The organism is Streptomyces longisporoflavus, assembly GCF_014649775.1.
GTDB lineage: Bacteria > Actinomycetota > Actinomycetes > Streptomycetales > Streptomycetaceae > Streptomyces > Streptomyces longisporoflavus.
On sequence record NZ_BMTR01000034.1, the window covers coordinates 1 to 55,430 of the forward strand.

The 55,430-nt window shown below is 69.9% G+C and carries 54 protein-coding genes and 4 pseudogenes (1 of these 58 running past the window's edge); 14 read left to right on the top strand and 44 right to left on the bottom strand.

Translation table 11 applies throughout. From position 1 onward, the window contains the following. A pseudogene (locus IE226_RS38075) lies at nt 1-113 on the bottom strand (VOC family protein); the annotation flags it as partial. Nucleotides 114-531: 418 nt separating this feature from the next. Between IE226_RS38075 and IE226_RS38080 the strand changes: the two are divergent. Beyond that, nucleotides 532-936: a hypothetical protein gene (locus IE226_RS38080; RefSeq protein WP_190086099.1), complete on the top strand. Its 405-nt coding sequence runs from the start codon at nt 532-534 to the stop codon at nt 934-936. 445 nt (nt 937-1,381) lie between these two features. On the opposite strand, the gene IE226_RS38085 is transcribed toward IE226_RS38080, so the two are convergent. Together IE226_RS38085 and IE226_RS38090 are read right to left on the bottom strand one after the other, a co-directional pair. Beyond that, nucleotides 1,382-1,714 carry an ArsR/SmtB family transcription factor gene (locus tag IE226_RS38085; RefSeq protein WP_190086145.1) on the bottom strand — a complete coding sequence of 111 codons (333 nt, stop codon included), beginning with the start codon at nt 1,712-1,714 and terminating at the stop codon, nt 1,382-1,384. A 178-nt stretch (nt 1,715-1,892) separates the two neighbouring features. Beyond that, on the bottom strand, nt 1,893-2,267 hold the full coding sequence (locus tag IE226_RS38090) for a roadblock/LC7 domain-containing protein (protein WP_190086100.1): 375 nt from the start codon (nt 2,265-2,267) through the stop codon (nt 1,893-1,895). Nucleotides 2,268-2,590: 323 nt separating this feature from the next. Here IE226_RS38090 and IE226_RS44420 point away from each other — a divergent pair. Continuing rightward, nucleotides 2,591-2,812: pseudogene (locus IE226_RS44420) on the top strand (DUF6192 family protein); the annotation flags it as partial. Nucleotides 2,813-3,006: 194 nt separating this feature from the next. Here IE226_RS44420 and IE226_RS38095 read toward each other — a convergent pair. Beyond that, nucleotides 3,007-3,825: a hypothetical protein gene (locus IE226_RS38095; protein ID WP_190086101.1), complete on the bottom strand. Its 819-nt coding sequence runs from the start codon at nt 3,823-3,825 to the stop codon at nt 3,007-3,009. Nucleotides 3,826-4,017: 192 nt separating this feature from the next. Here IE226_RS38095 and IE226_RS38100 point away from each other — a divergent pair, with 192 nt between their 5' ends. From IE226_RS38100 to IE226_RS44425, 3 genes are all read left to right on the top strand, one after another. Next, nucleotides 4,018-4,263, top strand: coding sequence for a hypothetical protein (locus tag IE226_RS38100; protein ID WP_190086102.1), 246 nt, complete (start codon nt 4,018-4,020; stop codon nt 4,261-4,263). Then, complete coding sequence (locus tag IE226_RS44955) at nt 4,260-4,391, top strand: hypothetical protein (RefSeq protein WP_268251312.1); 132 nt, start codon at nt 4,260-4,262, stop codon at nt 4,389-4,391. Before IE226_RS38100 ends, IE226_RS44955 begins: the two co-directional genes overlap by 4 nt. A gap of 479 nt (nt 4,392-4,870) precedes the next feature. Beyond that, nucleotides 4,871-5,395 carry a hypothetical protein gene (locus tag IE226_RS44425; protein ID WP_229871806.1) on the top strand — a complete coding sequence of 175 codons (525 nt, stop codon included), beginning with the start codon at nt 4,871-4,873 and terminating at the stop codon, nt 5,393-5,395. A gap of 493 nt (nt 5,396-5,888) precedes the next feature. Here IE226_RS44425 and IE226_RS38110 read toward each other — a convergent pair whose 3' ends face one another. From IE226_RS38110 to IE226_RS38125, 4 genes are all read right to left on the bottom strand, one after another. Then, nucleotides 5,889-6,323 carry a hypothetical protein gene (locus IE226_RS38110; protein ID WP_190086103.1) on the bottom strand — a complete coding sequence of 145 codons (435 nt, stop codon included), beginning with the start codon at nt 6,321-6,323 and terminating at the stop codon, nt 5,889-5,891. 112 nt (nt 6,324-6,435) lie between these two features. Further along, a complete protein-coding gene (locus IE226_RS38115) occupies nt 6,436-7,482 on the bottom strand; it encodes an HD domain-containing protein (protein ID WP_190086104.1) in 1,047 nt (348 codons plus the stop codon). Further along, nucleotides 7,413-8,660, bottom strand: a complete 1,248-nt coding sequence (locus IE226_RS38120; protein WP_190086105.1) for a radical SAM family protein — start codon at nt 8,658-8,660, stop codon at nt 7,413-7,415. Before IE226_RS38120 ends, IE226_RS38115 begins: the two co-directional genes overlap by 70 nt. Further along, nucleotides 8,657-10,537, bottom strand: coding sequence for a phosphotransferase (locus IE226_RS38125; RefSeq protein ID WP_190086106.1), 1,881 nt, complete (start codon nt 10,535-10,537; stop codon nt 8,657-8,659). The genes IE226_RS38120 and IE226_RS38125 overlap by 4 nt, the downstream gene beginning before the upstream one ends. Before the next feature lie 624 nt (nt 10,538-11,161). On the opposite strand from IE226_RS38125, the gene IE226_RS38130 reads away from it, so the two are divergent. Next, on the top strand, nt 11,162-11,365 hold the full coding sequence (locus IE226_RS38130; RefSeq protein ID WP_190086107.1) for a hypothetical protein: 204 nt from the start codon (nt 11,162-11,164) through the stop codon (nt 11,363-11,365). A 28-nt stretch (nt 11,366-11,393) separates the two neighbouring features. On the opposite strand, the gene IE226_RS38135 is transcribed toward IE226_RS38130, so the two are convergent. The 7 genes from IE226_RS38135 to IE226_RS38165 all read right to left on the bottom strand — a co-directional run bounded on the left by IE226_RS38135 (nt 11,394) and on the right by IE226_RS38165 (nt 18,217). Further along, a complete protein-coding gene (locus IE226_RS38135) occupies nt 11,394-12,080 on the bottom strand; it encodes a hypothetical protein (protein WP_229871807.1) in 687 nt (228 codons plus the stop codon). Nucleotides 12,081-12,292: 212 nt separating this feature from the next. Further along, entirely contained in the window at nt 12,293-12,601 is a 309-nt protein-coding gene (locus IE226_RS38140; protein ID WP_190086108.1) for a hypothetical protein, read from the bottom strand. A 109-nt stretch (nt 12,602-12,710) separates the two neighbouring features. After that, nucleotides 12,711-13,358, bottom strand: coding sequence for a DUF6461 domain-containing protein (locus IE226_RS38145; RefSeq protein ID WP_229871808.1), 648 nt, complete (start codon nt 13,356-13,358; stop codon nt 12,711-12,713). Nucleotides 13,359-13,661: 303 nt separating this feature from the next. Next, nucleotides 13,662-14,210, bottom strand: a complete 549-nt coding sequence (locus IE226_RS38150) for an enoyl-CoA hydratase/isomerase family protein (protein WP_190086109.1) — start codon at nt 14,208-14,210, stop codon at nt 13,662-13,664. A gap of 88 nt (nt 14,211-14,298) precedes the next feature. After that, nucleotides 14,299-15,834 carry an alpha/beta fold hydrolase gene (locus tag IE226_RS38155; RefSeq protein WP_190086110.1) on the bottom strand — a complete coding sequence of 512 codons (1,536 nt, stop codon included), beginning with the start codon at nt 15,832-15,834 and terminating at the stop codon, nt 14,299-14,301. Nucleotides 15,835-16,139: 305 nt separating this feature from the next. Next, a complete protein-coding gene (locus IE226_RS38160) occupies nt 16,140-16,994 on the bottom strand; it encodes an alpha/beta hydrolase (protein ID WP_190086111.1) in 855 nt (284 codons plus the stop codon). After that, nucleotides 16,991-18,217, bottom strand: coding sequence for a metal-dependent hydrolase family protein (locus IE226_RS38165; protein ID WP_190086112.1), 1,227 nt, complete (start codon nt 18,215-18,217; stop codon nt 16,991-16,993). The genes IE226_RS38160 and IE226_RS38165 overlap by 4 nt, the downstream gene beginning before the upstream one ends. Before the next feature lie 52 nt (nt 18,218-18,269). Here IE226_RS38165 and IE226_RS38170 point away from each other — a divergent pair, with 52 nt between their 5' ends. Both IE226_RS38170 and IE226_RS38175 read left to right on the top strand, forming a co-directional pair. Then, complete coding sequence (locus tag IE226_RS38170; RefSeq protein ID WP_190086113.1) at nt 18,270-18,878, top strand: TetR/AcrR family transcriptional regulator; 609 nt, start codon at nt 18,270-18,272, stop codon at nt 18,876-18,878. Nucleotides 18,879-18,915: 37 nt separating this feature from the next. Next, a complete protein-coding gene (locus IE226_RS38175) occupies nt 18,916-20,226 on the top strand; it encodes an NAD(P)/FAD-dependent oxidoreductase (protein ID WP_190086114.1) in 1,311 nt (436 codons plus the stop codon). 742 nt (nt 20,227-20,968) lie between these two features. On the opposite strand, the gene IE226_RS38180 is transcribed toward IE226_RS38175, so the two are convergent. From IE226_RS38180 to IE226_RS38230, 11 genes are all read right to left on the bottom strand, one after another. Further along, nucleotides 20,969-22,342 (bottom strand): tryptophanase, encoded by a 1,374-nt coding sequence (locus IE226_RS38180; RefSeq protein WP_190086115.1) that lies wholly within the window; start codon nt 22,340-22,342, stop codon nt 20,969-20,971. Then, nucleotides 22,315-23,571, bottom strand: coding sequence for a tryptophan dimethylallyltransferase family protein (locus tag IE226_RS38185; protein WP_190086116.1), 1,257 nt, complete (start codon nt 23,569-23,571; stop codon nt 22,315-22,317). Before IE226_RS38185 ends, IE226_RS38180 begins: the two co-directional genes overlap by 28 nt. Before the next feature lie 348 nt (nt 23,572-23,919). Then, entirely contained in the window at nt 23,920-25,272 is a 1,353-nt protein-coding gene (locus tag IE226_RS38190; RefSeq protein ID WP_190086117.1) for a cytochrome P450, read from the bottom strand. Beyond that, a complete protein-coding gene (locus IE226_RS38195) occupies nt 25,269-25,874 on the bottom strand; it encodes a GTP-binding protein (protein WP_160509866.1) in 606 nt (201 codons plus the stop codon). The genes IE226_RS38190 and IE226_RS38195 overlap by 4 nt, the downstream gene beginning before the upstream one ends. After that, nucleotides 25,849-26,238, bottom strand: a complete 390-nt coding sequence (locus IE226_RS38200) for a DUF742 domain-containing protein (RefSeq protein WP_190086118.1) — start codon at nt 26,236-26,238, stop codon at nt 25,849-25,851. The genes IE226_RS38195 and IE226_RS38200 overlap by 26 nt, the downstream gene beginning before the upstream one ends. Continuing rightward, entirely contained in the window at nt 26,235-26,633 is a 399-nt protein-coding gene (locus IE226_RS38205; RefSeq protein WP_190086119.1) for a roadblock/LC7 domain-containing protein, read from the bottom strand. Before IE226_RS38205 ends, IE226_RS38200 begins: the two co-directional genes overlap by 4 nt. Beyond that, complete coding sequence (locus tag IE226_RS38210; RefSeq protein WP_190086120.1) at nt 26,630-27,829, bottom strand: ATP-binding protein; 1,200 nt, start codon at nt 27,827-27,829, stop codon at nt 26,630-26,632. The genes IE226_RS38205 and IE226_RS38210 overlap by 4 nt, the downstream gene beginning before the upstream one ends. 716 nt (nt 27,830-28,545) lie before the next feature. Next, entirely contained in the window at nt 28,546-30,951 is a 2,406-nt protein-coding gene (locus IE226_RS45145) for a serine/threonine-protein kinase (protein ID WP_308429588.1), read from the bottom strand. Between the two features lie 140 nt (nt 30,952-31,091). Then, nucleotides 31,092-33,464: a protein kinase domain-containing protein gene (locus IE226_RS38220; RefSeq protein ID WP_190086121.1), complete on the bottom strand. Its 2,373-nt coding sequence runs from the start codon at nt 33,462-33,464 to the stop codon at nt 31,092-31,094. A 587-nt stretch (nt 33,465-34,051) separates the two neighbouring features. Further along, nucleotides 34,052-34,447 carry a PPOX class F420-dependent oxidoreductase gene (locus IE226_RS38225; protein ID WP_190086122.1) on the bottom strand — a complete coding sequence of 132 codons (396 nt, stop codon included), beginning with the start codon at nt 34,445-34,447 and terminating at the stop codon, nt 34,052-34,054. Next, nucleotides 34,431-35,093, bottom strand: coding sequence for a TetR/AcrR family transcriptional regulator (locus IE226_RS38230; RefSeq protein ID WP_190086123.1), 663 nt, complete (start codon nt 35,091-35,093; stop codon nt 34,431-34,433). The genes IE226_RS38225 and IE226_RS38230 overlap by 17 nt, the downstream gene beginning before the upstream one ends. 99 nt (nt 35,094-35,192) lie before the next feature. On the opposite strand from IE226_RS38230, the gene IE226_RS38235 reads away from it, so the two are divergent. After that, on the top strand, nt 35,193-36,341 hold the full coding sequence (locus IE226_RS38235) for an epoxide hydrolase family protein (RefSeq protein ID WP_229871809.1): 1,149 nt from the start codon (nt 35,193-35,195) through the stop codon (nt 36,339-36,341). 78 nt (nt 36,342-36,419) lie between these two features. Here IE226_RS38235 and IE226_RS38240 read toward each other — a convergent pair whose 3' ends face one another. The 8 genes from IE226_RS38240 to IE226_RS38275 form a co-directional block, all read right to left on the bottom strand. Continuing rightward, nucleotides 36,420-37,010: a sulfotransferase family protein gene (locus IE226_RS38240; RefSeq protein ID WP_190086124.1), complete on the bottom strand. Its 591-nt coding sequence runs from the start codon at nt 37,008-37,010 to the stop codon at nt 36,420-36,422. After that, nucleotides 37,007-37,912, bottom strand: coding sequence for a phytanoyl-CoA dioxygenase family protein (locus IE226_RS38245; RefSeq protein WP_190086125.1), 906 nt, complete (start codon nt 37,910-37,912; stop codon nt 37,007-37,009). Before IE226_RS38245 ends, IE226_RS38240 begins: the two co-directional genes overlap by 4 nt. After that, on the bottom strand, nt 37,909-38,934 hold the full coding sequence (locus IE226_RS38250; RefSeq protein WP_229871810.1) for an NAD-dependent epimerase/dehydratase family protein: 1,026 nt from the start codon (nt 38,932-38,934) through the stop codon (nt 37,909-37,911). Before IE226_RS38250 ends, IE226_RS38245 begins: the two co-directional genes overlap by 4 nt. Continuing rightward, nucleotides 38,934-40,094 (bottom strand): glycosyltransferase family 4 protein, encoded by a 1,161-nt coding sequence (locus IE226_RS38255; RefSeq protein WP_190086126.1) that lies wholly within the window; start codon nt 40,092-40,094, stop codon nt 38,934-38,936. The genes IE226_RS38250 and IE226_RS38255 overlap by 1 nt, the downstream gene beginning before the upstream one ends. A 37-nt stretch (nt 40,095-40,131) precedes the next feature. Then, the gene (locus tag IE226_RS38260; RefSeq protein ID WP_190086127.1) at nt 40,132-40,983 is read right to left on the bottom strand and encodes a class I SAM-dependent methyltransferase; all 852 of its coding nucleotides are present in this window, start codon (nt 40,981-40,983) and stop codon (nt 40,132-40,134) included. Next, a complete protein-coding gene (locus IE226_RS38265; protein ID WP_190086128.1) occupies nt 40,980-41,744 on the bottom strand; it encodes a class I SAM-dependent DNA methyltransferase in 765 nt (254 codons plus the stop codon). The genes IE226_RS38260 and IE226_RS38265 overlap by 4 nt, the downstream gene beginning before the upstream one ends. A 98-nt stretch (nt 41,745-41,842) precedes the next feature. Further along, entirely contained in the window at nt 41,843-43,099 is a 1,257-nt protein-coding gene (locus IE226_RS38270) for a YcaO-like family protein (RefSeq protein ID WP_190086129.1), read from the bottom strand. Beyond that, a complete protein-coding gene (locus IE226_RS38275) occupies nt 43,096-44,100 on the bottom strand; it encodes an aKG-HExxH-type peptide beta-hydroxylase (RefSeq protein ID WP_190086130.1) in 1,005 nt (334 codons plus the stop codon). Before IE226_RS38275 ends, IE226_RS38270 begins: the two co-directional genes overlap by 4 nt. Nucleotides 44,101-44,660: 560 nt before the next feature. Between IE226_RS38275 and IE226_RS38280 the strand changes: the two genes are divergently transcribed. Further along, nucleotides 44,661-45,563: a sulfotransferase domain-containing protein gene (locus IE226_RS38280; RefSeq protein ID WP_373307103.1), complete on the top strand. Its 903-nt coding sequence runs from the start codon at nt 44,661-44,663 to the stop codon at nt 45,561-45,563. Between the two features lie 186 nt (nt 45,564-45,749). Here IE226_RS38280 and IE226_RS38285 read toward each other — a convergent pair whose 3' ends face one another. Next, the gene (locus IE226_RS38285) at nt 45,750-46,355 is read right to left on the bottom strand and encodes a CGNR zinc finger domain-containing protein (RefSeq protein WP_190086132.1); all 606 of its coding nucleotides are present in this window, start codon (nt 46,353-46,355) and stop codon (nt 45,750-45,752) included. Nucleotides 46,356-46,439: 84 nt separating this feature from the next. Here IE226_RS38285 and IE226_RS38290 point away from each other — a divergent pair, with 84 nt between their 5' ends. Beyond that, the gene (locus tag IE226_RS38290) at nt 46,440-47,333 is read left to right on the top strand and encodes an alpha/beta fold hydrolase (RefSeq protein WP_190086133.1); all 894 of its coding nucleotides are present in this window, start codon (nt 46,440-46,442) and stop codon (nt 47,331-47,333) included. 66 nt (nt 47,334-47,399) lie between these two features. On the opposite strand, the pseudogene IE226_RS45310 reads toward IE226_RS38290, so the two are convergent. The 7 genes and pseudogenes from IE226_RS45310 to IE226_RS38325 form a co-directional block, all read right to left on the bottom strand. Continuing rightward, a pseudogene (locus IE226_RS45310) lies at nt 47,400-47,816 on the bottom strand (glycosyl hydrolase 108 family protein); the annotation flags it as partial. 149 nt (nt 47,817-47,965) lie between these two features. Next, nucleotides 47,966-48,709 (bottom strand): SDR family oxidoreductase, encoded by a 744-nt coding sequence (locus tag IE226_RS38300; protein WP_190086134.1) that lies wholly within the window; start codon nt 48,707-48,709, stop codon nt 47,966-47,968. An 82-nt stretch (nt 48,710-48,791) separates the two neighbouring features. Continuing rightward, a complete protein-coding gene (locus tag IE226_RS38305; protein ID WP_190086135.1) occupies nt 48,792-49,895 on the bottom strand; it encodes an NADH:flavin oxidoreductase/NADH oxidase in 1,104 nt (367 codons plus the stop codon). Between the two features lie 64 nt (nt 49,896-49,959). Further along, on the bottom strand, nt 49,960-50,337 hold the full coding sequence (locus IE226_RS38310; protein ID WP_229871811.1) for an SRPBCC family protein: 378 nt from the start codon (nt 50,335-50,337) through the stop codon (nt 49,960-49,962). Nucleotides 50,338-50,385: 48 nt separating this feature from the next. Continuing rightward, the gene (locus tag IE226_RS38315; protein ID WP_190086136.1) at nt 50,386-50,787 is read right to left on the bottom strand and encodes a RidA family protein; all 402 of its coding nucleotides are present in this window, start codon (nt 50,785-50,787) and stop codon (nt 50,386-50,388) included. A gap of 54 nt (nt 50,788-50,841) precedes the next feature. Next, nucleotides 50,842-51,492, bottom strand: coding sequence for an NAD(P)H-binding protein (locus IE226_RS38320; RefSeq protein ID WP_190086137.1), 651 nt, complete (start codon nt 51,490-51,492; stop codon nt 50,842-50,844). 51 nt (nt 51,493-51,543) lie between these two features. Beyond that, nucleotides 51,544-51,975, bottom strand: a complete 432-nt coding sequence (locus IE226_RS38325) for a VOC family protein (protein WP_190086138.1) — start codon at nt 51,973-51,975, stop codon at nt 51,544-51,546. 119 nt (nt 51,976-52,094) lie between these two features. Here IE226_RS38325 and IE226_RS38330 point away from each other — a divergent pair, with 119 nt between their 5' ends. Together IE226_RS38330 and IE226_RS38335 are read left to right on the top strand one after the other, a co-directional pair. Continuing rightward, a complete protein-coding gene (locus IE226_RS38330; protein ID WP_190086139.1) occupies nt 52,095-52,763 on the top strand; it encodes a GntR family transcriptional regulator in 669 nt (222 codons plus the stop codon). Nucleotides 52,764-53,102: 339 nt separating this feature from the next. Continuing rightward, nucleotides 53,103-53,257: pseudogene (locus tag IE226_RS38335) on the top strand (transposase); the annotation flags it as partial. A gap of 7 nt (nt 53,258-53,264) precedes the next feature. On the opposite strand, the gene IE226_RS38340 reads toward IE226_RS38335, so the two are convergent. After that, nucleotides 53,265-53,669: a hypothetical protein gene (locus tag IE226_RS38340; protein ID WP_229871812.1), complete on the bottom strand. Its 405-nt coding sequence runs from the start codon at nt 53,667-53,669 to the stop codon at nt 53,265-53,267. Between the two features lie 52 nt (nt 53,670-53,721). Beyond that, nucleotides 53,722-54,468 carry a TetR/AcrR family transcriptional regulator gene (locus IE226_RS38345; RefSeq protein ID WP_190086140.1) on the bottom strand — a complete coding sequence of 249 codons (747 nt, stop codon included), beginning with the start codon at nt 54,466-54,468 and terminating at the stop codon, nt 53,722-53,724. A 109-nt stretch (nt 54,469-54,577) separates the two neighbouring features. Here IE226_RS38345 and IE226_RS38350 point away from each other — a divergent pair, with 109 nt between their 5' ends. Continuing rightward, nucleotides 54,578-55,430 carry the 5' portion of an NAD(P)-dependent alcohol dehydrogenase gene (locus IE226_RS38350; protein ID WP_190086141.1) on the top strand. The gene runs 110 nt beyond the window's last position, so only the first 853 of its 963 coding nucleotides appear in the window; its start codon is at nt 54,578-54,580; its stop codon lies off the right edge, out of view.

Consider the following 55,430-nt stretch of genomic DNA (forward strand, 5'->3'; position numbering starts at 1 on the left):
CAGTCGTCTCCTTCGCGATCGAGCACTACGAAGTCCAGGACCTCGCACCAGAACCGCGCCAGTAGCTCGGGGTCGCGGCAACCGAGCACGAGTTCACTGATACGGCATGCCATGGACGCAACCTGCTTTCGACGTAGAACTGCCGGGGCGACGGCGTGCGGAACTCCGGGGCTCCCCGGAGGGGGAACATGATCGAGACCGTATCGGGTGAAGCGAGCAGGCGGGAAGGTTTTTTGGCGTCGCCCCGGCTGCCAGCGCGGGAGGCCCGGGCCGCGCCCGGCCAGTCGCGTGACTGCCGATCGTCCTGAGCGTGCCGCTTGGCGCGGAGCGGGGTGACGTACCGAACGGCGCGCGTCGTGCACGGCCCGGTGACCTTCTTGGCCTTGACCCCCACCAGGCGTGAGTGCCAATGTATGGCACTTTTCACGGACTTCATTCTTATAGGGGTCTTTGTGCATGACTTGGGGGCGTTGAGACCAGGATTCCTCCGTCCTGTCCGGTGAGTGCCGGACAGCACTATGAGGAGGACACATGCGCAAGCGCCTCTCCGCGACGGTGGCGGTTCTCGCCGCTGCCCTGCTGGCGGTTGGGTCGGGCTCGGCTGTGGCAGCCGACCCTACCAAGGCGATCGCTCCCTACGCACAGGCCGCGGCATCGGTTGCCGCCAACGGCGACGTGCTGCTCGCCAAGAACGTCGACGAGGTCACCAACCCGTCCGCGGGCCGCTATTGCGTCCATATCTCCGACCCGGACATTGACCTCGCCCGCAGCATCCCGACGGGGACTCTGAACGGGTACGAGGCCAGGGGCGGGTCGGTGCGGGTGTTCACCAAGCCGGTGGGTGTGTGCAACAGCGACCCGAACACGGCCTACGTGAGCGTCTTCGACAAGGACGGCGCTTTCACGAACGCCGCGTTCTTCTTCACCATCCAGTAGACGCCGCCGTCAGTGCGTCGTGACACGGGGCCCGGCGCTGCCGGGCCCCGTGTTCTTGGTGGCTGCGGCCGGCTCGGAGCTCCAGGACAGGAGACATACGAGGAGGACGTGCGTGACCTCACGCCGGAAGATCATGCCCTGCGCCCGGGGCGCGGGGCCGTCAAACCAGGTCGTGGTCTTCTCCCACGAGTTGCAGCCGCTGAATGCCTACCAGGACCCGGCAGGCTGCCAGACGCTATGCCCGACAGCGCATGAGCTGTCGAACCTCACCGACAAGCCCGTGGAGATCTACGATGATCCGCACTGCCCGGGGGCCTCGCAGGAAGTGCGGCCCGGCTACGGAACGCATCTGCGGGGTGTCGTGGGTTCGTTCTCGGCGCAGGGCCCCGGAGAACGCGCAGAGAGGCGGAAGCCGGGTTGCCGGCCGGTGTCGTCGGTGTTCTGTTTATCTTTCGGCGTTCTGGAGGTCGGCCAGCAGGGCGCTTTGGCCGGCGAGGAGTTCGGTGAGGATGCGGCGTGCTGCCCGCAGGAGTTCGGCGACGTCGCCTCCGGCCAGGGCGTAGCTGACCGTGGTGCCCTCGCGGATGGAGACGACGATGCCGGACCGGCGCAGCACGGCGAGTTGTTGGGAGAGGTTGGACGGTTCGATGTCGATGTCGGTGAGCAGATCCCGTACGGACACCGGCCCGTCCTGCAGCAGCTCCAGTACACGGATGCGCACGGGGTGGCCGAGCATGCGGAAGAACTCTGCTTTGACCTGATAGAGGGGGCGCTGCACAGGATCGCTCACTTCCCTGACTCGGATAAGGCTGCGGACGGGCGTGGCGGCCCGGCCGCCCGGTGCACCGTTTCGATTCTTTACCCGCCGGAGCCGCCGGAGCCGGGAGTTCGCCAGATGCAGACATCCAGACGTGAAGAACTCTGCAACCAGCGGGCAAAAAAAGGGGCGCCGCAGCTCAGAGTTCCAGTTGCTCCTCGGCGCGCTTGAGGTGGTGCCGCGCCATGGCGAGGTTGGAGCGGCCGTTGTCGATGACGAGGTAGATGAACAGCCCGTTCCCGGACCTGCCCGCCACCGGGCGGATGAGGTGGTACTGGCTGCCCAGGGTGATCAGGACGTCCTCGATCCTGTCTTTGAGGCCGAGCATCTCCATGGTGCGCGTCTTGGCGCGGATCACGTCGGTGTTTCCCGCGGCGGCGACGGTCAGGTCCAGATTCTTGCCGCCGCCCAGGGTGCCCAGCGCCATGCCGCTGGTGTAGTCGACGACGGCGGTTCCTACCGCCCCCTCGACTTCGGTCAGCAGGGTCTTGAGCGTCACTTCCACACTGGTCATGAATTCTCCTCCACCGATAGGTACGAGGGCTGTTTCGGGCCCTGTGCGGGCAACCTAGGCGGCGCGTACCTGCCTGCGCGGCAGATACCCGAAGCGGCTGCGGCCGTGGGCCCGGGCGCGATAAGGCATCGGCCGCAACCGGTCCTTCATCCGCGGCCCGACCGACGGCCGGGCAGGAACCTTCCCTGATCACGACGCTGCTGCCTTCCCCCTTCTCCAGCGCGCGAGGAGGTGTCCCGGCCTGCCCTGCTGCGCCCGGCCGGGGCCGAGGACCGGGCGCGCTTCGAGGCGCTCGCCGGCCTCGCGCACCGTACGAGGGAGGCATGGCCGCACCGGCGAGCAGCCGCTGGAATCGCGCGCTGTCTGCGCCCCGCCGATGCGCTGAGCGGGCCTGTGACTTCGGCAGGAACGACTGGTCAAAGGATGCGGCGAAGCGGGCCCGGGGCTGGAACGTGCGGGATCCGGTGTCGGTACAGGGCAAGGTGACCGCGATCCACGGCCGGGCCGCCGGCGGCCGGGTCGCGGCGGACCTGCTGCGCAGGCCCGCGGTCGCGGGCGGGCAGCGTGGCCGCGTGAGGTGGCGCAGGCCGCCCGGGTGCGGTTCGGGGAGCTCCCGCGGCGGGTGTCGGGGCGGCCTGTTCGGGCCCGTCCGGCCGTATCCCGGCAACGCGTTGCCGCGCTGGCCACCGCACGCGGGCCGCGCCCCGGCGCGGGCAGCGGGGGCGCGGCCGCGTGCGTCCTACCCGTTGTCGGGCTCGTTGTCGGGCCGGCCGTTGCCTTCGCTGGTCCTCTCGGCTGCGGCCCGGTCGTCGATGACGATCGCGACGGGCTCGGCGCCCCGGCCTTGGTGCGGATTTTCGACGACGGCCCGGACGGTGTCGGTGAGCCGGGCATGGAGGTGAGCGGCGATGGCACGGGTGCCGGGTGTGTCCCCGGTGCGGCTGACGTCGCCGAGGCTGGTGATGGCGGCCACGAGGCTGGGCCCTGAGACGGCCGCGGTGACGGACCCGTTTTGGATGGTGACGGCGCCGGGCACGTGGAAGTGCTGGTCGGGGCCCGCGTGTTTGACGAGGAACTCCCAGGTGTCGCGGTGGGCTTGGAGGGTGGCCGCGGAGATTCCGGCGGCAGCGCGGAGGATGGTCTCGCCTGCCGCAGTCGTCTTGGCCGGTGCGGATGCTTCGGGCTTCTGGTCTTGGACGGGGGGCGGTTCGGGAGCGGGGCTGCGCTCTTGCGGGGTGGGTGGCGGGGGTGCGGCTACGGTTTTGGCGTGGTGGTCGAGCCGGCTGATGCTGCTGCGGATGGCGACGAGTTCGGTGCTGAGGTGGGTGAGCGGTCCGGACACGGTTTCGTTGGCGCGGGCGAGGCCTTCGCGGATCACGGCCCGGTTTTCGCTCAGGCCGCTGTTGAGGGCGGCCGTGGCGTCCTGCCGGATCTGGTCGATGGCGAGCTGCTGGTCAGAAGCCTGCTGCTTGAGTGCGGACAGGTCTGAGCCGATCTGTGCGAGCTGGCCGAGTACCTGCCGCAGCAGATCTGCGTTGTCGTTGCCGAAGAACGCCATGAGCCCCCCTGGTCGTCAGCTGACCTGGTCAGAGTGAGGCTCGGTTGAAATGTCGACAAGCGCGCGAACCGGCCATCGGGTGGCACATACCCGGCGCACGTGCCGGAGCGCACTACCGCGCGCCGGCCTGTCCGTCGGGTTCGTTGTCGGCGAGCGCACTGTCCTCGCCCCTCCCCGCCGCGCGCCCTGAAGGTGATACCGCTCAAGCCCGCCGTCTATGAGGTGACCGGCGACGAGTTCGCCGCCGAGCTGCCGGTGCCGGTGCCCCTGGACGTCACCAGTCACGCACCGGGCGTCCAGTTCGCCGCCCTCTCGCGCATCCAGGAGCGCGCCGGTATCCGGTTCGTGCACTCCACCGGGAGCGAACGGATCAGCAACACGCGGTGGCGGACCTGCGACTACACCTACCAGGCCTACCGGGCGGCGTTCGGCCGGTGAACGAGCGCTACTGGGTCGACGCGCAGGAGGCCGAGCGCCGCCGGGAGACCCTCGACGCGCAGTACGCCGCGGTCGGTGTCACCGACCGCGGGCGAACAGTCGCCATCGACGTCGCCGCGGCGCTGTAGCGGCAGCACTTCCTTCGTCGAGGGGCTCCGGAGCACAGGCCGGCGCCACGCGGTCCGGCTCCAGCCCGATCTTGTGGGGATGGACGCAGGCCGCAGTCCCCTCGGCCGTGTAGCGAAAGCCGTCGTCGGGGTCGAACGGCGCCTCGCGGCTGGGCCGGTCATAGACCACGAACGCTGCGCGGGGCAGCCGCTTGGACGGGCAGATCCCGCACACCGGCCGGCCCGGATCGTCCACGTCGGGGGCGATGTACGGCGCCTGGTCGTCCATACCGCGGCAGCGTACGGGAATCGTGCCCGCCCCCGGGTCCGCCGTCGCGTCGCCTGCGCCGGCACGACGCTGCAAGACACCCGCCTCGCCTTCGTCAACGGCTGCCGGCCACGCCATCGCCAGTTCAACGCGCTCTCCGGGGTGCGGTGTTCACCGGCCGGATGGCGGGGGCAGTCTCTACGCTGGACGCACGTTGCGCCGGGAGGCCCTCATGGAACCGCACGCCGAGCAGGAGGCCGCCAAGCCGCGTCCCGACTACCCGCCGAAGACGCCCCCGCCGCCGAAGAAGCCGCCGTCACCGCCGCCGCCCCAGACACGGGTGGAGCCGTCCTCCTTCCCGCTGTCGCAGCACGGATCGGGCTCCGGCCGGCCGGTGATGAAGAACCGGCCGGGCGCCGCATGGCAGTTGGAATCCCGGCCGTGGGCGGGCGCCAGGGCGTACAAGGAGGTCAGCGCGCGGCTCGCCAAGTGGGGGATGCGCGCCCCCGACCACCTCGAAAGCCTGCTGCGGCACATGGTCGCCGTCGTCGTCGCGGACGGCGGCCGCCACATCAGCGTGCACCTGGCCGAGCAGAACCGCCAGATCCTCCTTCTGGCGCTCGGCCACCGGCGCTCGGACATCGCCGTCGGCGACGACGTGTTGCCGCGCATGCTGGAGCTGGGTGCGGTGAGTTGCAGCGCGGAGATGACGGCCGAGGGCCGTCAGGTGTGGGCCGTCCTGGACCTGACGGCATAAAAGGGGCCCAGCCGACGGGGACCGGCGCTTGGTCATCGTGGCCGGGCACAGCGCGTCCCCGCCACGCCTCCATTGGTCCGGGAGGTGACGGGGTGCGACGGCTGCGGCTGTGCGCGCGGGGCTGCCAGGGGAAGGCGCAGGGGTTGTGCGGCGGTCTGCCGATCGCGGCGCTTGCGCACCGCGACGACGTCCGGGGCAAGCAAAGCGAGGTCAAGCGTCACCGACAAGCCGGTGGGAGCGGCGTGTTCGCCGGCTGGAGGTCACCGCCGTGCCGGGCGATGAGGTCCGCTTCGGCGAGAAGTCCGGCGATACCTCGGATCAGGGCCGGTTCGAGGACTGCCAGGTGAGCGCACAGCACCACCGGGGAATATCGCCGTGGCCCGCGCCGTCTCCGGGCGTCTGCATTCCTGGACCTTGTGCTGCCGATGCCGGCCGGGCTCACGGCGACGGGGAAGCCAGCAGTATCGTGGCGCAGCCGCCTCGGTGCGTCATCTCACAAACGGCGGAGCCCCATCGCCTTCTGCGCTGCGCTCACCACGTCGCGGCGCCCTTTTGACGCGGCTGCCAGGGCCTCCGCTCGCTCGGACGCGGACCCGGCGTCCTGCACTCTGCGCTGGCGTCGCAGGAGGTCTTCGCCGGCGCGCATTACGTCGGGAGGCGACAGCAGACGCAGCCGCGTCAGCTGATTGCGCATCTCGCCGTACTGCCCGGCCATCGCCTCGGCCGACGAGGTGTCAGGCGGCATCGCCGACTTCTTCGCGAGGTCGGAGTGCTGCCAACTCGCCGACAGAAATGCGACGAACGCGTCCGTCAGGGCCTCGCGCGCCCACTTGCGTTGCTCTCTGCGTCCCCCGATGACAGTCGTCACCACCAACGTGGCGACGCTGGTCACCGCGGCGGCCCACGCCGCGTATTCACCCGCATTCATCACTGCAGTATTCCTGGCCGGGTCCTGCCGGCCAACCTGCGTAAACGCCCTGGGCTCCATCTTGAACAGGCGAGCAGATGCCCGTTACAGCGGCGCGCAGGGCGGTTTGTCCTCAGGAGACGAACGCCGACTCGGGTGTTTCCCGGGACACGTACTCGATGTCCGCCACGAACTGCGAGGCCTCGAAGGGCGAGTTCCGTGCCAGGACGTCCGATACGAACTCGTATTCGTCGATCTGCAGCAGTCGTTGCCTGGCGTTTTCCACGTGTCGGAGGTACCAGGGGACGACTTCGTTCCTGATCCAGGAGGAATGGCAGACTTTCTCGTTGTTCAGCGGGAAGACCACCGGTGCGATGAACCTTTCGCGGACGTACCTGGTGAGCCCCAGGAGACGGGTGCTGTCCGACGTCAGTCCACTCGCGCTGTGGCGATCGAGGAATTCCTTCAGCAGCGCGCCGAAGACGTAGCGGAAATCCTCCTGGTACTCGGCGACGCGCGGTTCACCCGTACCGTGGAACTTCCGCGCCATCCCCTCGCACAGGCCGTACCACTGGCTCTCGCACAGAGAGAGCTCCAGCCGTTCCTCCACGTCCCCGGGGATGGCCCGGGGGTGCAGGTTGAGTCCCGTCACAGCGAAGAGGATGTCCTCGATCGCTCCGGTGAGGGCATCCGCCAGGAGGACGGTCCTGCCCTCGCGCGACAGGGCTGACGCCGCCTTCTCATGGATGGCTCGCAGGTCGCGCACATCGCGCTGGTCAAGCCCGTGGTCGTCGGCAAAGTAGTTGGCCACATTGGCGGCCTGATTGAAGTTGCCGCGTTCCGCGTTGTGGGCGAAGGGCCATCTGTTCAGGTCGTGCAGCCAGACCAGCCGCTGAACCCGCTCGACTTCTTCCGCGCCGGTGATGGCGCACATCATCCGGGCTGCCAGTGCCACGCGTTCGACGTGCCACAGGCGGGCGAACACCGCGAGCCGGGGGTCGTCCTTCTCTCCGTACACAGTGATGAAGCCGGTGATGCGGCGGAGCCGGCCGACGCGCGAATCAATCCCCCTCCACAGAAGGGAACTTTCCCCCGCAATGAGCTCATTCATCAGGGCACCATACCTTCGAAGGGAGTTCCCCAGCCGTCCTTCGCGTGCCGCCTGGCTGCCGCGGGCCACCCACTCTCCCAGGCCCGCCGCCATACGATCGAGCGCGCGACGACCACATACCGACCTCGCAGGGCATGCAGCATCGTGTTGTAGTCGAATTCCGAAACCGCGGCATCGACGTGGAGCTGTTTCTGGGCCTCGTCGACCAGGAGACGACGGTGACCGATCCGCAGAAATCGTGCGGTTCTCGCTTGTAGCTCCGCGGGGTCGTTCAGCAGGCCGCCCGTCTGAGGTGTGCTGCCCGCGCACAGTTGACGCTGCCTCGCCGGGCACGAACACGGGATGCACCGGTCGGCGAAGACGGCGGGATTCCACGTACCCAACTGCTCCCGTGCGGAGTGGACGAGGGCCAGGGCGCAGGAACTGTGCCGGTAGAGCGGGTATTCCGCCTTTCGTCCGAAGTGGACCAGCTGGACCCAGCGCTCCCGGTCGAAGACCTCGGTCATACCTTCCGTGGCCCGCATCGTCGCCGCGAGATGCGTCCGCAGGCGCGGATCGTCCTGCGGTACGCCGGGGCCGAGCCGCAGACCGCTCAGGACCGAGCAGCGCATGCCCGAGGTGCGAAGGGCCTCGATGACCGTCTCCAAACCCGCTGCGTCCGGATGTAGTTCGCGCACGAACGGCCGCCAGAAGTGGACGGCGTGCTGGTTTCTCGATGCGCTCACCATCCGGGCGTTGGCCAGTGTTTCCTCCAAGTCCGCGGTCCTGCCCGCCTCCAGAGGGACCCCGGCAGCGTGTGCGAGCGATTGGCTGAAGAACCACACGACGGGCCAGCCAATGGCATCGATCTCGGCGACGAGGTCCTCTCGCAGGACCGACTTGGTGATCAGGACCATCGTTCGCGGCGGAATGCGCCGCGACAGCTCCCGGAGAACCTCAATGGTCGCCCGGCGGTTCTCCGGACTCATCAGCATGTCGGTGTGGTTCCCGAGGCAGAGCGGCGTGAGGTCATCCTGCGGGTCGATCACCTCTGCGCGGCGCCCGTGCAGATACCGGCGGACCAGGTCGGCCAACTCCCGCGCCGTAACGCGGGCGAAGGGCTTGACGGCGCGCATTCCGACGGTACCCAGGTAGCAGTAGGCGCAGTTGGCTGGGCAGCCGAGCACCGGATCGAGGGTGATCCAGGTGTCGTGCTCAGCGATGAGCGGTGGCAGGGAAACCGGGGTCCGCGCAGCAGCCGGAGTCATTGCCACAGCTCCAGGAACGCGACGCGCAGGGCTTCGTAGCCGCCCTCCTTCGTCCTGGTCTCGTCCACGGGGTCCGAGTGTTTCCAGTGGAACGCGAATGTCTCCTCGATCAGGCTCCTGCTGTGGAGCCCGGAGGCGTGGAATTGCAGCTCGAACGAGTCGAAGAGCAGCTTCTGCCGCTTGCTGCGCGGGGTCCTGAAGTAAGGCTCGTAGAAGGATGTCTCCTCGGTGACGAGCAGGGTGGCGCCCACCGCGAACCGGCACAGGCGCAGCTCGATGAGCGAGCCGAACTCTTCCCGAAGGAGATCGAATCCTCCCAGGCTCTCCTCGGTCTTCCTGAGCAGGCTGGGGTTGGGCGCATAGGGGCCGTCGTCGTGCTCCGCGTAGGACATGGAAAGGCCGAAGTACTCCGGCATGTGGGGGCTGCAGACGGCGACCTGGAGACCGCCCCCGGCAGCGAGGAGGTCTCGGATCTCCCCGTTGAACTGGCCCCGCGGCGAGAGGTACGACTGCCCGGTTTCGGCGAGCAGCCGGATGGTCGAGATGCGGCCGGCAGCATCTTCCAGCGCGGCCTTCTTGGCGGCGTTGCGCTGTTGGTTGACCACGCGCTCGGATCCGCGGGTCGGGACGAACGCCGCCCGGCACCGTAGTGCGGAGGCGAGTACCTGAGGGGCGGTCGATATACGCGTACGTGTCTCCCCGGCCCCGGAGAGACGCCGGCGAAGGGCGCAGATGAGGTAGATCAGGGACGCCGCGTCCGGCTCGTCGTGCCCCATGGCGGCGCCGGCTGTCCACCGCGTCCGCTTCAGGCACTCCCTGAGGAGGAACCAGCGGTACATCATCATGGCCCCGGGCAGTGCCATTTGCGGCAGAGCCTGGTACATCACCTGGCGCCACTGGGTGATGCACCTGATCTGACGGTCGATTCCGGACCGCGCCCCTTCGCCGAGGCTGACCTCGTCCCGCAGCAGATGCGCAGCCGCTTCGAGCAGCTTCGTGTGGTCCAGTGCCTGATCGCCGCCGTCGATTCGCTCGGTGGTCCTAAAGAGCAGATCGATCTCGAAGCGGGCGAAGTCCTCGAACACGTGGCCGCGGCGCCCGTTGCCGTAGTCAATGAAGTGGACTTCCGAATGGACGGAGTCCACCAGGACGTTGGCGAACCGCACGTCCCCGTGCAGGAGTCGGTCGTCGTGCACGGGAGCGACCCGGATCGACGTGGTGCTCTCCTCCCACCACTCGCGGAATCCGGCGAGTTCCGGCAGGTCGGGGCAGAAGGAGCGCGCCGTGTTGAGGGCGGCGAGTATGCCCATGTCCCATCGCAGGGGCGGCAGATACTTCAGCAGGGGCTGAGGGGCCTTCGAGTCGCGGACGCTCGTGCTGGCGGCGAGGTTCAGTGCGACGATGCGCAGACATTCGCGCAACGTCGACTCGGAGGGGGATTCGTCGCGGTTGAGGCTCCAGAGATAGGTAGCGATGAGCTCGGCGAAGTCGCCGAAGTTGCTGATCTCCGCGAACGTCTTCCCGCCGACGTACGGGTACACAACCGCGGACCACAGCTCCGACCGGGACTCGATCTCCACCTCGACCGGCCCGAACGTCCCGTCGAGCCCGTGTTCGGTCAGCCAGGGGTCGCCGCCGGTGTACCCCGACCGGTTCTCGTGCTCGGCGGCCATCTGCTCGCGCGGTCCGGCCTTCAGGACGAGCGGGTCAAGGTGTCCGGTCCATACCAGGGCCACAAGAGATCCGGTGTAGCCGCCGGGAAGCAGGCGCGCCACAGGTTCGTCCTCGGGCGCGGAGCCCGACAGTGCCGCGACACACCCGATGAGGCGGCGGATGTCTCCGCTGGAGAGATGCGCGTGATGACCGACGATCTGCAACGAGCCTCCTGGTTTCAGGATCAAACCCGCTAGTTCGGTGCTGCGGACCCCTGCCTGCACCGCTTTCAACCATACGCTCGCCCTGATGCCCTGTCAGCGCGCCCATCTGGCAGCGCTTTTGTTCCCTCAGTGCATGTCCGCCGGTCAGCCTGGGGTTAGTGATACGGGTGGGGTCCCTGCTCAAGCACGAGGCACCCTGGTCGCCTTGACGGCGGGCCCGGAGAACGCGAGCACGCGAGCATGCGGACGAACCGCGACCAGGCGTCCGGGTCGTGCACGGCGAGCGCGAAGACATGGCGGTTGTACCAGTGGGCGAAGCGCGCGGAGAGCGGCTGGGCGGCGGGGGACCACTTGAGGTTGCGTGCCGTGGCGGAGAAGTATTCGGCGGAGTTCCCGGATGGGCCGACGCCGCGCTCTCCCCGTCGGCGTGTGCTGGCTCAATCTGCAGGAAGGCTGGTGGCGCATCTTCCGCAAAGCCGCGCCGGCCGGCCAGTCGTTCGCCGACTGCGGCGACGTCGAACACGCCACCACCCTCGCCACCAGCCGGCGCAACAACCGTGCCAGCCCCTGGATCTGCGGCAGACCCGCACCACGTACCACCAACCCACCTGCTACGGCGCCGATATGCGTACACCGTTCGTGGAATCAGCACCAGGGCCGGCGGTGCTGAACCGCCGTCTGGTCAGCGACGACGAGACCATGCCCGCCCGCCGGGAAGCCATGGTTGACCGGGTTATGGCCGGCCTCATGGCCCGCCGCCTCAACGGTTGGGGCGCCGTCTCCTGGTGTGATGCGGCGAAACCAAACTATCTGCGTATTTCGGAATGAATCACCAGGAGGGCCGGAAGTCGACCTTCTATTCCTTCCGGTCGTCCCATGCCTTCCGATACCAGCCCCTGTAGGACGCCAGCAGCGCCGCGAGCGCGGCGCCAAGCCGGGGATCGGAGCCCGGGGCATGGAGCAGTACGGCCTCGGACGAGGGTTTGTGCTCCATGGTCTTTTGGCCGTCCGCACGCCATCTCACGCGCCGTGGCGCGCGCGGGAGGTCACCGTTGTCCAGCACGGCGCCGATGAGGGCGAAGGGAAGCAGAGGAGCCAACAGCCAACAGAAACCCCACCAGAAGAGCCGTCCCTTGTAGCCCACGGCGTTTGGCCCGCCGGCCTGCGACACCGTCCAGCGGACACGCAAACCGCCGCCCCTGAACGCCTTGCGGCGCGTAATGGTGCCGATGATCTGCCCGTAGGCGTCAAGCACCTGGTAGGTCACACGGTGCCCCTCGACGGACTGCGTGACCAGGCGGGCCAGCATCTGCGTACGTTGCTCGTCGCCCCACAGGAGGAAGGAACGGGCCCCCTTCTTGCGGTCGCCGCGGTACGCGGGGATGCCGCCGGGCGGCAGCTCGCGTTCCACGTGCGCCAGGACGTGCGGCTGCACTCCGGGCCCCGCGATGTGGATGGGATACACGGGCGGCGCCAGGAGTCCGCCGGCTTGCGTGCTCCCACGCGGTCGCGGGGTGTCGTGCATGGTGAGACTGACGGTCATGGGCCCTGCTTTCCCTCGGTGGCGTCCGGGCGGCGGCGAGTGCGGGTGGTGTCCGGCGCCGCGGCGTCCGGCCCGGGGCTCCGCTCAGCAGCCGCCTCGCGCCTGAATGCAGGAACTGTAGTGCGTCCTCGAAAGGGCGCCTGCAGAGGTAGGGCTGCGACCCCCTGTGAGCGCAGACAGCGCAAGAACCCAAGCCCTCGCCAGAGCAGCTTTCAAAGATCGAAATCGGGCCGCAGCGCCTGACCCACCCGCTCCATCGCCTCCGGGGGCGACGGTGCCACGCGCTGCGCTCCGGCGCACCGGTCAGAGCGGAGTTGCTGCACAGTGACCGCGGCAGCCGTGCATGGCATCAGGTCACCGATGACCGCCCGGGCGCCCTCGTTCGCGGCGTAGTGCTCGGAGTAGGCCGCGTCCGCGCCGCGCGCGAACTCCTCGATGTCGACCGGCCATCGGCCTTCCCCGCTCGCCCACGGCCATCGCTCGGCCCGGTAGGCGGCCAAGCCGTCGGCACCTGGGGCCATGACGCCCACCCGTTGGCGTTCGACGACACGGCGCCACGAGCAGCCCCCGAAGGCGCCCCCTGCGGTCGGACGGTGCCGTTCGCCCCGACTGACGTCACGGGCAGCACCGTCAGCCGAACTTCAGGACCACCAGCGGAACCTGACGCAGGGCGCTCAGGGTGAGCGGGAGGCCGGCCAGAGCACAGACGGCACGCATGGCGATGGAACTGTCGGCCTCGCCCGGCTCGATGCCTTCCGCCTCCACGGTGCCGGCGGCTTCGAATGCCGCGCGCAGTTCGGCGGGCATACGGGGAAGATCCTCCTCCAGGGCGAGGCAGTCGACGTCGACCCATGCGACCTGCTTGCCGTCGACGGCATAGGTGAGGCTGGCATCCCCGTTGATGCTGAACACGCTCGTGGCCGCCGTCCGTCCATCGGCGGACAGTGCCTCCGCCGCGTCCTCGAAGGTGAACCCGGAGTCGTCGTAGACGAAGGTCCACTCGCCGACGCGTCCCGCCAACAGCGCCGCGGACGATCCCGGCTCCATACCGAGAGCCGCGCACGGCAGTGACGTCCACTCGTCCGGCCTGCTGTCGGGCAGTTCGCAGGGCTGCATCAACCTCGTTTTGGCGCCGAGCCTTTCCAGCGCCTCCGCCGGTTCGATGCCGTGTACGACGTGCAGGATGTGGTAGGGGTCCTCGGAGGCCAGATCAGTGATCCATATCGGCGTTCCTTCGGGATCGAGCGTGTGCGGCGGGAAGCCGGGCGTGGGCATCATGGACCTCTTTCCTCAGTGGCGCGTGCTGGCCTCCCCGGCAGCGGTGCCGCAGGTGACGCCGGGAGGACCTGCGGCTGGCAACGCCCCGATCGGGGAATGACGACGGTTACCGTAGCCCCCGCCCCCTCGCCGCACCCGGCAACTGGACCTGTTGCACCGGTAATTCAGAACGACGGGAGGCATCCAACGAGCACACGTACTCGCCGTCCTGAGTGGCGAACTCGGCGGCGGGGCACTGAGTCCGGCCGCCTGTCGCCGTACGCGCAGCTGCGGATCACGCGTTTAGACCAGGTCTAAGCTGCTTCAGGCGAGGCCGTCGATCAGGTCCTCGAGGCGGCGCTCCCCGTCCCGGGTCTGCGCGCCGGCGGGCAGTGTGTCGACGACATGGTCGAGCTCGGCAGCCGGCACGGCCCGGTTCACCCAGCCGATCCGTTCCGCGGTCGGGGCATCGACCAGCGGGCCGCTGAGAATGATCTCCAGCGCGCGTGCGCGGCCGACGAGGCCGGGCAGATAGACGGTGCCTCCCGCGCCCGGGATGATGCCCATCGTGTCTTCCGGCTGAGCCAAGCCGGCATGCTCACGAGCCGCGAACCGCATGTCCATCGCGGACAGCAGTTCCGCACCGCCTCCGCGTACCGGCCCGCGCAGCTTGGCGATGGTGATCTGCGGCAGGGTCCGGATGCGTTCGTGCAGCCGCATCATCGGATTCAAGGAGGGGTCCTGCTCCGAGGCGACGTCAAGCGCCGCGAACGACTGAGGGTCCTCGGCGATGCGCATGTCTCCGTGCGCGATGAAGAAGTCCGGGTCCGCGCTGTCGAAAGGGATCACTCGGACGTCGGCGGCGGCGAACATGCCGGGGGAGTGGGAGCGGTGCGCCCCACAGACGGGGGTGGCCTCCCGCGCGGGCAGCGTGGGAGGCCACGAGTCTCGGCTCGGTGCGTCAGGCCCGGCAGGACACGTCGTGCCCGGGTAGCCTGCCGTCGGCCAAGTAGGAGTTGACCTGCGTGTCCGCGCACGAGTTGCCGTACTCGCCGTAGATCCCGTGTTGGTTGGCGCCGGGCAGGGTCACGAGGCGGGAGTGGGACCACCGATCCCGTACCTGCCGGGCGCCGGCATAGGTGGTACGGGTGTCGCCGGTGGCATTGACCAACAGGGCCGGGACGTTGTTGTCGACCACGGTCGGAGCTTCCGCCGGGCCGTCCCAGAACTCGCACGCGGTGATGTTGTACGACAGCGGGGCGGCGAAGGGGTGTTTCTTGCGGGCGGCTTGGATGTCGCGCCAGTAGCTCTGGGTCCCGCGCTGCGTCGCGACATCTCCGCACAGGATGGCGGCCTGCGCGCTGCCCTGTTGTGAACCGGCCTTGGTGGTCATGGCTGCCAGCAGCCCGGACAACTCCGCTCCGGGCTCGGCGTGTTGCCCGTCGGCGGCGTGCGCGAGCGTTCGGGTTGCGGTGGCCAGGTCGGCCCGGGGCTTGTCGAGGTCGCTGCCCAGGCCGCTGAAGTAGACCAGGGGAACGAAGTGTTCGTCGACGCGGAAGTCGCCGACCCGTAGCGGCTTCTCGGCCGCGGCCTGCTGGATGCGACGCACGGTGGCCAGCACTGAGCCGGCGGTGCGGCCCAGGGCGTAGGTGTCGTGCCGGGCGGCAGTCCAGGACGCCCAGGCGTGCAGCGCTCGTTCGTTGGCTTCCGTGGAGTCGGCGAGGAGTGTCTGGGTGTATCGGGCGGGGTCGATGACACCGTCCAGCACCATGCGGTCGGTGCGGCCGGGGAACAGTTCGGTGTAGACCTGTCCGAGGTAGGAGCCGTAGGAGTAGCCGAGGTAGGAGATCTGCTGCGCGCCCAGCGCTGCCCGGACGATGTCCATGTCCCTGGCCGTATTGCGGGTGCTGACGTAGGGCAGCACATCTGCGTTCGTCTCTCGGCACCGCTTCGCGAGGTCGCGCTGACGGGCGACCGAGTGCTTGAACCCGGCCCGGCCCTTGCCGGCCGAGAAGACCGTGGAACCGATGTCCCAGCCGCAGTCCAGCGGCGTGGAGCGGCCGACGAAGCGCGGGTCCAGGCCGATGAGGTCGTACTTCTTGGCGACCTTTCCCATGGCTGCGCCGACGGTGAGCGGCATGTCGAGACTCGGCCCGCCGGGGCCGCCGTTGTTGAGGAGCAGTGGGCCGACGCGGTGTGCTGGATCGGCGGCGCGGAGCCGGGATATGGCTATGGTGAGGGTGCGGCCGCCGGGGTCGGTGTAGTCCAGTGGCACGGTGAGGTCGGCACACTGGGCTCCCGCGTCATCGAGCTTCTGTCCATCGGGGTCGTCGGGTCCTTGCGCACAGTTGTGCCAGTCGATGTCCTGGGTGTGGAATCTCCCGAGGTCCGAGGGCTTCTGGGTCGCATGCGCGGCTGTGACGGGCGACGCTCCCGCTGCCACGGCCAGCATGACGGCACTGGCAACGGCCGCTTGTCCACCTCTGGTCATCTGCATATACGGCACGCTAGGCGCGCGATCGCCCGGTCTCGCTGCGGCCATCCCCCGAGTTGGGCCTGGGGATAGCCCTACTGGGCTCGATCCGCTTTGACGGACATCTGAGATCGATCCATGCCGTCCAGCGCGAGGATCGCGCTTCCTTCCATGGCATTGGCGCCCTCGATCATCCCGTACCGGCACCGCGTGCAACCAACGGGACTTCTTGCTCCGGGCACGCACGCACCACGGTCACGCTCGGCCACCCGTACCCCTCCAGAGCAGTCGAGTTACTTGGGACGGAAGGAGAGCTGCGGCGTCCCGGCTCACTGGGCGCGGCAGGTCCTGAGGTAGCTGAGGAACGATGCCTGCAGCCCGGTCACGTGCGTTTCGTGCATGAGTGCGCTGGTGACGGATCCGCCGCGTGAGGTGAGGCGGTGAAGGAACGTGGCCGTGTTCTTCGTGAGGTTCTGGTAGACCGCCAGGTCTCCGAGGATCTCCTGCTCGTTGAAGGTCACGTGCAGCTTGGTGTCGGGCAGGGTGTCGCCCATTGCTTCCAGCCGGGCGAAGACCTGACTGTCCGCGTTGACGATACCGGGGCTGCCCGCGCCGATGCTCTCGAAGAAGGTGCTTTTGGTGAGCCAGGCGTAGAGACTGAAGAGTCCGCCGTAGGAATAGCCGAAAAGGCCGTGACCGCTCGGGGCCGTGCCGTAGTCGCGTTCGATCCGCGCATGCAGGTCGTCGGTAAGGAAGTCCAGGAACATGTCCCCGCGGCTGTCGCTCAATTCAGCGAGGTAGGCGTCGGCTTGCGCGCGCGTCATCGTGCCCCTGTCGACCCCCATCTCCACCGCATCGATGAACTCCTTCGCGATGGGTTCGCCGGGGGGCACGAGGTCGCGGTTGCGCAACCGCTCCCAGTGCTCGGCTTCCTCGCCCGCGTACCCCACGCTGACTTGCACGTAGGGCTGAACCGACTGCATGGGGTCCAGTTGCGTGACGATGAGTGGAGCGGTCATGCCCACTGCCCAGTTGCCGTCGAGCACGTACACGACAGGCGCCGGCGCCGCGGCGGGGTCGTAGCGCGGTGGCGTGGTGACCCAGATGCCGTAGTCGTGCCCACCCCCGGAGCGCATCTCGAAGTAGTCGGTGTGGGCGAGGCAGCCCTGCCACATGGTGCTCATCTGAGGTCCTTTACGATTTGGCCGGCCTGGATGACGACGACGGCGTTGGTGGGGTCGGAGAACAGTTCCGGGTCTTCGAGCGGGTTGCCGTTCCACAGAACGAGGTCTGCCTGCGCGCCGGGAGTGATGACACCCACCTGACCGGCCAGGCCGAGGATCCCGGCGTTGGTCCGGGTCGCCGCCACGAGCGCTTCCATCGGCGTTTCGAGGGCTGCGCGCAGAGTGAGTTCTTTGCCGCGCCGGGCCTGGGCCGGACCGATGAGGTCGGAGCCCAGCCCGATCCGCACTCCTGCGTGCTTGGCGACAGCGAGGGCCTTCGTCATCTGCTCGCGTACGCCCTTGACTCGGTCGCGGGCCGACTCGGCGAGACCGGCTCCGGCGGTGTCGTGCAGCAGTTGCTCGACGACAGCGAACGTGGGCACGAGGGCGATATCGCGAGCGGCCATCAGGTCCGCCGTGGATTCGTCGAGGCTGGTGCCGTGCTCGACACAGCGCACCCCGGCCTCGACCGCATTTCGTATGCCCTCGTTGTTGTGGGCGTGAACTGTCACATAGGTGTTCCGTGCCTCGGCTTCTTGCACCGCGGCAGCGATCTCTTCGACGGTGAACTGGGTATCGGTCAGTCGGTCATGTGCGCCCACCACTCCGCCGGTCACGCAGAGCTTGAGGAAGGAGGCTCCGCGACGGAAGGCTTCGCGGACGTTGTGCCGCAGCTCGTCCGCGTTGCCCGCCATCATGGACAGGGCGCACAGGCCCGGGATGTGGTGGCTGCTCCACAGCTCGGTGGGTTCCCATTCGGCTCCGTAGTAGCCATGCCCGCCGATCTGGCACTGAACAGGTCCGCACGACAGGACGCGCGGCCCTCTGACCTTGCTCTTCGCGATCGCGGTGACGACACCGCCGTCGATCCCGCCGGTGTCGCGAACCGTGGTGAAACCGGCGTCGAGCGTCGCGCCGGCCGTGGCGAAGATGTCCGCCGCGATCTCGGCGGCGCTGATCTGAAACGAGAAGTGCGGCTGGATCGGGCTGGACAGGCCCAGATGGACGTGGGCGTCGATCAGGCCGGGCGTCATCGTCAATCCCTCGGCATCGAGACGCTCGCCGTGCGCGCCGGAGGCACCGAGTCGGGTGATGCGGCCGTCCTCGACAGTGACGTCGACGTTGCCGGGGTCGCGCCCCGATCCGTCGATGACCGTCGCGCCGACCACATGATCAGGTCCCATCGTCGATCCTCCGCCGTTGCGAATCTTCTTTTCCAATGGATAAACTGCGGGAGTGATCCTGTCAACCTCGCAACGCAACGGCAGCGCGCGCGAACGACTCCTGGCACGGCTTCTCGACGCCTTCGGTGAGGCCCTTCCCCCACCGGAGATGTCGCTCCGTGAGATCGCCGCCCGGATCGAGACCAGCCACGCCCTGCTGCGCTACCACTTCGGGTCGCTCCCGGGCGTCTTGGCCGCCATGCTCACGGCCCAGCGATCCCGTGACAACGAAGCACTTCTGGAGGCCGCCCAGCAGGGCACCTTCGACGATTTCGTCGCGGCGATCTGGCGTACTTACACCCGGCCGGAGCAGCTGTCGCGTGTCCGCGGCTTCTTCTACGTCGTCGGCCTGGCCGCGTACGCCCCCGAGGACTTCCGTGAGTTCGTGGAGTCGATCGACGACCTGACCGTGATGCTGTCCTCACTCGCGGAACGCGAAGGGCTCAAGGCGAAGGAAGCGCGGGAAGTGGCCACCGTCACCGTTGCCGCGATTCGCGGCCTCCTCCTGCAGGAAGTCCTCACTCCCGGCACCCGCTCGGACGACGCGGTCACCTTGATCTTGCGCATGAGCGAGAGCCGAAGAGAGGGCCGACCCGATCCACGATCACGTCCGGAACGTTGAGGGGCCCTGGTCCGGCAAGAAGAAGGTGAGTTGGAACATGACTGAGAGCACAGACATAGTCGTCGTCGGGGCCGGGGTCATCGGATCCTCCATCGCTCTCGAACTGGCGCGCAGTGGCCTGCGGGTGGTCGTGGTCGACAAGTTCGGCGGCGCAGGCAACGGCTCCACCAGCGCCTCGAGCGCCGTGGTCCGCTTCACATATTCCACGATCGCGGGCGTCAGTGCTGCGTGGGAGTCCCGTCACTGCTGGGAAGCATGGCGCGACCATCTCCAAGCACCCGCCGGTGAACCCCTCGCAGCGTTCAACCGCTGCGGCGTCACCCTGCTGGACGTGGCCTTCGCACCCCGCAGCCTGTTCACGCGCCACTTCGACAAGGTCGGTGTCCCCTACGAGCAATGGGATGCACAGGAGCTGTCCGAGCGGTTGCCCGCCGTGGACACCGGCCGGTATTTCCCGCCCCGCCCCGTGGACGACGACGAGTTCTTCGCCGACGCGTCCGCGCGGCTCGGTGCTCTGCACACACCGGACGGGGGCTTTGTCGACGATCCGCAACTCGCCGCGCACAACCTTGCTACGGCGGCCCAGCGGCACGGAGCCGTCTTCCGGTGGAAGGCCCCCGTCAGCGCGGTGATCCGGAGCGGGGGGCGCGTGCGCGGGGTGCGCCTCAAGGATGGCACCGAACTGTCCGCCGGCGTGGTCGTCAACGCGGCCGGTCCGTGGTCGGGACAGCTGAACCGGCTCGCGGGAGTGGGCGGCGACTTCTCCGTCGGTCTGCGGCCGCTGCGCCAGGAGGTGCACCACGTAGCGGCGCCCGCCGGCTACCACGACGCCGGCGGCGACGGGCACGCACCGGTGCTGGCCGATATGGACCTCGGTACGTATATACGGCCCGAGGGCCGGGAGTTCCTGCTGGTCGGCGGCACGGAACCCGAGTGCGACCCGCTGGAATGGCTCGACGAGCCGGACGACGGGAGCCCTCTTCCGACCGTGTCGCGGTTCAGGACGCAAGTGACGCGTGCGGCTCGCCGACTGCCCGGCCTGCGCGTTCCCAACAAGCCCCGGGGTGTGGCGGGCGTGTACGACGTGACCGACGACTGGACCCCCGTGTACGACCGGACCGAACTTGCCGGTTTCTACGTGGCCATCGGCACCAGCGGCAATCAGTTCAAGAACGCGCCGCTGGTGGGCCGCCTCATGACCACGCTGATCCATGGTGTCGAGGGCGGGCACGACCACGACCGCAGTGCGCTCACGCACACCTGCGAACACACCGGGCAGACCATCGACCTCGGTGCGTTCTCACGCCGACGTAGGCCGGCCCCGTCCACGGGCACAGTCCTCGGCTGACGCCGGGCCGCCGGGGGCCGGTCAGGCGGCTGATGCGCTCGCGGTCATCCGGCAGCGCATCAGCCATCTGACGGCGCGAGAAGGCACACGGAGCTGCAGGAGCTCGCCGACTGGGAGCACACGGCTGTGGTGGTGCACTGGGTGCGGCTCGGGCACGGCCGGCACCGGCTCTTGGCGAACCCGGCCATGATCAGCGGGGCCCGCGGTGGGTGAGGAAGTCGGGTAGGGGCGGTGCCGGTGGAGGTGTCCCGGGAGCCGGAGGGTGTCCTTTCCGGTGGCAAGGATCCTGGTCTTGGGCTTGGTGGGGTTCTTGCCCGGGCGGACCGGTCGGCCGTAGCGGTGCCCCCCGGCCTCATCGACCAGTTCGCCCAGCAGGCGAAGGGAGGCGCAGACTACTTCTTCGAGTGCGGCGCGGACCGCTTCGGTGATCAGGTCCAGGGGCCGGCCTGGTGCGCGAGCGCGTACGACCCAGCGCAGCGACTCCACCCACGTCCTGGCCGCGGTGCGCGACCTGACCCGCCTGGAGCACCTGCACTGTCAGATGCGGGACTCGCCACCGGGACGGGGGCGGAGGGACAACAGGCACCTCGACAGTTGCGTCGGTCGGCGGAACTACCCGGGCATGCCCGTTGACCATGCTGTCGCACCGGGAAACTGCAAGGTCCCCGACAGAGTCAAGCTCAAGAAGTGGAGCCGGCGTTGCCGGCCCCACTCTTGGGCGACGCGACGTGTCGGGTAGGGATCAGCCGTCGGACCGCACGGGCTCCAGCTTGATGCTGAAATGGCGAAGGATCGGCGACTGGCCCACGATGCGGTAGCCGTGCACCGATTCGGGGTTTTTGGCTATGTCCGCCAGGGTGGCGGCGACATGGTCGTAGTGGCTGCGGGTGTAGACCCGACGGGGGAGTGCCAGCCGCACGAGTTCATAAGGTGCGGTCTTGACGGAGTTGCCTTGTTCGTCCTCTTCTCCGAGGTACAGGCTGCCCAGCTCCGCCGAGCGGATGCCTCCGCGGAGGTAGAGCTCACAGACCAGTGCGGTGCCCGGGTACTGGTGCGGGGGGATGTGGGGCAGCAGCCGCCCGGCGTTGACGTAGAGGGCGTGCAGGCCTGCCGGCTCCACGATGTCGACTCCGGCCTCGCGGATGCGCGTGGCGAGGTAGGCGGCTATGTCGGCGCGTTCGGCGAGGTAGGCCGGTTCGGTGACTTCCACGAGTCCGCGGGCCATCATGTCGAGGTCACGGCCGGCCAGGCCGCCGTAGGTGGTGAAGCCCTCGGTGGCGATGAGCAGGCCCGCGCACTTCTCGGCGAGTTCAGGGTCCTTGAGACCGATGAAGCCGCCGATGTGGACGATGCCGTCCTTCTTCGCGCTCATGACGCAGCCGTCCGCGAGGCGGAAGGCTTCCTCGGCGACCTGGCGGGGGGTGCGGTTGGCGTAGCCGGGCTCGCGCTGGGTCACCAGCCAGGCGTTCTCCGCGAAACGTGCGGCATCCAGGATCAGGGGCACGTCGTGGCGGCGGCACAGTTCGGCGGTCCGGTGCAGGTTCTCCATGCTGACCGGCTGGCCACCGCCACCGTTGTTGGTGATGGTCATCAGCACGGCCGCCACGGGCGCTTGATGCGCGTTCTCCAACGCCTGCTCGAGGGCGAACAGGTCGATGTTGCCCTTGAACGGGTAATCGCTGTCGAGGTCCTTCGCCTCGGCGCAGGGCAGGTCGTAGGCCTGGCAGCCGGTCAGTTCGACGTTGGCGCGGGTGGTGTCGAAGTGGGTGTTGGACAGCACGCTCGTGCCGGGCTTGAGCAGCGCGGAGAACAGGATGCGCTCGGCGGCGCGGCCCTGGTGTGTCGGCAGGATGTGGGGGTATCCGGTGAGTTCGGAGACGACCTCGTGCCACCGGTAGTAGCTGCGGCTGCCGGCGTAGGACTCGTCGCCGTGCATGCCCGCGGCGAGCTGGTCCGCGGAGATGGCTCCGGTCCCCGAGTCGCTCAGCAGGTCGATGGTGACCTCGTCGGCACGCAGATCGAAGGGGTTGTAGGCGACCCGCTTCAGCGCGGCCTCGCGCTCCGCTCGGGTGGTGAAGGAGATCGGTTCTACAACTTTGATGCGGTACGGCTCCACGAGACTTCCTTTGGTGCGGTGTGCGGGATGGCGTGATCGGCGGCCTTGCGACCGGAGTTCAGAGCGCTCTGGGTGCGTTGTGCAGCTAACAGGCCTACCTGCGCGTACTGCTCTGTCGGCGCCCTGGTCAGATAGGCCTCAGAGGACAGATAGGCCGTGATGCGGGGCCGGCGGTTTCGCTCGTACACGAGAGCGAGGTAGGCGATCAGCCCCACACCGTCGGTGAGCTGTCGTTGTGTGAGAGCGCGCAGGCTTTGGCGCAGGACCGTGGGGTCCATGCCGAACCGGGTCAGCAGGGCGGTTGCCCGGTCGAGGGCCTCCTCGTCGTCGCGCACGTAGTCACGGACGGGGATGTGGAGCGTGAAGCCGCTGGGGTCGCTGTCACCTTCGGTGAAGGAATGGCAGGTGAGCGCGGGCCGCCGCAGCAGGCGCGGCATACCGTCCCCTTGCTGCCCGGATGGCCGGAGGGATCCGGCGGCCGCGTGGAAGAAGTGCCGGATGTCTGCCGATGCGGCCCCGGAGTCATGGCTGAGCGCGCAGGCGTCGTCGGCCGACATACGCGTGTGCTTCACGTAGACCTTGACGCGAGGTGACTCCCAGGAGCCCAGGTCCAGTGCGAGGAACGGATAGCCCGCCGCGGGGGGAAGCTGCGCGAAGGCCTTGTCGTAGCCAAGTCGGCGTAGCGCCTCTTGCACGGTGTGTGCGGCGTGCTCGGGTCCGGCGGCGGAGGGGTTCAGATAGACCTTGACGCCGGGGACGCCTCCCGCGCGCAGATCGAGCGCGTACCACAGTGACAGCGGCCCCTCGGCCGTGGCGGGGAGGAACAAGTCGTGCAGGGCGTCGAGTTGACCGGTGGAGAAGTTCCAGCGGGCGGCCATCGCGTGGATGGCCTCGAGTCCGGCACGGCCGCTGTCGCCCATGTCCTCGTGGGCCCATCCGGGCTCCACGAGTACCCGCAGTGCCGGGGTGGCGTCCGACGTGCTGGCCAGGGAGAACTCGACGGGGGTGTGGTCGTCGGAGAGGAAGCTGGGCGACGCCGGGGGCAGAGACAACGGTCGCCGGGCGGAGTCCGCGAGGGAGTCGAGCAGGACCTGTCCGTACAGCGCGGTGTCCGCCTCGCTCAGGCCCACCGTGGCGCCGAGGCGCTGTAGTTGTCCCAGCACGTGATCGCCGAGCGTTGCCTTGCCGGGTTCGTCTGCCGGTATGCCCGTCTCCGGCAGGGACGTCATCGCGTTCCTCGCACGGCACGGCGCAAGGAGCGTTTGCAGGGTGCGGAGGTACGGGGACGTGCTGCGCCGACGAGGCGGGAGACGAGGGCCGATGCGCCGTGAGCGGCGGGTATTCGGCCCTGCGCCTTTTCGGGGTCGTCGCACCCGCACGCGTTCCTGCTGCTGGGTGTGGTGCGCCGTTGGCCCGGCCGGTTGCCTGCGGAATGGGGCGCGGAGGTTGCGAGGTTCACTGCCTCTCCTTCATCTCGTGTCACTCCAGACACTCCGCGCTGTCCTACCCCAGCAGTTGATCTTTCATGCAGGCTACAACAACTGCCTGTGTCGTCTGCATCACAGGGGGTGTACTGGCTACTGGCCCGTCAGCCACCTCACGAAGCTGCTCCAGCGCGCCGGCTTGCCGGTGGCCTGAGGCTCCGCGGGCGCGGGCGTGGGCGCCTGGGGTGGGTGCGCCTGGTGGCGGGGGGACGCGGCCGTCGGCGCAGGCGCGGCCGCGGGGCGCGGGGTGACCGCCCCGAAGCGGACGGGCAGGCTGGCCAGAGCCCGGTTGAAGGGGCCGGGTCGCCAGGCGAGGCTGTCCGCGGGGACCGCGAGTTCCACGTCCGGCAGCGCGTTGAACAGAGCCTCCAGGCCGGTCAGGGCGATGAGCCTGGCCGGTTCCTTGGACGGGCAGGCGTGCGGGCCCGCGCTCCAGGCCAGATGACCGCGGGTGTCGGCCCCCTGGTCCGCGAGTGCCGTGTTGGCGGCACCGAAGGACACCAGGACCAGCTCACCGGCGCGGACCTTGTCGCCGGCCACGTCTGTGTCGGAGACCGGGTAGTGCGGCGCGTAGTTGGACATGGGCGCGTTGCGCCACAGGGTGTCATCCAGGGCCTTGTCGAACTGTCCGTTGCGGGCGTACTCCTCAACGGTCAGCATCGTGTAGAAGGCGTTGCCGATGAGGTTGCCTTCCGGCTCGCCGCCCGCGCCGAGGAGCAGCACCAGCGTGTGCGCCAGTTCCTCGTCGGTCAGCTGTGCCGGGTGCTGCATCAGGTAGGACGTGATGTCCTCCCCGGGATGGACGCGCTTGAGTGCCACCAGCTCGCCGACCGCCTGGAGCAGGACCTGGCTGGCCTGCTCGGCATTGACGCCGTCGAACATGCCGGAGATGCCGAACAGGACCCGGTCGCCGATCTCCGCCGGGCAGCCGAAGAGTTCGTTGAAGACGTACAGGGGGAGCTGTTGCGCGTAGTCCCTGAGCAGGTCGGCACTGCCGCGAGCGCTGAACTGGTTGATGAGGAACTGGGCGGCCTGGTTGACGATGCGGCTCAGCCGGCTGTTGCTGACGCGGGCGAAGCTCTCGGTGATGGCCTGCCGCAGTCGTACGTGCTCGGCGCCGTCGGTGAACATGCAGTTCGGCCGGTAGGCCAGCAACGGCAGGACCGGGCTGTCGGGGCGGATGAGGCCCTCGTTCAGCGCACGCCAGCGGCGCGCGTCCTTGCGGAAGGTGGTGGGGTCCTGCAACAGCTCAAGAGCCGCGTTGTAGTCGGTCACCAGGGTCGCCTCCACGCCGGGCGCGATGGTGACCGGCGCCGTGGGGCCGAGCTGGTGCATGTAACGGTAGTACGCGTGCGGGTTGGCGGCGAACTCCGGGGTGTCCAGGGATATGCGCTGCCCGCTGCCGTGTGCGGGGCAGCCGGGCGGGGGTACGGGAGGGGTTGTCATGCGTGCTCCAGGGCGGCGCGCTTTTGCAGATAGCGGACCATGGTGATCAGGGCGTTGACGGACGACGCTTTGTCGCGCGCGTCGATGGTGACGACCGGGGTGTCGGGCAGCAGGTCGAGCGCCTCCCGGACTGCTTCGGGGGTGTGTACCGCGCTGCCGTCGAACTGGTTGAGGGCCACGGCGAAGTCGAGGCCGTAGCTCTCGACCAGATCCATGACCTCGAAACTGTCGGCCAGTCGCTCGGGGTCCACCAGGACCAGGGCGCCCAGCGCTCCGCGGGCCATGTCGTCCCACAGATTGACGAACCGCTGCTGGCCCGGTGACCCGAACAGATACAGCACGATGCGCTCGCTGAGGGTCAGGCGACCGAAGTCCAGGGCGACCGTAGTCGTGGTCTTCCCCTGAACTCCCTTGAGGTCGTCGACTCTCTCCGAGAGGCTTGTCATCTGCTCCTCGGTGGACAGCGGCGCGATCTCGGAGAGCGAGCCGATCAGAGTGGTCTTGCCGACGGCGAAGTGCCCGACGACCAGGATTTTCACCGCAGTCTGCTGCGCACCGCTGCGCACGTAGGCGTCTTCAGACAGAGAGAGCCTTGAGACCATCGAGCACCTCCTGAAGCAAGGCCTTGTTGGCGAGACGAGCCGAGGGCACCGGCGCACGGGTGACCAGGTAGCCCCCCTCGGCGAGGGAACTGAGCAGCACCTTGACGACACCCAGAGGCAGCTGGGAATGGGCGGCGATCTCAGCGACCGAGAGGTAGCCGCTGGAGCACATCTCCAGGATCTGCTGCTCCTCGGGCGAGAGCCGCTGGGGGCGCTGCTGATCGTCGGTGGATGTCGTGACGAGAGTGATGAGGGCGAACGCGCCCTCGTCGAGCAGGTCACGCCCACGGGTGATGACATAGGGCCGGACTAATTCTCCGGCCTCGGACACGAGCTCGGGCTCGGTACGGTCCGGATGCGTCATGAGGTGACCGTGTCGGTGCGGCGGGCGGTCGACATGGCCTTGCCCAGTCGGCTGACCAGTTGCTGCATGCGATACGTGATGTCTCCCATGTCGACCTCGGCGGACGCCGCCACGGCGAGGTAGGAGCCACCTCCCGCGGCATTCAGGAACACCCAGCCACCGTCGAACTCGATGAGCGTCTGGCGCCAGGTCGTGCCGTCGTCGCCACAGAAGAAGCCGACGGACCGGCTGAGCGACTGCAGTCCGCTCACGGCGGCGGCCACCTTGTCGGCGTCGTCCCGGCCGATCTCCGCGGTGCGGGACATCTGCAGGCCGTCAGCAGAGATCAGGACCGCGTGCAGGGCATGGGGGATCGCCAGCGCGTCCTCGAGCATCCAGGACAGGTCGTCGCTCACGGGGCATCGAATCCTTCGTGTGTATCGGCAGGAGTGTCGCGTTCGGCGGCCGGTACCCCCGCACTTCGGCCGCTGAGAGTGCCGCGCTGGAATGCGCCCATGGCCGCCACCCGTGCCTCCGCCGACCGGGCCGGCGGCGCGGTCGCTTCCTCGGGCTGGTTGTCCGGCACGAGTGCCATGGCGCGGCGCTTGTTCTGTCGCCGGGGCAGGTCGCCCGCTGTCGTCGCGGGAGCCGAACCGCTGTCCCCTGTGCCCGCGTTGGCTCCTTGCGTTGCGGCGGGCCTCGCGGGTTCCGGCATGTCGGTCAGCAACTCCTTCGGCACCATCACCACCGCTCGGACGCCGCCGTAGGGAGAAGTGCTGTCGATGGTGACCGTGAACCCGAAGCGCGCGCACAGCGCACCGATCACCGCGAAACCGAACGCGGGAGGATTGCCGAGTTCGGAGACGCTCACCGCGGACCCACTGGACAGCAGGGCTGTGGCGGCCGTCTTCTCTTCCTCGCTCATCCCGACGCCTGCATCGTCGATCACGATGCACATGCCCTTGGGCACCGTCCGCACTTCGACGTCGACCATGGAGGACGGCGCCGAGTAGCTGGTGGCGTTGTCGAGCAGTTCGGCCACCGTCAGCGCGACCGGCTCGACGGCGCGGCTGGTCACCGCGATGTCCACCCGCGAGGCGATGTCGATGCGCTGGTAGTGCCGAATACGGCCCTGAGCTGCGCGGATCACGTCGTAGATGGATGCCGCGTCCCGCTGCCGGCCGAGCCACCCGCCGCAGAGCACGGCAATGGACTGTGCACGCCGGTTGAACTGCGAGTTCATGTGGTCGACGTCCAGAAGATCCCGCAGCACGGCCGAATCGCCGTACTTCTTCTGCAGCCCGGAGATGGCCCGCTGCTGTTCCGCCGCGAGGCCCTGAAGGGTCTGCATCGCAGACTTCAGTACGGTATTGGTGGCGTTCTCCGCCTCTTCCTTTGCCTGTCGGACCACCTCGTCGTAGCCCCTGCGGAGCTCTGCGATGGTGGTCTGGAGGTCAGCGTGGCTGCCCTGGAGTGCGGTCAGTTCGCTTTCAAGTCCCCGCTTCTGACGGCGCAACGACTCAGCCGTTTTTCGCTGGCGAACGACCACCATGGTGGCGACAGGGACGCCGGCAGCAAGCGCCCAGACCGTCGGATCCTGCAAAATTGTCATGTGACTCTCTTTGAGCGGCTGGAGTCCAGCTCTCGGATCTGTCCATGCGGACCCTCGGCGTGGGCAGCCTTCACCACCCGGAGAGCCCCCTGGCTGTAGCCAAGCCGAGGAAAAAGTCCACGTGGCATGTGCCCGAGATCGTAACACCAAACGATCATGACGTACTGTCAAGTGCGCCACGCCGTGGCGACGTTGGCGAAAAAGTCATGCTCAGGTCAGTGAAGAAGATGTGAGCGCGACGTGGAGACACATAACAGCAGGCCACGCACTGGGTCGCCCAGCAGTGCGCTGTCCGAGTTTCCGCAGCGCAGGGACGCCCTCACCTTGTGACCGGATGCCCGCGCCGGAACGCGGGCCGGCAAGGCGAAGCACGGGCGGGAGGCGTCCGCTCAGCGCAAGATGGCCAATTTGGGCGCGGCTGGGGGAGTGCGAGGCGTCGACGACTCTGACGCACCCAGTTCGCGCCTCTGTGCTCCGTCGCGTCTATAGCCCCTCGCACACGACAGAATGCGCCCTTTGGGAAGGTGGCGTCTCAACTCTGCATTCCAGGGCACCTGCATCTGCCCGGGCCAGAGGGCACCCCGGCGTTCCGGTTCGCGTTCGGTGGGTTGCCGACGGTGCGGTCAGTGCGATGGGTCCGGGTCCGGCCGGTGGCGGTCGGGCCCGTCCTCGGGCCGGTTTTTCCGGCATCCAGTCGTCCGGCATCCTGCTGGCGGTCACCGGGCCGTGGCGGCGCCGGCGCGGTCAGGGCCCGTCGCGGCGTTGACCGCACGCACGGATTCGTCGTCGATGCGCGCGTACCAGCCAAAGGAGTCGGCGGCGAGGTCGGTGATCACGCCGTCGAGGGGCCATTCCTCGATCAGCTTCCCGCCGCGCAGGCTCAGCGCGCGACACACGCCGCCCGCGGTGGCGTAGACGGTGCCGCCCGCGATCACCGGTGGTACCTGGGCGGTGGTGTCGAACGTCGCGAGCCACAGGCTCGTGCCGCGGCGCAGGTCGATCGCTTGCAGGGTCGTGTCGTTGGCCCAGTGCAGCAGGGCGCCGTCGGCGGTGACGGGGCCGTGCCCACCGCCGGGCAACCGCCGCCACCCGGCGTCGAGCCCGGCGCTGGGGACGCTCCAGCGGGCCGCGCCGTCCGCGGGGTCGAAGCCGATGAGCCGTCCGGCGCCGCCGGCGAGCAGGAGCCCGGTCGCGGGGTGCGTGCGGCCGGCGGGGACGTGGCCGAGCGCGGTGCTGCCGCGGCCGGCGGCGACCTTCATGTCCGCCCGGTGCAGCCGACGGCCGTCGCGTGCGTGGACGACGTGCAGTTCGGCGTCCTCGGTGAGGAGGCCGAACCGGTCGGCGCCCAGGGAGATGGGAGCGGTGAGAACCTGCTCGTCGTCGGCCAGTCCTTGGTACGTCCACAGCGTTCGTCTGGTGGTGGCATCGAGGCAGAGCGGTGGGCCGCCGAGCGGCGAGGGTGTGGGCGCGAGGAACAGCGCGGGGCCGGAGACGGCGGGCTTGTGCCAGTCCGCGACACCTTTGTCGAGGGTCCAGGGGGAGCCGCCCGAGGGCAACACGCGGGAGCGCAGCGCCTGCTGGGTTCCGCCGTCCTCCCCGCTGCTGAGGGTCACCAGACGCCGGGCGGCGACGACGAACCACCGGAGCTCATGTCCAGGGGCGTCCTGTGGTTTCCACGGGTCGCCGTCGGTCACGTCCCGTACCTGGCCGATGATTCCGGGCGCGATGAGTGAGCCGTCGATGACACCCCACAGGGGCTGGGGCGCGTCGGTGGTGGCGCTGGGCGTCTGCCAGCGTCGGGTGCCGGTGCGCGCGTCGGCGGCGCGGATCAGTCCCTGCGTGTCGGCGTAGGGCCTGGTCCCGTGTACGAGCACGGTGGACCCGCTGAGCAGGGTGCCCTTGAGCGCGCCGCCGTCGGTGCGCAACGTCCACCGGACCTTGCCCGGCCGCGAGGATCCCTGCTCGACGCGGAGCCCGGCGTCCTCGTCGTCCCCCTCCCTGCCCTCGCCCGGCGACGAGTGCGAGATCCCGTAGCCGAGGAGCCCGGCGAAGCCGGCACCGGTGAGGGACAGGAGGGAGCGGCGGGTGAGGGTCTGGCGGCGCTCGGAACGGAGGGCGGCGGCGCGGTCCAGGGGAGTGGGCCGGGTAGGAGCGGGGCGGGTAGGGGCGGGCCGCGTGGGTGCGGGTGCGGGTTCGCTCCTGGTGGGTTCCGTGTGCGCCGGGGCGGGGGTGATCAGGGATTGGAGTGGCTCGTCGCGCCACCACAGGGGAGCGGCGGGATCGGAGGTCCGTGCGAGGACGTCGGCCACGGAGGGCCGAGCGGCCGGGTCCTTGCGCAGGCACTGCGCGACGAGATCACGCAGCCCGCCGTCCGTCGGTACGCCGGTGAGGTCGGGCTCCTCGTGTGTGGCGCGGTAGAGCAGCACCGCCACGGGCCCGGAGCCGAAGGGGTGCTCTCCGCGGGCGGCGAAGGCAAGGACCGCGCCGAGCGCGAACACGTCCGCGGGCGGCCCGACGTGGGCTCCGTTGATCTGCTCTGGGGCCATGAACCCGGGGGTGCCGATCATCGCCCCCGCCTCGGTGAGCACCCGGTCATTCGCGGCGCGCGCGATGCCGAAGTCGATGACGCGGGGGCCCTCGCCGGTGAGCAGGACGTTCGACGGCTTGAGGTCACGGTGCACGATGCGGGCCGCGTGGATACTGGTCAGGGCCTCGGCCAGATAGGCCCCGAGCGACAGCGTGACACCGGCGTCGAACAGCGCTCCGGCGGCCCGCGCCTGACGCAGCGTCACGCCGGGCAGGAAGGCAGTGGCGAGCCACGGCACCGAGGAGTCCGGGTCGGCATCGAGCACGGCGGCGGTGTACGCCCCGGTCACGGCCCGCGCGGCGGTGGCCTCCCGACGGAACCGCTCCCTGAAGTGCTCGTCGGTGGCGAGGTGTTCGTGCACGGTCTTCACCGCGACGAGCCGCCCCCCGGGACTGCGCCCGAGATAGACCTGTCCCATCCCCCCGGAACCGAGCCGCCGCATGATCCGATGCCCGCCGAGCGCCGCCGGGTCACCGGCCAGGAGAGGGGTTCCGGGCAACGCGGGGGGTGTGGGGCCGGGGGCTGCTGCGCTCATGAGTGCTCCGGGGTGCGGGGCGGGGTCGGGGGTTCGGGCGGCGCTGCGCTCATCTCGCCGGGAGTGTTGGCGTCACGGCGGTGCGGGGCGGGGGCTGCTGCTAGGTGTGGGCGTACGGGCGGCGCCGCCGGGTGGTGGTGTCATGTCCGCTCCGGGCCACTGATCGCGTACAGCGTGCCGTCCGCGCACAGGTGAACCAGGCCGCCGCTCGCGGTGGCGATGTCTACGTTCGTGACGGCGTCCAGGGCCAGGGCCCACTGCGGCACACCCGTGGCCGCGGCCAGGGCGTGCAGCCCCCAGGTGGGCTCGCCCGAGCCGCCGGGTTCCGGACCGGCGACGTACAGCAGGCCGTCGGCGACAAGCGGAGTGTCCCCCAGGACGCGGACACCCTCGCGGGTCCAGCGAACCGTGCCCGATACCGCCTCATACGCTCGGACGCCGTCCGTCGTCGAGGCGAACACCAGGCCGTCCGCGGCGGTCGTGGTGATGAGCGAGCCGGCGTCCACGGAACGGGTCCAGCGGACGCGGCCGGTGGCCAGGTCGACGGCTTGGATCGCCTCCCCTTGCACGTAGTAGCGGGTCCCCTTCGCGCCGGGATGAACCTGCGGGCGCCGCGCGCCGCCCTCGATCTCCGTCTCCACTGTGCCGTTCGAAGCCCGCAGGACGATCAGCGACTCGTCCTGCGGGTAGGCGTCCGTGCCGGGTATTCCCGGGTTCGCGGAGACGGCCAGGGCGATGCGTCCGCCCGCCTGATCGGCACCGATCACCTCGCCCGCACTCCCTTCATGGAACCAGCGCGGCTTTCCCGTACGGGAGTCGAAGGCGTACGCCCGCCACTTGCGGCCCCAGGCGCTCCGGCGGGCCCGAGCGGTGCCGTACGCGGCGTAGGTCAGCAGACAGACGACCTCGTCGGCCATGATGAACTGCGCCTCGTTCCCCTCCAGTTCACTCGGCTCGGCGTCGAACGTGGGCCGAGGGCGGTGCGGGTTTCGGGACAGCAGGCCAGAATCCCAGGCCTTGCGGCCCGTGGCCCTGTGCAGGGCCACGAGCTCGGCGTGGAAGAGCGGTTCACGCAGGACGTAGACCAGGTCACCGCGGGCGTCCACGCTCCGCAGGTCCTCAGCCGGGTACTCCCAGCGCAGGGTGCTGGTGACCGCGTCCAACCGCATGGCGGCGGCATTGTCGATGACGTACAGATCGTCGCCCTCGCGCACCATCGAGCCCCCATACGTGATTTCGCCGATGCCGGTCTTCCACCGCAGCCGTCCCCGCGGCAGTCGCCTCCGCCGCGCGTCGGACGGCTCGCCGGCGCCGCCGCCGTCTGCCTGGTTCAAAACGATCCCCGTGGCGGTGGCGACTCCCGCCGTGGCGAGCGCGGTACCGGCCCAGGCGAGCAGGCGCCGACGGGACGCGGGAGCGGGGCGGGCCGGCCGCGCACCGGACCGGGGCTCGCGCGGGGGCCGGCTGGTGGTGTCGGGTGGCAGTGCATCGGTCTTGGCGGCGGACCGTTGCGGTGGCGGTGCGTCAGTCCTGGTGGCGGGCGGTTTCAGCGGCGGAGCGTCAGCCCTGTCGGCGGGCGGCGGCGGGCTCGCCGCCGCCCTCTCCCCTTCTGCTTCCTCCGCGCCCGCGACCAGCTCCGCGACCGCGTCCTCCTGGCGGCGCACCATCCCCGACACCGGTTCCCGCTCCCACCACGGCACGTCGGCGGCCCGCGCTCCGCACCAGGTGAGGATCTCCCCGACCGGCGGCCGGTCCCCCGGTTCGCGGGCGAGGCAGCGGCCGAGGAACGTGCGCCAGGAGGAGTCCGGCAGGCCCTCCAGGTCGGGCTTGTCGTGCAGCGTGCGGTACAGAACCGCGGGCGCGCCGCCCATACCGAACGGGGCGCGGCCCGTGGCCGCCAGGGTGAGGACCGCGCCGAGGGCGAACACGTCGGCCGCGGGGCCCGGCCTACCGTCACGGGCCAGTTGCTCCGGGGCGATGAAGCCGGGCGAGCCGATCGCCTCGTCGGCGGCGGTCAGGCTCTCTTCGGCCGCGCTCTTCGCGATGCCGAAGTCGAGGACCTTCGGGCCGTCCCGGCCGATGAGGATGTTCGACGGCTTCAGGTCACGGTGCGTGAGCCCCGCCGCGTGCACCCCGGTCAGCGCCTCCGCGAGTGCCGCGCCCAATGAGGCGAGTTCGGCGCAGCCAAGTGGCCCGTGTGCGACGACTGCCGCCGTGAGATCGGGCCCCGCGCAGAACTCCGTGGCCAGCCACGGCTCCGCGGCATCCGGGTCGGCATCGAGGACCGCCGCGGTGAAAGGCCCGACGACGGCACGCGCGGCCGCCGTCTCCCTGCGGAACCGCTCCCTGAACTCCGGCTCCGCCGCGAGGTGTTCGTGCACCGTCTTGACGGCGGCGAGCCGCCCGGACACGGAACGCGCCAGACGCACCCGCCCCATACCGCCCTCCCCGAGCGGTGCGACGATCCGATATCCGCCGATCACCACCGGCCCGCCCTGTGCGGCCTGCGCCATACCCTGGCTTCCCCCTCCGCCCCGGCCGAACCTCCGGACCCCCGCTCCTGCGGACGATCTGTGCGACGCCTGCGGAGCATCCTATGGTTGCAGCGAAGAGCGAAGGCAATGGTGTCTTTCGCGGGCCGCGGAAACGATTCGACGACGCGGCTACGTCCAGCCCTGACCGGGTTCGTCGGCCCACCCGGGGGTTGGTGTGATGGCTGCTTTTCCTTGCTCGGTTCGACGTGAGGCCCCTCGCGGGTTTCAGCAGGCAGGCCGCGCCCGAGGTAGCACGACGTGGGCGCCCGCGTCGCCGCTCCTGCCGCTGACGACCAGTCAGCTGTCCCGGCGGCACCGATGGGCGACGAACCGGTCGAGGAGCTCACCGGACCACGGGGCGGAGCTGGTCGAGCTCCCGGTCTGGGCGCCGGGCAGAGGGAGAAGACCCCCACCAGCCGCCGTGAGCCCGCACGGGCAACTCCCCAAAGCTCGTGGGCCGCCAGCGCAGCATCGTGAGCGGGTGCGTGGAGACGGCGGCGGCCACGATCCGGTCGTCCAGTCGGCCCTCAGCGCCGCTGCGTCCGTATTCGGCGCCGTGCCCCTGGTCAGCGGCGAGGGGTGTGCAACGTGTCGACGCTGATCGTCAGCAGAACGCGTTCCTGCTGTTGGCCGCCGAACTGTGGGTAGGGGCGCCCCAGATACTTGTGTGCCAGCTTGTCGATGTGCTCCTCGGCGCCCTGCGTCGTGGACGATGCGACCATGCCACGGGCTGCCCAGTAGCGGGCCGGCGCGCTCGGGTCGGCGATGGCGACGGCGACGCGTGGGTCGCGGGCGATGTTCTTCGTCTTCTGGTGCGTGGTCACCGTGTTGATGAGGATGTTGCTGCCGTCGGTGTCGACCCAGGTCTGGGTGATCTGCGGGGATCCGTCGGGCATGAGGGTGGTCAGGAAGCAGAGGGCCGGCGTGTGCAGGACATCGACCAGGTCATTCGGCAGGTTCATTGGTGGCTTTCTTGTCTCGCGGTGTGGCGGGGACGCCGAAAAGGCGATCGATGAGTTCTTCGTCCGGTTGCCTGGCGGGCAGCTCGGCATGCTGGAGCCCGGCGAGTGCCACGGTCAGGGCGCGTCGCCACAGCTCTGGGTCGATGTGCCGGGCGGTATCCATCACCGCACCGACCATGAGGTGGATCGTGACCAAGTCGGCGGGCACGACCGTGGCCGGTAGCTGGCCGGCCTGGATCGCCCGCTCGAGCAGATCCGCCGCGAGTGGCGTGATCTGAGCGCGCCCCCGGATCACGAGTTCGGACGACTGATGACCGCCGCGCAACAGCTGGCCGAGGCCACGGTTGCCTGCCTCCAGTTCGAGCTGCCGCTCCATGAACCAGGTGAGTCCGCTCCAGGGGTCGTCGGACTGGCACGCCTGCCGGGCGATCTCGACAACGGCGTCGATGTGCTCGGCGAACAAGATGTCCACGAGCTCCTGCCGATCGGGGAACCGACGGTAGACGGTGCCCATGCCGGTGCCGGCCGCGGTGGCGATCTCCTCGTACGTCACCTCCAGGCCGTCACGCGCCATCAGTGCATGTGCTGTCTCCAGCAGGAGCCGGCGGTTGCGCTCGGCGTCGCGGCGCAGGGGGCGTTCTGTCATGCGCACACCGTAACAAGTGGAAAAATGCTTCTCAAGTTGAATTTCTATTCCACTTTAGCGTTACGGTGGAGCCCCGCCCCCCGTCCAGGGAGATGTCGCATGTCACCCCAGCCCATGAGTGTCGAGCCCTTCCGCGTCGCAGTGGACGCCCGGGAACTCGACCGCCTCGTCCGCCGCCTCGCGGACACACGCTGGCCAGACCGCGAAACCGCCCCGGACCAGGGCCCTCGGCTGGAGCAGATCCGCGCGCTGTGCGACCACTGGGCCAACGACTATGACTGGCGGCGTTGCGAGAAGGAGATCAACGATCTCGGGTCGTTCCGTACCGGCCTCGACGGCGTCGGCGTGCACTTCCTGCACGTGCGCTCGCCCGAACCCTCGGCGCTCGGGCTCCTGCTCTGCCATGGCTGGCCCGGTTCGATCCTCGAATTCCGGCACCTGATCGGACCGTTGACCGACCCCGTCGCACACGGCGGCCGGGCCGAGGACGCCTTCCATGTCGTCATTCCCTCGATGCCCGGCTTCGGCTTCTCCGACAAGCCCACCGAGGCCGGCTGGGGAATCCCCCGGATCGCCGACGCCTGGGTCACGCTCATGGAGCGTCTGGGCTACAGCGAGTGGGTCGCACAGGGGGGCGACTGGGGATCGGCCGTCGTGGAGGCAATCAGCCGCAAGGCACCCGAGGGTTTCCTCGGCATGCACGTCAACTTGCCGATGGTGTTCCCCACCGCCAGGGAGATCAGCGAGGCGACACCGGACGAGCAGCGCATGCTGGCCGCAGCGCAGAACTACCAGGCACGGCTGGACGGCTATTTCAAGGAGCAGTCCACCAGGCCGCAGACCATCGGCTACTCGCTCGCCGACTCGCCTGCCGGGCTGGCCGCATGGATCTACACACTCTTCCAGGACGTCACGGACAGCGACGCCGATCCCGAATCGGTCATCGACTGCGACGAGATTCTGGACGACATCATGATGTATTGGCTGCCCAACGCCGGTGCCTCCTCAGCACGCCTGTACTGGGAAGCACGGCAAGAGGCGCCCACCCCTTCCGAGCCGAACCAAGTGCCGGCCGGATTCAGCGTCTTCCCCCGCGAGGCCATCCAGGCTTCTCGACGGTGGATCGAACGGCGGTACGCCAACGTCCTCCACTACCGCCAGCTGGACCGCGGCGGGCATTTCGCAGCCCTGGAGCAGCCCGCGGTCCTCACTGATGAGATCCGGACGACCTTCCGCTCGCTCCGCTGAGGCGAGCCGGGCGGACTTGAACACGGCGGCGGAAAAGGGGATGCCGCCGGCCTTGTCACGGACCGCCGTAACCCCACATCAGGCGGGCCAGCGGCCCTCGTGCGGATATGGCGTTTTCGGGACCGGGCGGCCCAGGAATGCGGCCAGACGGGCGTAGGGGTCGGGGGAGGAGGGATCGAGGATCAGCAGCGAGCCCGGACGGCCGGCGAACAGGGCGCGGACCTCGGCCAGATGACGGCGGTGGACGTGCCGGAAGCGGTCCTCGTCGAACGTGTGGCAGCCGTAGACCGCGGCCCGCAGGAAGAGCTGCAGAGAGAGGTAGCGCTCCCCGTACTCGGTCTTGCGGTGTGGTGGGCGGCTCCAGTGGCGGGCGCAGGAGCGCAGCCACAGGTCCTCGTCGCGGACGGTGAGGACGAATTTCGCGTCTGGCCACGCCCGGTCGAGCTGGGCGACGTAGGGGACGGTCGTGATGTCGGTGATCCCGTCGTGGCGGGTGAGCAGCGGGAAGCGCGCGTCACCGCGCAGCAGCGTCCGATACGTGTCCTCGTCCGCCGGGTAGTGGACGACGTTGTGCCCCAGGACGTGCAGGGCGGCGGTCAGTGACTGGGTGCCGGTGCGCGAGAGGCCGATGCCGAAGACTTTGCGGCCGGGAGGCTCCCCGGCGCTCATCGGAGGCCTCGCAGCGCGTGCCGCAGGCCGGCGGGCGTCAGCCGGGAGCGCAGCGGGGCCAGCGGGGCGAGGGGGGTGCTGAGCAGCCGCTGGTCGAGGTAGGGGACCCACCCGGTGGCCTGCCTGGGGTAGCGGGGAGGCCCGGCCGAGAAGCGTTTGGTCAGGACGAACCGGGTGGCGTCGGTGGTGTTGGGCTGCGAGGCATGCAGGTGGTCACCGGCGAACAGGAGGATGTCGCCGGGGTCGAGGGCGAGATCAACCGGGTCGCCCGTGTGCTGCCCGGGAAGCAGGGTGTGGCCGTCGTGGCGGAGGGGGCGGCGGAGGGCGTCCGGATAGAGGATCAGGCCGTTGCCGCGCTGTACGGGGGTGACGGCCATCCAGAGATTGACGGAGTTCAGGGCTGTGTTGAACCAGGAATCGACGTGGGCGTCACGAGGCGTCAGGAAGCCCTCGCGTGAGGCGAATTCGGAGGGATCGGTGACTGTACCGAGCGGCGGCATGATGCGGATGCCGAGGTGCTCGCTGAGGTAGGGGAGGGTATCGCGCGGTGTGAGGGCGGCCGTCACGTCGTGCAGCAGGCGTCGCCCCAGCGGGCGCAGCCGGGTTTCCAGGTCGGTACGGATCGCCTCGATCGCGGGGGTGTCGGCGTACCGGTGCAGCTCGTCCAGGGGCGCGTCCACGGCCGGGCTGCCCGGCAACCGGTGGGCCGCTGCCGCGCGGGCGAGCCGTTCGATGTCGGGCAGATGGCCGAGGTGACGGAGCCCACCGGCGAGGACGACGAGGTCCCCGGCGAGCACCCTCCGCAGCGCGACGGGAAACCCGGCAGGGGTGAGCTGCACCCTGTGCAGCGCGGCGGACCGGACGGGGGCGGGCCCCGGAGGGCGGGAGGAAGGCGGGTTCACCGGTCGTCTCCTGTCCGCGCGCGACTGCGCCTGTCCGGCGGGTATACGGGTGGTGCGCCTACCGGGACGGCGGTCCGGCCCGGCGCCGGGGCGAAGGCCGGGTCGGCCGCCCGTGCCATGGCCGCCAGACCGTCCATGAACTCGACGCGGGGTCGGAATCCGAAGGCGGCGCGGGCCCGGCCGATGTCGGCGCCGGTGTGCCGGGCATCGCCCGGGGCGGCCGGGTGACGGGACAACAGCACCGGTCCGACGAGACGTTCGAAGGCGCCGACGGCCATGTTCATGGAGACCGGGCTGCCGCCGCCGATGTTGGCGACGCCGGTGAACGGGCTGCGGGCCGCGGCGCGCATCGCGGCCACGACATCGGAGACGTACGTGAAGTCGCGGGTCTGCCGGCCGTCGCCGTAGAGCCGGAACGCCTGCCCTCCGCTCGCCGCGGAGAGCAGGCGGGCCAGCGCCATGTCGGGCCGCTGGCGCGGCCCGTAGACCGTGAACAGGCGCAGCGCGACCGTCGGCAGCCCGTGCACCGTGCGGTACAGCTCGCAGAGGTGCTCGCCGGCGAGCTTGGTGACTCCGTACGGGGAGACCGGCCGCGGGTGCGCGGTCTCCGGGGTGGGGCGGCCGAGCGCGTCTCCGTAGACGGAGGAGCTGGACGCGTACACGAACTTGGCGGGCGGGTGGGCGTGCGCGGCCTCCAGCAGGCGCTGTGTGGCGAGCACGTTGCGGTTGCTGTAGAGGGCGAAGTGGTCTCCCCAGGACGGCCGGACGCCCGGCTGGCCCGCCAGGTGGTACACGACGTCCGCGCCGGCGAGAAGCCCGGCCGGGTCGGTACTCAGCAGGTCCGTGTGGCGGAAGGTGAAGCGGGGGTTGTTCAGGGCGGTTTGCAGATTGCGGCGTTTGACCGCCGGGTCGTAGTGATCGGTGAGGGAGTCGACGCCCACGACGACGTCGCCGGCCGCCAGCAGGTGCTCGCACAGATGGGATCCGATGAAACCGGCCGCGCCGGTGACCAGCGCGCGCATCAGCGCCTCCCCTGACGGGCGGCCGGTTCGGCGGCCGTGCGCGGCCCGGCGAACGGGGCCAGCACGCGGTCGGCGCGGTGCCGCCAGGTGTACGTGGTCAGTAACTGGCGGCGGGCTTCAGCCCCCAGAGTCGCCCGGAGGTCGGGGTCGGCGGCGAGCCGGCGGATCGCCCGTTCCCACGCGTCGATGTCGCCGGGTGGCACGAGGAGGCAGTTGACGCCGTCGGCCATGACCTCGCGCAGCACGGGCAGGTCGGAGGCCACCACGGGCAGCCCGTGGGACATGTACTCGAACAGCTTCATGGGCGAGACCCAGCGGCTGATGTCCCCGACGCCCTGCGCGCAGGCCACGCGCTGCTGGTAGGGGGCCAGCACGATGTCGAACGCCCGGTAGTAGGGGTGGAGTTCGGCGGGCGGATGGTGGCCGTGGAAGTACAGGTGGGGCTGGTGGGTGCGTTGTCTCCAGTGCTCCAGGTCGGCCTCGGTGCCGCCGACGACGTGGAAGTCGGCCTCCGGCATCCGGTCGGCGAGCGCCAGGATGATGTCGGTGCCGCGGCCGGGGTACAGATGGCCGACGTAACCGATCCTGAGCGCGCCCGGCCGCCCTGGGAGATCGGCTTCCGGTCCGGGCGGGGGCGGGTCGGCGCAGTCGGACGCGGTGACCCGGGCCGGTCCGCCGGCGGCGCGGAGCGCGGGGAAGGCGCGCGCGTAGTCGTCGGCGAGCGCCTGCGAGACGAACACGACACCGCGCAAGGACCGGCTGCGCAGCAGCAGGCGTTCGACCGCCCGCTCCCGGCGGCTGTCCCACAGCAGGTGGGTTTCGTAGACGCTTGGCGCCAGGCCGCCGGCGGCCACGAGTGCGCGCAGGTCGCGGCCGTACACCGCGTCGGGCACACCGTCGCGACGGATCGCGCGGCGCACCCCCCAGGCGCGCAGCCAGGGGCCGAGCAGCGGCAGCCGGGGCATCGGGAAGGTTTGTACGGGGAAACGGTTACGGGTGCCGTAGTAGGCGTGGACGTCGTCGGAGGTCATCTCGCCGCGCAGGGCGTAGAGGCGCACGTCGTGCCCGGCGTCGGCCAGCGCGTCGCACATGCGCATGACGTGGACGCCGTTGGCGTAGACCGACGGGATGCTGCCGGAGTGCAGGTAGGCGATGCGCATGCGACGGTCCTCCGGGCGGTGGGTGGCGGTGGCGGTGTCACGGGCGGCTGGGCCCGGCGGGCTTGGAGGCGCGCAGCGAGAACGACAGCGGCATCGCCGGCAGCGTGCCGGGCAGCCTCCACCAGCCGTCCGGGTCGCGTTCCATGAACGGCAGCAGGCGCCAGCCCACGAAAGGCCATTCGTGCAGGAAGTCCACCCGCAGCCCGGCGTCGGCAAGGGCGGTGATCAGATCGCCCATGGTGTGCCCCCAGACGTACTCCACGTCCGGGATGCGGGCCTCGGGTACGGAGGTGGGGCTGCGGTACTCGAAGGCCAGAGGAGCGGGCTCGCCGAAGTAGGAGTAGCGAAGGCGTAGTTCGGGGTCCTTAACGGCGGTGTCGAGCATCCAGGCGGACGGGTGGAACTCGAAGAGGTAGAGGAAGCCGCCGGGGGCGAGGAAGTGCGCGACGACGCGGGCCCAGGTACGCAGATCGGGGAGCCAGCCCAGGGCCCCGTTGGAGGTGTAGACGATGTCGTAGCTGCCGGTGAGGACGTCCGGCAGGGTCAGGACGTCGGCTTCGACGAAGCGGGCGCCGGGAGCGACGTCGGCGGCCAGTCCGGTGGCGATCTCCACGGCGCGGGAGGAGAAGTCCACCCCGGTGACGCGGGCGCCGAGCCGGGCCCAGGACAGGGTGTCGAGGCCGACGTGGCACTGCAGATGGAGCAGGGACCTGCCCTCGACGGGGCCCACCTCGTCCCGCTCCAGCGGCCGCATCCGGTTGCCGCCCGCACGGAAACCGTCGAGGTCGTAGTCGTCGGAAGCGGCCTTGAGCGGCGTCCACTGCTGCCAGAGCCGGTGGTTGTCCGCGATGTAGCGCCCGGGGTCGCGCGACGCGCTCGCGGCGGTCATGCGGGCAGCTCGTACACGGAGACGTGGTGGGTGCAGGAGTCGGTCAGCGGTCGTCCCGACCAGCCGCCGGTACGCCGTACCAACCGCAGGCCCGCCAGCTCCGCCAGCAAGTCGAGCTCTCCGGGGGAGAAGTAGCGGAAGGAGACGCGTACGTGGCGCATCCGGCCGTCGTCGAGCACCGCGTAGTCGGAGGTGTACTGCTGGCGGGCGGGGTGCAGCGTGCGGGTGCGGAGCACGAAGCCCCCACCAGGGGTGTCCACCGGCTGGGTGCCGCTGCCGAGGGTGGCGAGCGCCTCGGGCAGATGCGCGTCGAGCACGAAATGCCCGCCGGGCCTCAGCCGCCGGGCGGCGGAGGCGAGACAGCGGCGCTGGGCCTCTTGGGTGTCGAGCTCGGCGAAGGTGCCCCCGGCCGCGTAGACGAGCGCGTACCGCCCGGTGTCCGTGGGGTCCGGGGGCGCGGCGAAGTCGCCGAGCGTCACCCTGATCGCGTCGCCGCCGGGCTTGGCGTGCAGCTGGGCGGTCATCTCGGGGGAGGCGTCGAGCCCTTCGACGGTCAGACCCAGCGCGGCCAGGGGCAGGACCACCCGGCCGGTGCCGCTGCCCAGTTCGAGCAGGGGGCCGGGCGGCCCTTCCTTGGCGAGAGCCGCCAGGAAGCCGACGGTGGAGTCCGTGGTCGACGCGGCGAACCAGTCGTCGTACCGGTCGGCGAACAGCGCGGCGTACGAGGGCTGTGCCGACGTGTCGTGCGGGAGCGCGGACATGAGGTCCTCCCGGTGCAGGAGCGGACAGGGCACGGAGCGGTGGACGTGGCCGGCCGGGGACGCGGCGGAGCTGTTGCGTACGGACCTTGCCGGGGTGATCAGCCGAACGGGTGCGGGAGTTGGCCGGGTACGGGGCGGGCCGGCAGGGGAGAGGCTCCCGGGGCGATCAGCCGGACGACGGTCAGGCCCTCGTCCGCCGGAGGGCCCGCGCAGCGGTCGACGACGATCACCTCGCGCCCGGTGTGCGCGGCCAGCAGCGCGACCGGACCTGGGTCTCGGGCGGGCCGCGAGGCCGGGGCAGGAGGGGCGCGCAGCGCGGTGGCCGGGCCGGCCCAGTGCGTCAGCGCGTCCTGGGCGTGGAACGTCCACAGGGCGTGGTCCAGCCCGGTGCGCGGGTCCCCGGTGCGTGACAGACGGTCCCAGGCGCGGACGGCGACCGGTGCGCTCATGCTCCAGCGGACCATCAGCGCCTCCCAGCAGGCCCGTTCCACAGTCTCCTGAAGGTCGTGGGCGGGCCCGCAGCGGGCTCCGAACGTCTGGCGTGTGCGATCCGGCCCGTGCACACAGACGGCGACGGCCTCGGCTCCCGTGGGGGCGGGGAGGGCGAGCGCGGTGGCCTCCAGGCCCTCGCGATGGAGCAGGGCCCGCAGTTCGCTCGCACCGGGCGGCAGCGCGCCGCGGGCGTCGAACGGCACGGGCGGGTGGCGGAGCGGGTCGTACCAGCTGCGGCGTACCAGGTCGCGTTCCAGGATCTCCCAGGCGGCGTGCGCTGCCGCCGCGTCCGGGTCCCGGTGGGCGGCGACACCGGTCGACCCGGCCCGGTGGGTGGCCGCGCAGCCCGGAGGCGGGCGGTGCTGGAGGAACGCGGCGCCCGCCGGTACCCAGATGTCCTCACAGGAGCCTGCTGCCCGGCCCCGGCACCAGAGCTGCCGCACCCCGCGTGCCGGGACACCGCGGTTGGCCCCGTCGACAGGACCGGTTGCGGGATCTGCGGGATCGGCGGCAGGGACGCCGTCGCGGCGCAGCGCGAACCAGTCGCAGGTTCGCACCCCACCGACGCCCGCCGCCGGCGGCCGTGCGCCGCCCGCTCCGGCTGCCGCCTCGGCCTCGGCTTCAGCGGCCCGTCCGGCGAACACGTTGCCCATACGTTCCATCAGTTCGCCGCGAGCGCGCCGCCCGACATCGGCGGCGGTCGTGCCCGCGGCGCTGCCGATCAGGACAGAGGCGCCGCCCCCGGCGCCGGTCGCGTCGAAGGCCGTCGACCGGGCGGCCACGCGGGCCAGCAGCGCGCCCGGGGTGTGCGGCCACGGAGCGAAGACCTCCGGGGCCCAGGCCGTCGGTGTGGAGACGCTCACGCACGGCCTCCCGACAGCCGCCCCGTACGCGCTTCTTCCCGCGCGGCCTCCGCCGCCAGCATGTCGGCAGCCCCGGCGCGCACGGCCTCGCCGGCGGGGGTGAGGGCGGTGCGGTGGCGGCCGAGTGTGTCGACGCCCTGGAACGTCTTCTCCAGCAGCCGGGCCCGGCGCTCGGATACGGCCACCCGCTGCAGGTCCGACAGCGGCGCCTGCTGGTGGATCAGCCGGTACAGGACCGTCTGACGGACCAGGACCACCGTCTGCTGGAAGAGCCCGGTCAGCGGCCGGGGGTCCGGCCGCAGCGGGGTCATGACGGAGGCGCCCGAACCCGTGGCGGGCACGAGGAAGGGGGTACTGAAGGCAGCGGCGTTGCACCGGGTGTGGGTGCCTTCGTGGACCAGGGCGTCGGCCAGCCGGACCCAGCCGGGCAGGCCGGTGCGCCCCACGGTCAGGCGGGTCGCGTTGACGAACACGGCGCCGTGCGTGGTGAAGTCGGTGAAACCGTCGATGGCGTGCCCGGCCAGCAGGGCGATCTGCCGTACACCTTCCCGCAGTTCGGCCAGCATCGCGGGCCACACCTCATCCAGCCGCTCGGCGGTCTCGGCCAGTACGGCGGCCTGCTCGGTCTCCCAGGCCCGGACGACGGCGCCCGGCCCCTCCGTACCCGACTTCGGTTCCCGCCCCTGTGGGAGCGAGGCGAGTGCCCGGCCGACCGCCGCGGCGAGGTGGGGTGCCGGGTCGGCGAGATCGACCGCCCAGCGGCCGGCGGCCTTACGGGGCGGGGGAACGGTTGCCGGCGCCTCGCCGGCCGAGGCCGTGCGCTCCGGTGGTGCGGTCAGCGGCGGCGGTTCCGCGCCGGCCCGATGGGCGGCGGCCTTGCGGGCGGGATGCCGGGACGGTGCGGACCCGCCCGCTCCCGTCCTGCGCAGCACCGCGTCGGTGGCGTGCCAGAGGGCGTCCTCGGCGCGGCGGGCGGCCACGGCGTCAGGGGTCACAAGCACGTTCCGGCCTCCGTCGTTGTTCGGTCGCGGAGGTGCGTGGCGGACGAACCACCACGCACCCGGTGCTGATACGCGGACGGGTCGAGTGCCTCAGTCCTCGCTGGGGATGTCGATCATCAGGCCGAACTCCGGAAGTTCCTCGGTGACCTGCTCGATCTCCGGCTGCTCCATGGGATCACTCCTTCGATGGGTTCATCCGTGACGAATGGACGGCTCTCGCCGCCGGTCGGACATGGGGCTACCCAACGGACGCCACGCCGAAGAAAGGGCTTCGGGAAGCCGCCGCAAAAGCGCCATCGTCGAAAATTCCAGGCTTTCGTGCCACCACGCAGAAAAGCGCCGAAGTTCGTCCGGAAAGAATTGCTCCCTGTGGTGGATGTGACAGGGGTGCGCGGGTGAGGAATGGGTCGGATGCCGTGATGACCCGCCTCCACGCAATTCGCCGGACGAAGCTGTCCTGATCGTCATCCTGATCGTCACCACGGAGGTCCGTGGCGGGCGCCCTGCGAGAGGAGGGGGCAGCCCTCGGCGGCGTGGACCGATGTCCTCCCGGCCCTTCGATGCCCTGTTGTCACCGGCCGGGGAGCCGGAGACAATGCCGAGCTGTGACTCGTGACAACGCGGCGCCTGCACACCGGAGTTCTCCGACAGTTGATGCGGACGGGGAGGTCTACATTGTCTCGTTCCCCAAATGCGGCCGTACCTGGCTGCGGGTTCTGCTGGCCCGCGCCATCTCGGAAGCCCACCGCCTTCCGATGGAGCTGTGCCGGGACCTGGACCTGACACATTTCACCGCAGCCGACCCCGGTGTTCCCCGGATCGTCTTCTGGCACGACGACCGGGTGGCGTGGCGGGCACCCGGCGAATTGACGTCGGACAAGGGGTTCTACCGGGACCGCAAGGTCGTACTGCTGGTCCGGGACATCCGGGACGTGGCCGTGTCCCACTATTTCCAGCGGACGCGGCGGGAGGGAAACCCCTACGCCGGGACCCTCGATGAATTCCTGTCCGAGGACGTCGGAAGCGTACGCACCTGCCTGGAATTCTGGAACATCTGGCAGGCCCAGCAACACACACCGGCCGCCTTCATGCTTTCTTCCTACGAGCGCCTGAGCGCGGACACCACCGGCGAACTCGCCCGCGTCCTGGAGTTCTGCGGCCTGCCCGGGGCCACGGAACCGGCGATGCTGCGGGTGGCGGCGGAGTACGCCCGGTTCGACGCGATGCGGGCCATGGAACGCGACGACACCCTGCGCTCGGAGAAGCTGCGGCCGTCCGTCCCCGGCGACCCGGAGTCGTACAAGACGCGGCGCGGTGTCGTCGGCGGATTCCGGGACTATCTGGACGAGGAGCAGGTCGCCTCCATCGACGCGCTGGTCCGGGACATCCTGGCCCCGCCATGGCAACCCATGGCACGGGCCGCGGACGGCCGGCCACGTTTCCGGTCGGACGAAGAGGGATGACCGAGCAGACCTGACTGCCTGTGGGCCGCGGTTCCACTGCTGGGTTCACATGTGCGGATTGCTTCCCGGGGTGGCGGTCCGCGGTCTGTTGGTGGGAGAGGAGTTCGATGACGGCTCGGAGGATGTCGCTCATGTGCTCGTGCCGGCCGTGGTGACGGACGGGGGCTCTCCTGTCGTGAGCGGGCGTCAGCGGGCGCTGTTTTGCTCGGTGCGGGACGTGTCGGCGGGGCTGTGGCGCCGGTAGTAGCGGGCGACGCGGGTCCGGTTGCCACAGCGGGCGGGGGAGCACCAGCGGCGGCGGGGGTGTGACGGCAGGAACACCATGACGCAGTCGTCGGCCTCGCATTCTTTGAGCCTGCCGCTCGCGGGGCCGCTGAGCATCTCGGCGGCGGCCTCGGCCAGCAGTGCGGCGAGGCGGGTGCCGAGGGGTCCCGTACGGCGGGAGACGGCGGTGAAGGCGGTGCCGTCCCAGCCGAGTTCGCGGACCGATGGTGCCGCGCGCTGGGCCTCGGTGAGTCCGCGCAGGGCGGAGCGGGGCGGTTCGGTCTGGTCCAGCAGTGCGCGGACGGCGGCTTCCGTGTGTGCCCGGACGGCGTGCAGGGGGGCGAGGTCGGCCCGGGTCGGTGCGCTGTCCCCGACCTCTGCCTGCAGGCGATCGCCCTCCAGGGCCAGCCAGTGGGACAGCTGCCGCGCGGTGGCGAGCAGATCCACGCGCCCGTGGGCGCCCATCGGGCGGGTGTTGACCAGGTCCAGGGCCAGGGCCTCACCGGTCAGCGGTGCACTGTCAGCCATGCCCTAATGCTACATCGCGCACTTGACGCGTTAGCCGCAACGAGGTTAGGTCTAATGCATCTTTGTGCCAAGGAGGCATGTGACATGACGTCAGCGACACCGCCCCGCATCGCTGTTCCGGCCCGGACCGTCCACCGGTTCGTGAAGGTCGACCAGGTGGAGGTCTTCTACCGCGAGTCCCTGCCCGAGCGCCCCGACGCCCCGGCGGTGCTGCTCCTGCACGGCTTTCCCTCCGCCTCGCACCAGTTCCGTCGCCTCATCGACACCCTGGGCCGCCACTACCGGCTGATCGCCCCCGACTACCCGGGCTTCGGACACACCCGCGTCCCGGAGGGGTTCACCTACTCCTTCGAGCGGCTCGCGGATGTCGTCGAGGGCTTCACCGACCGCCTGGGCCTGACCCGTTTCGCGATGTACCTCTTCGACTTCGGCGCCCCCGTCGGCTTCCGCCTGGCACTGCGCCGCCCGGATCGTGTCGCGGGCCTGATCGTGCAGAACGGCAACGCATACGCCGAGGGACTGTCGAAGGCGGCCCGCGAGTTCACCGCCCTCACCCCCGACACCCCCGGCGCCGACCAGGCCGTCCTCGACCTGTTCACCCCGGACGCCACCCGCGCCCAGTACGAGGGCGGCACCACCGACCCCGAACTGATCGCCCCCGAGGGCTGGCTGCTCGACCAGCACTTCCTCGACCAGCCCGGCCGCAAGGACGCACAGCGCGCGCTGGCCTACGACTACAAGAGCAACATCGCCGCCTACCCCGACTGGCAGGCATGGCTGCGCAAGCACCGGCCGCCGACCCTGATCACCTGGGGCAGCCGCGACCCGTTCTTCCCCGAGCCCGGCGCGCGTGCCTACCTCGCCGACCTGCCGGACGCCGAACTCCACCTGTTCGACACCGGCCACTTCGCCCTGGAGGACCACTTGCCCGAAATCGCCCCGCTGATCGCCGACTTCCTCACCCGCACCCGCGCCTGAGGGGCGGTTCAGCGCGTTGAGGGTGCGCTGCAGGAACTTTGCCGCCCTTCCGATGCCCATGTTGACGCCGGTGTCGAACAGCTTCATGGCGATCGGCTGTGACACCTCGGCGATGGCTTCCAGGCGAAGCGGCTTCCAGTACCGGTCTTGGTAGATTGCCTTGGCCGTCGCCAGCGGGACGCGCCACCCCTGTCGGCGGAATGGGTCGAATAGCCGCCCTCCAGCTTCACCGTGGACTGCTTTCGCCTGGTCGACGCTGGCGTCACCACACCCGGATGTCGCACGTGGAGCCCGCTCCCACCCGAAGGAGTGGTCCGCGCCGTCACCCCTCTCGCGAACGGCCCTGGCCGGGAGCAAGATCGGAAATGGTCGCCGGAGGCGACCCGGACGCCCGATCGGCACCGATTCCCGAGTACCGCGCTCGTTCAGGGATCGGTCATCGCGAGGGCGCAAGGCGTGACAGTGAAACCGGACAGGGACCACGAGGGGTTCTTGCGGGAGTTTCAGGCGAGCAGGGCGCAGACAGGGGGCGCCGGCCGGCTGCGCGGTCGGCGCCCCGTGCGGTTGACTGCCGGTTGGCCCGATGTGGGTCGTCCCGCCGGTGCAGGGGGCCCCGGTCGGGGCCCGGGGTTCTACCAGTTCTGGCGGGTGGGGGAGACGATGAGGTCGTTGACGGTGACGTCGGCGGGCTGGTCGAGTGCGTAGACGACGGCGTCGGCGATGGCTTCGGCGCTGATCGCGATGGCGTTGAGCTCCCGGGCGGCCTTGCGTCCGGCGGGGTCGGTGACCTTGTCGGCCCAGCCGGTGTCGATGACGCCGGGGCTGATCGTGGAAGCCTTGATGCCCTCGCGGACGCCGAGTTCCTTGCGCATCGACTCGGTCATGGCCTGCACGAAGAACTTCGTCGCGCTGTAGACACCGGCGCCCTCTCCGACCTGGTGCCCGGCCACCGAGTCCATGTTGAGGATGTGGCCGGACTTCTGGCGGAGCATCACGGGCAGGACGGCGTGGACACCGTTGAGGTAGCCGCGGATGTTCACGTCGAGCATCCTGTGCCAGTCGTCGAGTGCGAGGTCCTTCCAGTACGAGAAGAGCATCAGGCCGGCGTTGTTGACGAGGATGTCGATACGCCCGTAGGCGTCGAGGGTGAAGTCGGCCAGCGCCTGCATGTCCGCGGCGTCGGTGACGTCGGTGAGCCGGGCGGTGGCGGTGCCGCCGGCCTTCTCGATGTCGGCGACCAGCTGGTCGAGGTCTTCCTGGCCGCGGGCGGCGGCAACGATCTTGGCGCCTCGGGCGGCGAGGGCCTTGGCGCTGACGGCGCCGATGCCTGAGGAGGCGCCGGTGAGGACGACGACCTTGTCCTGAAGGTGATTCACGGGGATCTCCCGGTGCGGTGGTTCAGCGCGCCTTCCGTGGTGGGGGCAGCGCGGTAGAGGTTAGAGGTGGGGGATGTCAGTGCTAGCGGCGCTTGACGGCGTAGGCGTACTGGTCGGGCCAGGTCGGCTCGGTGTCGAGTGCGAGCGCGGCGTGGTGCGGCCAGTAGGGGTTGCGGAGCAGTTCGCGGCCGAGGAAGACGGCGTCGGCCTGCCCGCTGGTGAGGATCTCCTCGGCCTGCTGGGGCTCGGTGATGATGCCGACGGCGGCGGTGGGGATGCCGGTGGCCTTGCGGGCCCGGGTGGCGAAGGGGACCTGGTAGTTCGGCCCGGCGACGATCTTGGCGTCGCGGACCATGCCGCCGGTGGACACATCCAGCAGGTCGACGCCGCGGGCCGTCAGTTCTTTGGCCAGGCGCACGGTGTCGTCCCCGGTCCAGCCCTCGCGCTCGTCCTCGGGGTTCTCGGTCAGCCAGTCGGTGGCCGAGGTGCGGAAGAAGACCGGCAGGTCCTCGGGCCACACGGCGCGGACGGCGTCGACGACCTCCAGGGCGAAGCGGATCCGGTTCTCGAAGCTGCCGCCGTAGGCGTCGGTGCGCTGGTTGGAGGCCGGGGAGAGGAAGGAGTTGATCAGGTAGCCGTGGGCGCCGTGCACCTCGGCCACCTGGAAGCCGGCGGCCAGTGCGCGCCGGGCGGAGTCGGCGAAGTCACGTACGAGCTGCTGGATCTCCTCCACGGTCAGCTCGTGTGGGACGGCGAGTCCGTCGTAGGCGATCGCGCTGGGTGCGACGGGCCGCCAGCCGTTCTCGTCCTCGGTCAGGTAGCGGTCGGACAGCCAGGGCTTGTCCACCGACGCCTTGCGGCCGGCGTGGGCGAGCTGGATGGCCGGGACGGCGCCATGGGCCTTGAGGGCCTCGGCGATGCGGGTGAACGCCTCCTGCTGGCGGTCGTTCCATAGGCCCAGGTCCCACGGGCTGATGCGCCCGTCGGGCCGGACGCCGGTGGCCTCGGCCATGACCAGACCCGCACCGCCGGCGGCGCGGGAGGCCAGGTGGGTGAGGTGGAAGTCGGTCGGAGCGCCGGTGTCCGGGCCTTCGGGGGCGGCGGAGTACATGCACATCGGGGACATCCAGACCCGGTTGGGTATCTGAAGGGACCGCAGGGTGAGGGGAGTGAACAGGGAACTCATGCGGGTGGTGCTTCTTTCGTGGTCGGTGATCGATGACAGCGCGGGGGCCTGCTGCCCTCGGAGGTCAGGCGATGATCGTGTGGAGGCCCGCGATGGCCGGGGCGTAGGCAGCTTCGAGGGGGCCGCGGTGGCTTCCCGGGCGGTGGTGACCTCGGCCGGATCGCGCGGCGTGCCAGCTGAGGAAGTCACCACCGGTGTCGGCGACAGGCTGGACGTGCAGCGTCGAGCAGTAGCCGCGGACCGGCAGCGGTGCCGCGGCGATCTCGTAACTCAGCTTCCGCTCGGCGCCGTCCAGCGCCACGAGCCGTTCCCGGTAGGTGCTGCCGTCCGTCCCGGTGAGAAGGCGGACCGCACCGGCCCGTCGCCGCCCCCGATGATCTCGCTCGCCCGGAAGGCCGGGTGCCGGTCGGGCAGGCCGTTGAACCGTCGGACGACCGCCCATATGCGTCTGCGGAGCTGGTGAGGACCGAGCTCCGGTACGCCGTGGCCCTCAGGCGGGCAGACGGGTGTCGAGGACGAAGCTGGTCTCGATGAGCTGGCCGGGGAAGAACAGCGAGGCCACGCCGATGGTGCTGCTGGTGGGGCGGTGGTCGCCGAAGTAGGCCAGGTTGGCGGCCGCCATCGCGTTGTTGTACTTCGGCAGGTCGACGATGTACTGGGTCTCGGAGACGACCTGGTTGCGGGTGGCGCCGTAGTGGGCGAGGACCTTCTCGAAGTTGGCGAAGACCTGCTCGCTCTGGGCCTCGAAGTCGTCCGCGTAGAGGAAGTTGCCCTCTTCGTCGTGGGAGAGCTGGCCCGAGACATAGATCGTGTGCTCGACCTTGATGGCCTGGGCGAAGCCGAACTCGCGCTCGCCCGAGACGCCGTGGCTGTAGGAATCGATGGCGGTCATGGTGGTTGTCCTTTTCTGGTGGGGGGATGCGGAGGTGAGCGAGGGGCGCCGGGCTCAGGCGGCGAGGCGGGCGACCGCGTCTGCGACGGGGGTGTCGCCGGAGGTCAGCTCGACGATGAGGTGGCTCAGGCGCGGCTCGTGCAGGGCGGCGTCGATGAACGCGGCGACGTCGTCGCGGTGCACGTCGCCGTACTCGACGGCCTGGCCCGCCGTGACCCGGCCGCTGCCGGGGGTGTCCAGCAGGGTGCCGGGACGGACGATCAGCCAGTCGAGACCCGTGCGCGTCAGATACACGTCGGCGCTCTTCTTGACCTTGATGTAGTGCTCGAAGCCCTCACCGGCCTCACCGCCGCGCAGTGCGTCGGGAAACACCGAGACCAGCACGAACCGCGTCACCCCGGCGAGCGCGGCCGCGTCGGCAGCCTTCTGAAGGCCCTTGCCGTCGATCAGGGTCGTCTTGTCCATGCCGGTGCCGTGCGCGCCGGCCGAGAAAACCACGGCGTCATGGCCCTGCATCTTCTGCACAAGGTCGTCGACGCTGTCGCCGATGAGATCACCGATCACCGGTGTCCCGCCGGCCTCGCGCACGCTCTCTCCCTGATCGGGCCCGCGGTGCATGCCGGTCACCGAGTCCCCGCGAGCGGTGAGGAGTTGGGTGAGGCGGCGGCCGACTCCTCCGGCAGCGCCGATCTGGAACACCTTCATGAGTTCGTCCTGTCTTTCGTGGGTGGGAATAAGGGGTGCGGTGGCTGCCGGTCAGGCGGCGAACACCCGGGAGTCGTCGGCGAACGCCTTGAACTCAAGGGCGTTGCCGGCCGGGTCGAGGAGGAACATCGTGTGTTGCTCGCCTTGCCGGCCCTCGAAGCGGACGTAGGGCTCGATGACGAACTCGATGCCCGCCGTACGAAGCCGCTCGGTGAGTTCCTGGAAGGCGGGGATCGTCAGGATCAGCCCGAAGTGCGGCACCGGTACGTCGTGACCGTCGACCGGGTTGTGGATGCGCTGGGCGCGCTCCGGTGCCAGGTGCGTGACGAACTGGTGGCCGTGCAGATTCCAGTCCACCCAGGTGTCCGCGCTGCGGCCCTGCTCCAGACCCAGCACCTCGCCGTAGAAACGGCGCGCGGCGGTCAGGTCGTCGACCGGTATGGCCAGGTGGAAGCGCGGGATTGGGGAGTCGAGAACGGTCACGGCATTGCCTTTCCGTGGGCGGGTCCAGAGCGGGTTATGTGCATTGTCCTAATGTTAACAATGAGACAACGACGTAATGTTAACATTAGGACGTAGCTTGGAGGAGGTGCAAGTCAGGCATGAATGATCAGGGCAAGGTGTCACCGGCTCGCCGCCGCGGCCTGTCGGACGAGGTCGCAGACCGGATCCGGGAAGCCATCTTCAGCGGGTTGTACGCCCCTGGCGCCCAGCTGCGTGAGGTGGAACTGTCCGCCACGATGGATGTCAGCCGCGGCCCGGTACGGGAAGCTCTGCGGGTACTGGAACGCGAGGGACTGGTCCACTGCGCGTGGCACCGCGGGACAACAGTGACGACGGTGTCTGCTGAGGATGTCGCGGAGCTCGACAGCCTGCGTGGCGCACTGGAAGACCTGGCTGTCCGCCAAGTGATCACATGCGCCGCGGACGAGGACCTCGCCTCCCTTGCCAAGGCAGCCGAGGTCATGCAGCACGTAACGGACGCCCACGAGATGGTGCGGTTGGACATCGCCTTCCACGACGCCGTCTTCGCCGCCGCCGGCCACCAGCGTCTCGCCGACGCCTGGGACGGCATCCGATGCCAGGTCCACCTGTTCCTGCTGACCCGGATCAACCTCAGCACCGACGGGTACCTCGGCTGCATTCCGCAAGAACACCACGGGCTCGTGACCGCGCTGCGCTCGCGCGACACTGAAACCGCGCTCGACCTCTTCGCCGCACACCGTCGCCACGCCGTCGACGTAGTGACTGCGAACGCCGACCCGAACTGAGTGCCGCGGACCGCCGCCCGGGGTCTGTCGGCGCGGAGTGCCAGGGCGCCAGGCATCCCGAAAACCGGGCGGGCATGAGGCGCGCGGCCTGTTGGTGCTCCCGCGCACCATCAGCAAGAGCAACGTCAGAAGCCGTGAGGTTTCCGCAGCGCTTCCAACGGACTGTGGTTCGTGAGGTTCGCTCAGGGCGGGGTTGCCGGGCCGGTGGTCGGGGTGGCGCCCGGTATCTGCCACCGCCCTCCGGGCGGGTCCCGGTCGGAGGGCGTCCCGGAGAGCAGCCGTCACCGCGCCCTCGCGGCCAGCGCATGTCTCTTTGATTGGCTGGTCAGTTGACCGGATGTGTCTGTCCGCTTACTGATCACTGGTGCGACGTGGGGGGATCGAGCCGCTGTTGCCGGCCGATCCGGTCCGCGGTTCGGCGGTGGGCCGATCATCGCCGAACCCTGGAGCCCGTCGCGTGGAAGTACCGAACCTGCTCTCCCTGGCCGGATCTGAGCCTGCTCAGCAATCAACCACCCAATGTGCGTCCGCAGGCCAAGAACCTGTGCCAACGATGTGCTCCACGAGCCGGAACGCCTCAACGATGGGGACGGTTTCCTCATCCAGGTACTCGTCGTCCTGCCCGTTGGAGAGGACGAACCCGTCGCTCGACCCCTGAGCCCCGGGGTCCACGGCATGCTCGCCGGGGTCGCCCTCGCCTCTCAGCAGCATCACCATGGCGCGCTCAGTGTTCGTCACGACGGCCAGCGACCGACCGGACGAACTGGTCAGCCACGTCTCAAGCTGACCGCCGTCGATCCTCGACCGAAGCGCCTCCGTCACTACCACTGACGGCACAGGGACAGGGCTGTCGTCATTGATCACCCAGGACTCGATCACGAGCACGACGATCTCACGGAAGCTCAAGAGACAGTCCCTGGCGCTAAGCGCCGGGTGCTGGTCTGTGTGGTCGGGGCGGTCAGGGTCTGTTGTGTAAGGTGGTGCGGTCGTCCGGAGGGCGGTCCTGCGGCGGGCGCCGCTTCGTATCAGGCTCCGGGGGCCGCTGTTGCCCTGAGCCGTCGGCCGCGAGCGGAAGGCTGCGCAGCGACAGTGCGCTGGGCGCCGGCAGCGCTGCGTGGGCGGCCCGGGCGCTGAACGACTGGAGCAAGTACGCCACCAGGCGCCGGGATGCCGCACGGTCATCCGGCAGCGCGGTGACCAGCCCGCAGTGGGACAACAGGGCCACGGCAAAGTCGGAGGGGTGGAAGTCGGCCCGCAGCGCGCCCGCCGCCTGGGCCCTGCGGACCAGCATCATGAAGTCCCGCTCGGCCTGGTCCCGTACCCGCTCGTGTTCTTGTCTGCTGTCCGGGAAGGCCGCGAGGAACGCGGCCGGGAAGCCGCGTTCCTCCCGTTGCAGTTCGCAGACCGTCTCGAGCAACTGCTTGAAGCCCTGCCACGGGTCGGGGTCGGCCAGCGCCTCGGTGAGCGCCCGGGCACAGGTCTCCATCTGGTGCGCGAACGCGGCCCGCACCAGGGCGTTGCGTGTCGGGAAACGCCGGTAGAGCGTCGCCACGCCGACCCCCGCCCGCCGGGCCACGGTCGCCATGGGCGCGTCGATGCCGTGCTCGGCGAAGACCACGCGGGCAGCCGCAAGGATGCGCCGCCTGTTGCGCTGGGCGTCCGCCCGCAGACTGTCCTGCCCCGCGATCCGAGAGGATTGCCCCACCGCTGTCTCTCACCTCCGCTCAAGTGGACGATCTCGTCCGGTTGCCAGCCTACGCTCGGCGTCACGATCCCCCGCACGGCCCCTGGTGGCGAAGGTGAGAACACAAACGATGGACGAGGGCACGATGAAGGCCGTACTGTTCGACCGCTTCGGCGGCCCCGAGGTGCTGTATGTGGGCCGGGTGCCGCGTCCCCGGCCGGCACCCGGAGAGGTCCTGGTGCGCGTGCGCGCGTTCAGCGTGAACGGCGGCGAACTGGCGGCCCGTTCCGGCCGGGCCCGCCTCATCACCGGCGGTAAGTTCCCCCAGCGCATCGGGCTGGACTTCACCGGCGAGATCGCCGCACTGGGCACCCGCGCGAGCGGCGTAGCGGTCGGCGAGCGGGTGTGGGGCGTCCTGGGCCGCTCCGCATTCGGCAGCGCTGCCCAGTACGTGACGCTGCGGCCCGAGCGGCTGGGCCGGGTCCCGGACGGGCTGGACCTCGTGGCCGCCGCCGCGCTGCCGGTGGCCACCACGGCCGTCACGGCCCTGCGCGACAAGGCCGCACTGCGCCCCGGCGAACGGCTGCTCGTACGGGGCGCGGCGGGCGGCGTCGGCAACGCCGCCGTCCAGCTCGGACAGGCCTATGGCGCCGAGGTCACGGCCCTGGCCCGCGCTGCCAACCTCGCCTTCGTCCGTACGCTCGGTGCCCACCACGCCGTCGACCACCGGACGGTGTCCCCTGCGCAACTGGGACTGTTCGACGTCATCCTGGACACGGCGGGCACCGACCTGCCTGCCGTACGGCGGATGCTGAAGCCCGGCGGACGCATGGTCACCATCGCCTTCGACCTGACGCGGCCCGCCGCCTCGCTGGGCTACATCGCGGCCAGCGCCGTCCACGGACGCGGCCGGGTGCGCTTCTTCAGCGGCAACCCCAAACGTGCGCTCTTCGACGACCTCGCCCGCCAGGTGACGGCAGGCA

Bases quoted from the DNA above. Each gene is read 5' to 3' on its own strand.
- IE226_RS38290 (WP_190086133.1), top strand. From the start codon at position 46,440: ATGACGTCAGCGACACCGCCCCGCATCGCTGTTCCGGCCCGGACCGTC.
- IE226_RS38090 (WP_190086100.1), bottom strand. From the start codon at position 2,267: ATGACCAGTGTGGAAGTGACGCTCAAGACCCTGCTGACCGAAGTCGAG.
- IE226_RS38165 (WP_190086112.1), bottom strand. From the start codon at position 18,217: ATGGGACCTGATCATGTGGTCGGCGCGACGGTCATCGACGGATCGGGG.
- IE226_RS38240 (WP_190086124.1), bottom strand. From the start codon at position 37,010: ATGAGCGCCGGGGAGCCTCCCGGCCGCAAAGTCTTCGGCATCGGCCTC.
- IE226_RS38280 (WP_373307103.1), top strand. From the start codon at position 44,661: ATGCCCTGTTGTCACCGGCCGGGGAGCCGGAGACAATGCCGAGCTGTG.
- IE226_RS38250 (WP_229871810.1), bottom strand. From the start codon at position 38,934: ATGCGCGCGCTGGTCACCGGCGCGGCCGGTTTCATCGGATCCCATCTG.
- IE226_RS38285 (WP_190086132.1), bottom strand. From the start codon at position 46,355: ATGGCTGACAGTGCACCGCTGACCGGTGAGGCCCTGGCCCTGGACCTG.
- IE226_RS38230 (WP_190086123.1), bottom strand. From the start codon at position 35,093: ATGACAGAACGCCCCCTGCGCCGCGACGCCGAGCGCAACCGCCGGCTC.
- IE226_RS38210 (WP_190086120.1), bottom strand. From the start codon at position 27,829: ATGACAATTTTGCAGGATCCGACGGTCTGGGCGCTTGCTGCCGGCGTC.
- IE226_RS38315 (WP_190086136.1), bottom strand. From the start codon at position 50,787: ATGACCGCCATCGATTCCTACAGCCACGGCGTCTCGGGCGAGCGCGAG.
- IE226_RS38265 (WP_190086128.1), bottom strand. From the start codon at position 41,744: ATGTCCGCGCTCCCGCACGACACGTCGGCACAGCCCTCGTACGCCGCG.
- IE226_RS45145 (WP_308429588.1), bottom strand. From the start codon at position 30,951: ATGAGCGCAGCAGCCCCCGGCCCCACACCCCCCGCGTTGCCCGGAACC.
- IE226_RS38220 (WP_190086121.1), bottom strand. From the start codon at position 33,464: ATGGCGCAGGCCGCACAGGGCGGGCCGGTGGTGATCGGCGGATATCGG.
- IE226_RS38140 (WP_190086108.1), bottom strand. From the start codon at position 12,601: ATGGCCCCAGGTGCCGACGGCTTGGCCGCCTACCGGGCCGAGCGATGG.
- IE226_RS38255 (WP_190086126.1), bottom strand. From the start codon at position 40,094: ATGCGCATCGCCTACCTGCACTCCGGCAGCATCCCGTCGGTCTACGCC.
- IE226_RS38235 (WP_229871809.1), top strand. From the start codon at position 35,193: ATGTCACCCCAGCCCATGAGTGTCGAGCCCTTCCGCGTCGCAGTGGAC.
- IE226_RS38135 (WP_229871807.1), bottom strand. From the start codon at position 12,080: ATGACCGTCAGTCTCACCATGCACGACACCCCGCGACCGCGTGGGAGC.
- IE226_RS38330 (WP_190086139.1), top strand. From the start codon at position 52,095: ATGAATGATCAGGGCAAGGTGTCACCGGCTCGCCGCCGCGGCCTGTCG.
- IE226_RS38160 (WP_190086111.1), bottom strand. From the start codon at position 16,994: ATGAGCACCATGTGGCAGGGCTGCCTCGCCCACACCGACTACTTCGAG.
- IE226_RS38080 (WP_190086099.1), top strand. From the start codon at position 532: ATGCGCAAGCGCCTCTCCGCGACGGTGGCGGTTCTCGCCGCTGCCCTG.
- IE226_RS38200 (WP_190086118.1), bottom strand. From the start codon at position 26,238: ATGACGCATCCGGACCGTACCGAGCCCGAGCTCGTGTCCGAGGCCGGA.
- IE226_RS38155 (WP_190086110.1), bottom strand. From the start codon at position 15,834: ATGCAGATGACCAGAGGTGGACAAGCGGCCGTTGCCAGTGCCGTCATG.
- IE226_RS38305 (WP_190086135.1), bottom strand. From the start codon at position 49,895: ATGAGTTCCCTGTTCACTCCCCTCACCCTGCGGTCCCTTCAGATACCC.
- IE226_RS38195 (WP_160509866.1), bottom strand. From the start codon at position 25,874: ATGGTCTCAAGGCTCTCTCTGTCTGAAGACGCCTACGTGCGCAGCGGT.
- IE226_RS38175 (WP_190086114.1), top strand. From the start codon at position 18,916: ATGACTGAGAGCACAGACATAGTCGTCGTCGGGGCCGGGGTCATCGGA.
- IE226_RS38095 (WP_190086101.1), bottom strand. From the start codon at position 3,825: ATGGCGTTCTTCGGCAACGACAACGCAGATCTGCTGCGGCAGGTACTC.
- IE226_RS38320 (WP_190086137.1), bottom strand. From the start codon at position 51,492: ATGAAGGTGTTCCAGATCGGCGCTGCCGGAGGAGTCGGCCGCCGCCTC.
- IE226_RS38150 (WP_190086109.1), bottom strand. From the start codon at position 14,210: ATGTTCGCCGCCGCCGACGTCCGAGTGATCCCTTTCGACAGCGCGGAC.
- IE226_RS38120 (WP_190086105.1), bottom strand. From the start codon at position 8,660: ATGACTCCGGCTGCTGCGCGGACCCCGGTTTCCCTGCCACCGCTCATC.
- IE226_RS38145 (WP_229871808.1), bottom strand. From the start codon at position 13,358: ATGATGCCCACGCCCGGCTTCCCGCCGCACACGCTCGATCCCGAAGGA.
- IE226_RS44425 (WP_229871806.1), top strand. From the start codon at position 4,871: ATGGAACCGCACGCCGAGCAGGAGGCCGCCAAGCCGCGTCCCGACTAC.
- IE226_RS38185 (WP_190086116.1), bottom strand. From the start codon at position 23,571: ATGACGTCCCTGCCGGAGACGGGCATACCGGCAGACGAACCCGGCAAG.
- IE226_RS38190 (WP_190086117.1), bottom strand. From the start codon at position 25,272: ATGACAACCCCTCCCGTACCCCCGCCCGGCTGCCCCGCACACGGCAGC.
- IE226_RS38310 (WP_229871811.1), bottom strand. From the start codon at position 50,337: ATGGGCGGTCGTCCGACGGTTCAACGGCCTGCCCGACCGGCACCCGGC.
- IE226_RS38225 (WP_190086122.1), bottom strand. From the start codon at position 34,447: ATGAACCTGCCGAATGACCTGGTCGATGTCCTGCACACGCCGGCCCTC.
- IE226_RS38260 (WP_190086127.1), bottom strand. From the start codon at position 40,983: ATGACCGCCGCGAGCGCGTCGCGCGACCCCGGGCGCTACATCGCGGAC.
- IE226_RS38110 (WP_190086103.1), bottom strand. From the start codon at position 6,323: ATGAATGCGGGTGAATACGCGGCGTGGGCCGCCGCGGTGACCAGCGTC.
- IE226_RS38130 (WP_190086107.1), top strand. From the start codon at position 11,162: ATGCGTACACCGTTCGTGGAATCAGCACCAGGGCCGGCGGTGCTGAAC.